We start from the raw sequence: 57671 nt of genomic DNA on the forward strand, positions 1-57671 counted from the left end.
GTGAAAGAAAAACAATTTTGGAATCAAATCTTGGAATTGGCTCAAGAAAGATTGACACGTTCTATGTACGATTTCTACGCCACACCTGCTGAACTCATAAAAGTGGAGGAAAATGTAGCTACTATCTTTTTACCTAGACCTGAAATGGAAATGGTTTGGAAAAAACAACTCAAAGATATCATTGTGGCTGCTGGTTTTGAAGTTTATGATACTGAAATAAAAACTCAATTTGTCTTAACAAAGCCTGAGGAAGAATCTTCAACCTATGTCATGGATTCTGAAAATAGCAATCATTATGTTGCTTCACAGGCCAATCTTGCTATTCCATATTCTGAAACAGGATTGAAGGAAAAATATACCTTTGATAACTTTATTCAAGGAGATGGGAATATCTGGGCTAAGTCTGCTGCTCTGGCTGTTTCCGAAGACCTCGCCTTGACTTATAATCCCCTTTTCATTTATGGTGGTCCTGGACTAGGGAAAACCCACTTACTGAATGCTATCGGAAATGAAATTCTAAAAAATATTCCTGAAGCTCGGGTTAAATATATTCCTGCTGAAAGTTTTATTAACGACTTTCTTGAGCATCTGAGGCTCGGGGAAATGGAAAAATTTAAAAAAACTTACCGAAGCCTTGATCTCTTACTGATTGATGATATCCAATCTCTCAGTGGTAAAAAGGTTGCAACTCAAGAAGAATTTTTCAATACCTTCAATGCTCTTCATAGCAATCAAAAACAAATCGTTCTGACTAGTGACCGAAGTCCTAAACATTTAGAGGGCCTTGAGGAAAGGCTTGTCACGCGCTTTAGCTGGGGCTTGACTCAAAATATCACCCCTCCTGACTTTGAGACACGTATCGCCATTCTTCAAAGTAAAACGGAACATTTAAACTACCATTTCCAGAGTGATACCCTAGAATATCTGGCTGGTCAATTCGATTCAAATGTTCGAGAACTTGAAGGAGCAATCAACGATATCACTTTAATTGCCAGAGTAAAGAAGATTAAAGACATCACTATTGATATCGCTGCTGAAGCTATCAGAGCTCGCAAACAAGATGTTAGCCAACTGCTAGTCATTCCAATTGACAAAATCCAAACTGAAGTTGGTAATTTTTATGGAGTGAGTGTCAAAGAAATGAAGGGTACAAGACGAGTTCAAAACATCGTTTTAGCCCGCCAAGTGGCCATGTATCTGGCTAGAGAGCTGACAGATAATAGCCTTCCAAAAATCGGAAAAGAATTTGGAGGAAAAGATCACACCACCGTTATTCACGCCCATGCTAAAATAAAATCCTTGATTGACGAAGACGATAATTTACGTTTAGAAATCGAAGCAATCAAAAAGAAAATTAAGTAGCTTGTGGATAACTTTTCCTTTTCTATCTTTTTTATCCACATTTTTTAAACAAGCTAAAAAGCTTGAGCTCACTAAATAGAAATCAGTTTTCCACAGAATTCACACACTCTATTATTTCTATTATCCTTCTAATACTAAAAATAAATAAAGGAGAATCCATGATCCATTTTTCAATTAACAAAAATTTATTTCTACAAGCCTTAAATACCACAAAACGAGCAATTAGTTCAAAAAATGCCATTCCAATTTTATCAACCATTAAAATTGATGTTACCAATGAAGGAATTACTTTAATTGGATCAAATGGACAAATCTCCATTGAAAATTTCATTTCTCAAAAGAATGAAGATGCTGGTCTTTTAATTACTTCCTTAGGTTCGATTCTTCTTGAAGCCTCTTTCTTTATCAATGTTGTATCCAGTCTTCCAGATGTAACCCTTGATTTCAAAGAGATTGAACAAAAACAAATTGTCTTAACAAGTGGCAAATCAGAAATTACTCTAAAAGGAAAAGATAGCGAACAGTACCCACGAATCCAAGAAATTTCAGCAAGCACACCTTTGATTCTTGAAACCAAACTACTTAAGAAAATTATCAATGAAACAGCTTTTGCTGCAAGTACGCAAGAAAGTCGTCCAATTTTGACTGGTGTCCATTTTGTTTTGAGCCATCACAAGGAACTAAAAACAGTTGCGACAGACTCTCATCGCCTTAGCCAGAAAAAATTGACTCTTGAAAAAAATGGTGATGATTTCGATGTGGTGATTCCTAGTCGCTCTCTACGTGAATTTTCAGCTGTATTTACGGATGATATTGAAACTGTTGAGATTTTCTTTGCCAATAATCAAATCCTCTTTAGAAGCGAAAATATTAGCTTCTACACTCGTCTCCTAGAAGGAAACTATCCTGATACAGATCGTTTGATTCCAACTGACTTTAATACGACAGTAACTTTTGATGTTGTCAACTTGCGTCAATCAATGGAACGTGCTCGTCTCTTATCAAGTGCGACTCAAAATGGTACTGTGAAGCTTGAAATTAAAGGTGGTGTTGTTAGCGCCCATGTTCATTCTCCTGAAGTTGGTAAAGTAAACGAAGAAATCGATACTGAGCAGGTTACTGGGGATGATTTGACCATTAGTTTCAACCCGACTTACTTGATTGATTCTCTCAAGGCTTTAAATAGTGAAAAAGTAACTATCAGCTTTATCTCAGCTGTTCGTCCATTCACTCTTGTTCCAGCAGATACTGATGAAGACTTCATGCAGCTCATTACACCAGTTCGTACAAATTAAGTTAAAGAGGTTGAGCCTAGCTCGCCTCTTTTATGATATAATCGAAAAAGAAAAGGAGAGTAGTATGTATCAAGTTGGAAATTTTGTTGAGATGAAAAAACCACATGCTTGCACAATTAAATCAACAGGTAAAAAAGCCAATCGTTGGGAAATTACACGCGTAGGGGCAGATATCAAAATCAAATGTAGCAATTGTGATCACGTTGTTATGATGAGTCGCTATGATTTTGAACGAAAAATGAATAAGATTATTGACTAAAAACCCTTAGTTAGAGGGTTAGCAAGTTTTCCCTTTTTGTGTTATAATGTTAGGGATTGAAATGAGAACGGAGAATGAGAAACTATGGCTTTAACAGCAGGTATCGTTGGTTTGCCAAACGTTGGTAAATCAACCCTTTTTAATGCAATTACAAAAGCAGGAGCAGAGGCGGCAAACTACCCATTTGCGACTATTGATCCAAATGTTGGGATGGTAGAAGTTCCAGATGAACGTCTACAGAAACTAACTGAAATGATCACACCTAAAAAGACAGTCCCAACAACTTTTGAATTTACAGATATTGCAGGGATTGTAAAAGGCGCATCAAAAGGGGAAGGTCTAGGGAATAAATTCTTGGCCAACATCCGTGAAGTGGATGCGATTGTTCATGTGGTTCGTGCATTTGATGATGAAAATGTCATGCGTGAACAAGGACGAGAAGATGCCTTTGTGGATCCACTTGCAGATATTGATACCATTAACCTAGAGTTGATTCTTGCTGACTTAGAATCAGTTAATAAACGCTACGCGCGTGTAGAAAAGATGGCACGTACGCAAAAAGATAAAGAATCAGTAGCAGAGTTCAACGTTCTTCAAAAAATCAAACCAGTTCTTGAAGATGGAAAATCAGCACGTACTATTGAATTTACAGATGAAGAGCAAAAAGTAGTCAAAGGTCTCTTCCTTTTAACCACTAAACCAGTTCTTTATGTTGCTAATGTGGATGAAGATGTAGTTTCAGATCCAGATTCTATCGAATATGTGAAGCAAATTCGTGAATTTGCAGCGACAGAGAATGCTGAAGTAGTAGTTATTTCCGCGCGTGCTGAGGAAGAAATTTCTGAGTTAGACGATGAGGATAAGCAAGAGTTTCTTGAAGCACTTGGTTTGACTGAATCAGGCGTTGACAAGTTGACTCGTGCAGCTTATCACTTGCTTGGGCTTGGAACTTACTTCACAGCTGGTGAAAAAGAAGTCCGTGCTTGGACCTTTAAGCGAGGGATGAAAGCTCCTCAAGCAGCTGGTATTATCCACTCAGACTTTGAAAAAGGGTTTATTCGTGCAGTAACAATGTCATATGAGGATCTAGTGAAATATGGATCTGAAAAGTCTGTAAAAGAAGCTGGGCGTTTGCGTGAAGAAGGAAAAGAATATATCGTTCAAGATGGCGATATCATGGAATTCCGCTTTAACGTTTAATAATATTTAATAAATAGTGTCAATTAGGTTGGAAAAAAATTCCAACCCTTTTGGCTTTTGAAAGGAAAAATAAATGACTAAATTACTTGTTGGATTAGGAAATCCAGGGGATAAATATTTTGAAACCAAGCACAACGTTGGATTTATGTTGATTGACCAATTGGCCAAAAAACAAAATGTTACCTTTACACATGACAAGATATTTCAAGCTGACCTAGCATCTTTTTTCTTCAATGGAGAAAAAATTTATCTCGTCAAACCAACAACATTTATGAATGAAAGTGGAAAAGCGGTTCATGCTTTATTGACTTACTATGGTTTGGATATTGAAGATTTACTCGTTATTTACGACGACCTTGACATGGAAGTCGGGAAAATTCGTTTAAGAGCAAAGGGATCAGCAGGTGGTCATAATGGTATCAAGTCTATTATTCAACATATAGGGACTCAGGTATTTAACCGTGTTAAAATAGGTATTGGAAGACCTAAAAAAGGCATGTCGGTTGTTCATCATGTTTTAAGTAAGTTTGAACAGGATGACTATGTGGGTATTTTACAGTCTATTGACAAGGTTGACGATGCTGTAAACTACTATTTACAAGAGAAAAATTTTGAGAAAACAATGCAGAGGTATAATGGTTAAATGGTAACTTTATTAGATTTATTCTCAGAAAATGACCAGATAAAAAAATGGCATCAAAATCTGATAGATAAGAAAAGACAACTAATACTTGGTTTATCAACGTCTACCAAGGCTCTTGCAATTGCAAGCAGTCTAGAAAAAGAAAATAAGGTTGTGTTACTGACCTCGACTTATGGTGAAGCAGAACGAATTATCAGTGATCTTCTTTCTCTCTTAGGAGAGGAAGTTGTCTATCCTTTTTTGGTAGATGACTCTCCTATGGTAGAGTTTTTGATGTCTTCGCAAGAAAAAATCATTTCGCGGGTTGAGGCCTTGCGTTTTTTGAATGATCCATCTAAGAAAGGGATTTTAGTTTGTAATATCGCAGCAAGTCGATTGATTTTACCTTCTCCAACTGGATTTAAAGAAAGTATTATAAGGATTGCAGTCGGTAAAGAATATGACCAACATGACCTTCTTCACAAATTAAAGGAAATCGGTTATCGAAAAGTTACTCAAGTACAGACTCAAGGGGAGTTTAGTATTCGAGGAGATATTTTAGATATTTTTGAAATGTCTCAGTTAGAACCTTTCCGAATCGAGTTTTTTGGTGATGAAGTTGATGACATTCGTACTTTTGAAGTCGAAACACAATTATCAAAAGAAAATCAGACAGAACTCACTATCTTTCCAGCTAGTGATATGCTTTTGAGAGAAAAGGATTATCAACGAGGTCAGTCAGCTTTAGAAAAGCAAATTTCGAAGACTCAATCGCCGATTTTGAAATCCTATTTAGAAGAAATTTTGTCAAGTTTTCATCAAAAACAAGTACATTCAGATAGTCGAAAGTTTTTATCTTTATGTTACGATAAAACATGGACTATATTTGATTATATTGAAAAAGATACGCCAGTATTCTTTGATGACTATCAAAAATTGATGAATCAGTATGAAGCCTTTGAAAGAGAATTAGTGCAATACTTTACAGAAGATTTACAGAATGGTAAATCATTTTCTGAGATGCAGTATTTTGCAGATACAGAGCAAATCTATAAAAAACAAAGTCCAGTTACCTTTTTCTCAAATCTACAAAAAGGATTAGGAAATCTCAAGTTTGATTACATTTATCAATTTAATCAATATCCCATGCAGGAGTTTTTCAATCAATTTTCTTTTCTTAAAGAAGAAATTGAGCGATACAAAAAAATGGACTACACCATTGTTCTGCAGTCTAGCAATTCAATGGGAAGTAAAACATTGGAGGATGTTTTAGAGGAATATCAGATTAAATTGGATTCCAGAGATAAGTCAAGTATCTGTAAAGAATCTGTGAACTTGATTGAGGGTAATCTAAGACATGGTTTTCATTTTGTAGATGAAAAAATTCTGTTGATTACTGAACATGAGATTTTTCAAAAGAAATTAAAACGTCGTTTTCGAAGGCAACATGCTTCAAATGCAGAGCGATTAAAAGATTATAATGAACTTGAAAAAGGGGACTACGTTGTTCACCATATCCATGGAATTGGTCAATATCTAGGGATTGAAACAATTGAAATCAAAGGGATTCACCGTGATTATGTCAGTGTTCAATACCAAAACGGGGATCAAATCTCCATTCCAGTGGAGCAGATTCAATTACTGTCCAAATATGTTTCAAGTGATGGGAAACCTCCTAAACTCAATAAATTAAATGACGGTCATTTCAAAAAGGCCAAGCAAAAAGTTAAGAACCAGGTAGAGGATATAGCTGACGATTTAATCAAACTTTATTCTGAGCGTAGTCAGTTGAAGGGTTTTGCTTTCTCAGCTGATGATGAAGAGCAACATGCTTTTGATGATGCTTTCCCTTATGTCGAAACGGATGATCAATTACGCAGTATTGAGGAAATTAAGAGAGATATGCAGGATTCTCACCCCATGGATCGACTTTTAGTTGGGGATGTTGGTTTTGGGAAGACTGAAGTTGCAATGCGTGCAGCATTTAAGGCTGTCAATGATCACAAACAGGTTGTCGTTCTAGTTCCGACGACGGTTTTAGCACAACAACACTATACGAATTTTAAGGAAAGATTCCAAAATTTTGCAGTTAATATTGATGTGTTGAGTCGCTTTAGAAGTAAAAAAGAGCAGGTAGAGACACTTGAAAAACTGAAAAATGGTCAAATCGATATTTTGATTGGAACACATCGTGTTTTGTCAAAGGATGTTGTGTTTGCTGATTTGGGCTTGATGATTATTGACGAGGAACAACGATTTGGAGTCAAGCATAAAGAAACCTTGAAAGAACTGAAAAAAAAAGTAGATGTCCTAACCTTAACAGCAACACCAATTCCTCGTACCCTCCATATGTCTATGCTGGGAATCCGAGATTTGTCTGTTATTGAAACTCCTCCAACCAATCGCTATCCTGTTCAAACCTATGTTTTGGAGAAGAATGATAGTGTCATTCGTGATGCGGTCTTGCGTGAAATGGAGCGTGGAGGTCAAGTTTACTATCTTTACAACAAAGTTGACACGATTGACCAGAAGGTTTCAGAATTACAGGAGTTGATTCCAGAGGCTTCTATTGGGTATGTTCATGGACAAATGAGTGAAATTCAGTTGGAAAATACTTTATTGGATTTTATTGAAGGACAATATGATATTTTGGTGACAACTACCATTATTGAGACAGGAGTTGATATTCCAAACGCCAATACCTTATTTATTGAAAATGCAGACCACATGGGCTTGTCAACCTTGTATCAATTAAGAGGAAGAGTCGGTCGTAGCAATCGTATTGCTTATGCCTATCTTATGTATCGTCCAGAAAAATCAATTAGTGAAGTCTCTGAGAAGAGATTAGAAGCGATTAAGGGATTTACAGAATTAGGCTCAGGATTTAAGATTGCGATGCGAGATCTTTCGATTCGTGGAGCAGGAAATCTCCTAGGAAAATCGCAGTCTGGTTTCATTGATTCTGTTGGTTTTGAATTGTATTCGCAGTTACTAGAGGAAGCTATCGCTAAACGGAACGGTAATGGGAATAAAAGAATCAAAGGAAATGCTGAGTTGATTTTACAAATCGACGCCTATCTTCCTGACACTTATATTTCTGACCAACGACATAAGATTGAAATTTACAAGAAAATTCGTCAAATTGACAATCGTGTCAACTATGAAGAACTACAAGAAGAATTGATGGATCGCTTTGGAGAATACCCAGATGTAGTAGCCTACCTTTTAGAGATTGGTTTGGTTAAGTCATATTTGGACAAGGTCTTTGTAGAACGTGTGGAAAGAAAAGATAACAAGATTACAGTTCAATTTGAAAAAGTCACTCAACGACTATTCTTAGCTCAAGATTATTTTAAAGCCTTATCTGCAACAAACTTAAAAGCAGCCATAGCGGAGAATAGAGGATTAATGGAAGTCGTATTCGATGTCCGAAACAAGAAGGATTATGAAATTTTAGAAGGTTTGCTGATTTTTGGAGAAAGTTTATTAGAGATAAAAGAATCAAAGGAAGCAAATCCCATTTAACATTTTTCTTCTATAAAAAGGATAAAAATGGTACAATAATAATTTGAGGTAATAAAAATGAGATTAGACAAGTATTTAAAAGTATCACGAATTATTAAGCGCCGCACAGTCGCAAAAGAAGTAGCAGATAAAGGTAGAATCAAGGTGAACGGAATCTTGGCCAAAAGTTCAACGGATTTGAAAGTTGATGACCAAGTTGAAATTCGCTTTGGAAATAAGTTGTTGCTTGTTAAAGTACTAGAAATGAAAGATAGTACAAAAAAAGAAGACGCAGCAGGCATGTATGAAATTCTCAGTGAAACACGGGTAGAAGAAAATGTCTAAAAATATTGTACAGATGAATAATTCTTTTATTCAAAATGAACATCAACGTCGTCGTTATCTGATGAAGGAGAGACAAAAGAGGAATCGTTTTATGGGTTGGGTCCTTATTTTGACGATCTTGTTGTTTATTTTACCAACTTATAACTTGGCCCAAAGCTATGATCAGTTACTGCAACGACGTCAGCAATTAACAGAGTTGAAAGAGCAGTACCAAACTCTTAGTGATGAAAAGGATAAGGAATCCGCCTTTGCTGCAAAGTTGAAAGATGAAGACTATGTAGCAAAGTATGCACGCGCCAAGTACTATTACTCAAAGAAACGAGAAGCAATTTACACAATTCCTGATTTGCTTCCGAGGTAATGTCATGGAAAATTTATTGGAAGTTGTTGAGCAATTTTTAAGTTTATCAGATGAAAAATTAGAGGAATTGGCAGCTAAAAACCATTTATTACGATTACAAGAAGAAAGGGAAGAGAAGAATGCGTAAGTTCTTAGTAGTTTTATTGCTACCTGCTTTTATCATAACTTCAAGAGTAGTTAGCACAGAAAAACAGCTTCCTTACTCTTCACAAGAAATTTATTATCTAACCGAGTCTGACTATGGATTCTACTATAAAGAAACTCTTGAATCTCCAATGGTTTATGGAAAAACAGCCGTCTATGCTAATGAGAATCTTGTTAAGGAGTCTGGTAAATTGACTCCTGGAAACGCCTTTAAAATCGTAGAATGGCGTTTGAATAGACAAGGTGCTCCTGTTTTTAAATTAGATAATCACCAGTTTATCCTTGCAGATAAGCGTTTGGTCTATGATCAAAGTCAAGTTCAAACTCAAAATAGACAAGTATGGTTGGAGCCAGGGTTTGTTATCTATAACAGCCCCTATGATGCGAAAGAAATTTCTTCATCTCTCTCTCCCTATCAACGCGTAACAGTGGATAGAACCCTCTTTGCTGAGGGACAAGAATTTCTTCATATTGATCAAGTTGGGTGGGTATCAAAAGAGTTCGTCTCGGAAGAAGACAATCGCATCCAGAAGGTTCAAGAAGTTTTATCAAACAACTATCAGAATGAAAATTATTCTATTTATGTTAAACAACTGAGTACAGGTAAAGAGGCTGGGGTGAATGAAGACAGCAAACTTTATGCAGCTAGCATCTTGAAACTGGCCTATCTTTATTATGCTCAAGACAAGATAAATCAAGGAGAGTATACGTTAGACAGTAGCTTCAAGTATGTCCCAGAAGTAAATAGTTTCCCTGGGTCCTATAAACCAGAAGGTAGTGGTAGCTTACCTAAAACAGGAGACAATAAAGACTACAACCTCCAACAATTAATTACCAAGGTAACAAAGGAGTCTGATAATGTTGCCCATAATATTTTAGGTTATTATGTAACCAATAAATCTGACGGGGTTTTCAAAGAAAAAATGTCCACCATTATGGGCGAAGATTGGGATGTGAATGATAAACTAACTTCTTCAAAAATGGCTGGAAAGGTCATGGAAGCTATTTATAATCAGAATGGCTTTGTACTAGAGTCTCTAAGCAAGACAAATTTTGATAACCAACGAATTGCGAAAGGTGTTTCGGTTAAGCTAGCTCACAAAATCGGAGATGCTGACGAGTTCAAACATGATACTGCCATTGTCTTTACAGGCTCACCTTTCGTTCTCTCTATTTTCACTAAAAATTCTGATTATGACACCATTGCTAAGATAGCTAAGGATGTCTATGAGGTTCTAAAATGAGGGACCAGGATTTTTTAAATCATTTTCTCCAAAAAGAGTATTTCAAAAAACATTCTAAAATCGTGTTAGCTCTGTCTGGCGGACTGGATTCGATGTTTTTATTCCATCTATTGTCCACTTATCAAAAAGAGTTGGGAATTGAGCTGATTTTAGCACATGTCAACCATAAGCAGAGAAGTGAGTCTGACTGGGAGGAGAATGAACTAAGGAAGTTAGCTGATACAGCTGGACTTCCCATTTATATCACAAGCTTTTCAGGAGACTTTTCAGAAGCGCGTGCTCGAGAGTTTCGTTATGATTTTTTTAGGAAAATCATAAAAGAGGTTGGAGCGACAGCCCTGGTTACTGCTCATCATGCAGATGATCAGGTTGAAACGATTTTGATGCGCCTGATTCGAGGAAGTCGGCTACGTCATTTAACAGGAATAAAAGAAAGTCAAGTAGTTGATGATATCGAAATCCTCCGTCCTTTGTTGCATTTTCATAAAAAGGATTTTCCACCAATTCTTCATTTCGAAGATCAAACAAATCAGGAAAATACTTATTTTCGCAATCGCATTCGAAATAGGTATTTACCAGAACTTGAAAAAGAAAATCCTCGTCTTAAATCCGCCCTTTTAGATTTAGGAAGGGAAATTTCAGATTACCAAGCAACAATAACGGAACTTTCTAAACAAATTGATGTGGAAGATTTGAATGAGCTATTTTCATACTCTCAACAAACTCAAGGAATCTTGCTCCAGAACTATCTTAATCAATTTCCAGACTTAAATCTGACAAAGGCTCAGTTTGCCGAAGTTCGACAGATTTTAACAACGAAAAGCCAGTATCGTCACTCTCTTAAAAATGGTTACGAACTGATAAAAGAGTATCAACGGTTTCAAATTTGTAAAATCAGTCCTCAGGCCGATGAAGAGGAAGATGAACTTGTGTTACACTATCAAAATCAAGTTCGATATATGGGTTATTTATTTTCTTTTGGTATCCCTGTTGAAGGGGACGCTGTTCAAAAAGTAACGGTTTCACGGGAAACACCTGTATATATTAGATGTCGAAAACCTGGCGATGTTCTTATCCTGAATGGTCACCGAAAGAAACTGAGACGTTTATTTATAGATTTGAAAATCCCTATTGAAAAACGAAAAACAACCCCTATTATTGAGCAATTTGGAGAAATTGTCTCAATTTTAGGAATTGCGACCAGTGATTTGAGTAAAAACATGAAAAATGATATAATGAACACTGTACTTTATATAGAAAAAATAGATAGGTAAAAAGATGTTAGAACACGATATTAAAAAAATCCTCATTTCACATGATGAAATTACAGAAGCTGCTAAAAAATTAGGTGCCCAATTAACCAAGGACTATGCAGGAAAAAATCCAATCTTAGTTGGGATTTTAAAAGGATCTATTCCTTTTATGGCTGAATTGGTTAAGCATATCGACACACATATTGAAATGGACTTTATGATGGTATCTAGTTATCATGGTGGAACAGCAAGCAGTGGTGTTATCAATATTAAACAAGATGTGACTCAAGATATCAAAGGAAGACATGTTCTATTTGTAGAGGATATCATTGATACAGGTCAAACTTTGAAAAATTTGCGAGATATGTTTATTGCAAGAGAAGCAGCTTCTGTTAAAATCGCGACTTTGTTGGACAAACCAGAGGGACGTGTTGTTGAAATTGAGGCAGATTATACCTGCTTTACTATTCCAAATGAGTTTGTAGTAGGTTATGGTCTAGATTATAAAGAGAATTATCGCAACCTTCCTTATGTTGGAGTATTGAAAGAAGAAGTTTATTCAAATTAGAAAGATTTATCTTTAATGAAAAAACAAAATAATGGTTTAGTTAGAAACCCATTTCTATACTTGTTAATTATCTTCTTCCTTGTAACAGGATTCCAGTATTTTTACTCTGGAAATACTGCAGGACGAAGCGAAAAAATTAACTATACAGAATTGGTAAAAGAAATTACAGCAGACAATGTAAAAGAATTAACCTATCAGCCAAATGGTAGCATCATTGAGGTGTCTGGTGTTTATAAAAATCCTAAGACTAGTAAAGACGAAACAGGAATTCAATTTTTCACTCCTGCTGCTACAACAGTAGAAAGATTCTCAAGTACCATTCTTCCGTCGGATTCAACAGTTTCAGAATTGCAAAAGCTTGCTTCTGAACACCAGGCTGAGGTAACAGTCAAACATGAGAGTTCAAGCGGTATGTGGATCAATATCCTTGTCTCTGTTGTGCCATTTGCTATTCTCTTGTTCTTCCTATTCTCTATGATGGGAAATATGGGAGGAAATAATAGTCGAAATCCAATGAGTTTTGGACGTAGCAAGGCCAAGGCTGCTAACAAAGAAGATATCAAGGTACGTTTCTCAGATGTTGCAGGTGCCGAGGAAGAAAAACAAGAATTAGTCGAAGTTGTTGAATTTCTAAAAGATCCAAAACGATTTACAAAGCTTGGTGCGCGTATTCCTGCGGGTGTTCTTTTGGAGGGACCTCCAGGGACAGGTAAAACCTTACTTGCTAAGGCAGTTGCTGGAGAAGCAGGAGTTCCATTCTTTAGTATTTCAGGTTCTGACTTTGTAGAAATGTTTGTCGGAGTTGGTGCAAGCCGTGTTCGTTCTCTTTTTGAGGATGCAAAAAAAGCAGCGCCAGCTATTATCTTTATTGATGAAATTGATGCTGTCGGTCGCCAACGTGGTATCGGTCTTGGTGGCGGGAATGATGAACGTGAACAAACCTTGAACCAACTCTTGATTGAGATGGATGGTTTTGAGGGAAATGAAGGAATCATCGTTATCGCTGCGACGAACCGTTCAGATGTTCTAGATCCAGCTCTTCTCCGTCCAGGACGTTTTGATAGAAAAGTCTTAGTTGGTCGCCCTGATGTTAAAGGTCGTGAAGCAATCTTGAAAGTTCACGCTAAAAACAAACCTCTAGCAGAAGATGTTGATTTGAAATTAGTTGCCCAACAAACTCCAGGTTTTGTGGGAGCTGACTTGGAAAATGTTCTAAATGAGGCAGCCTTGGTTGCAGCCCGTCGCAACAAGTCAGTTATTGATGCTTCAGATATAGATGAGGCAGAGGACAGAGTGATTGCTGGACCGTCTAAGAAAGATAAAACAGTATCACAAAGAGAACGTGAATTGGTTGCTTACCACGAGGCTGGACATACCATTGTTGGTTTAGTCTTGTCAAATGCCCGTGTTGTTCATAAAGTTACCATTGTACCACGTGGACGTGCAGGCGGATACATGATTGCACTTCCTAAAGAAGATCAAATGCTTCTATCTAAGGAAGACATGAAAGAACAATTAGCAGGTTTGATGGGTGGTCGTGTAGCTGAAGAGATTATCTTTAATGTCCAAACGACAGGAGCTTCAAATGACTTTGAACAAGCTACACAGATGGCGCGTGCAATGGTCACTGAATACGGTATGAGTGAAAAACTTGGCCCAGTTCAATACGAAGGTAATCATGCTATGTTTGGTGCACAAAGTCCTCAAAAATCAATTTCAGAACAAACAGCCTATGAGATTGATGAGGAAGTACGTTCATTATTAAATGAAGCAAGGAATAAAGCAGCTGAGATTATTCAGTCAAATCGTGAAACTCATAAACTGATTGCGGAAGCATTGTTGAAATACGAAACATTGGATAGTACACAGATTAAATCTCTTTACGAAACAGGAAAAATGCCTGAGACTGTAGAAGAGGAATCTCACGCCCTATCTTATGATGAAGTAAAATCAAAAATGAGTGAAGAAAAATAACCCCCCGAGAGGCTATGCCTCTCTTTTTATGTGCCGTTGAGGGCGGAAGAAGTATAGAATAGAGGAAATAGCCTCATAGGCTCTCGCATTCTGCTAGACTAAATGCAGAAAGGAGAGATCTATGAATCTAAAAGAATTATACGAAGAAAGCAAAGGAATCGTTCATAAGTGCCGCAAAGAATACCATTTACATCTGTGGGAGAAAGAGGACTGGGACCAGGAGGGGATGCTGTGCCTGTATGAACTGGTCAGTCACCATCCAGAATTGCTAGTGGGTGAACGACACCGACTATATGTCTGCTTTAAAACCAAATTCCGCAATCGTATCCTAGATTACATCCGTAAACAGGAAAGTCACAAGCGCCGTTTCGACAAAGAACCCTATGAAGAGGTGAGTGAGATTAGCCATCGTCTAGGAGAAAAAGGACTCAGACTGGATGATTATTATCTCTTTCACGAACTTCTAAAGACTTACAAATCAAAGCAGAGTATGGAAAAACAAGAGTTAGTGGACCGTCTCATGGGAGGGGAAGTCTTCAGAGGACGTAAAGCTCTTCTAAGAGAACTTTCCCTTATCTTTTCAGAATTTCGATAAAGAGGAAAAAAGTTCTTGACAAAGTTGAAAAAGTAGGTATAATAGGAAGAGTTGAAAAGCTCAAGGTCCGTTGGTCAAGGGGTTAAGACACCGCCTTTTCACGGCGGTAACACGGGTTCGAATCCCGTACGGACTATGTGTGTATCACAGGGATGAAAAAAGTAAAAAAAGTTTCAAAAAAGTGTTGACATAGGTCAACAGCTGTGATATACTAATATAGTTGTCGCTTGAGAGAGATTGAGTGACAAAGACCTTTGAAAACTGAACAAGACGAACCAATGTGCAGGGCACTATAACTAAGGTTATAGTACTGAACAATGAAAAAACAATAAATCTGTCAGTGACAGAAATGAGTGAGAACTCAAACTTTTAATGAGAGTTTGATCCTGGCTCAGGACGAACGCTGGCGGCGTGCCTAATACATGCAAGTAGAACGCTGAAGAGAGGAGCTTGCTCTTCTTGGATGAGTTGCGAACGGGTGAGTAACGCGTAGGTAACCTGCCTGGTAGCGGGGGATAACTATTGGAAACGATAGCTAATACCGCATAAAATTAATTATCGCATGATAATTAATTGAAAGGTGCAAATGCATCACTACCAGATGGACCTGCGTTGTATTAGCTAGTTGGTGGGGTAACGGCTCACCAAGGCGACGATACATAGCCGACCTGAGAGGGTGATCGGCCACACTGGGACTGAGACACGGCCCAGACTCCTACGGGAGGCAGCAGTAGGGAATCTTCGGCAATGGACGGAAGTCTGACCGAGCAACGCCGCGTGAGTGAAGAAGGTTTTCGGATCGTAAAGCTCTGTTGTAAGAGAAGAACGAGTGTGAGAGTGGAAAGTTCACACTGTGACGGTATCTTACCAGAAAGGGACGGCTAACTACGTGCCAGCAGCCGCGGTAATACGTAGGTCCCGAGCGTTGTCCGGATTTATTGGGCGTAAAGCGAGCGCAGGCGGTTAGATAAGTCTGAAGTTAAAGGCTGTGGCTTAACCATAGTACGCTTTGGAAACTGTTTAACTTGAGTGCAAGAGGGGAGAGTGGAATTCCATGTGTAGCGGTGAAATGCGTAGATATATGGAGGAACACCGGTGGCGAAAGCGGCTCTCTGGCTTGTAACTGACGCTGAGGCTCGAAAGCGTGGGGAGCAAACAGGATTAGATACCCTGGTAGTCCACGCCGTAAACGATGAGTGCTAGGTGTTAGACCCTTTCCGGGGTTTAGTGCCGCAGCTAACGCATTAAGCACTCCGCCTGGGGAGTACGACCGCAAGGTTGAAACTCAAAGGAATTGACGGGGGCCCGCACAAGCGGTGGAGCATGTGGTTTAATTCGAAGCAACGCGAAGAACCTTACCAGGTCTTGACATCCCTCTGATCGCTCTAGAGATAGAGTTTTCCTTCGGGACAGAGGTGACAGGTGGTGCATGGTTGTCGTCAGCTCGTGTCGTGAGATGTTGGGTTAAGTCCCGCAACGAGCGCAACCCCTATTGTTAGTTGCCATCATTCAGTTGGGCACTCTAGCGAGACTGCCGGTAATAAACCGGAGGAAGGTGGGGATGACGTCAAATCATCATGCCCCTTATGACCTGGGCTACACACGTGCTACAATGGCTGGTACAACGAGTCGCAAGCCGGTGACGGCAAGCTAATCTCTTAAAGCCAGTCTCAGTTCGGATTGTAGGCTGCAACTCGCCTACATGAAGTCGGAATCGCTAGTAATCGCGGATCAGCACGCCGCGGTGAATACGTTCCCGGGCCTTGTACACACCGCCCGTCACACCACGAGAGTTTGTAACACCCGAAGTCGGTGAGGTAACCTTTTAGGAGCCAGCCGCCTAAGGTGGGATAGATGATTGGGGTGAAGTCGTAACAAGGTAGCCGTATCGGAAGGTGCGGCTGGATCACCTCCTTTCTAAGGATAAGGAACTGCACATTGGTCTTGTTTAGTCTTGAGAGGTCTTGTGGGGCCTTAGCTCAGCTGGGAGAGCGCCTGCTTTGCACGCAGGAGGTCAGCGGTTCGATCCCGCTAGGCTCCATTGGTGAGAGATCACCAAGTAATGCACATTGAAAATTGAATATCTATATCAAATAGTAACAAGAAAATAAACCGAAACGCTGTAGTATTAAAAGAGTTTATGACTGAAAGGTCAAAAAATAAGGTTAAGTTAATAAGGGCGCACGGTGGATGCCTTGGCACTAGGAGCCGAAGAAGGACGTGACAAACGACGATATGCCTTGGGTAGCTGTAAGTAAGCGATGATCCAGGGATTTCCGAATGGGGGAACCCAACAGGTACTACCTGTTACCCGCATCTGTTAAGGATGTGAGGAGGAAGACGCAGTGAACTGAAACATCTAAGTAGCTGCAGGAAGAGAAAGCAAAAGCGATTGCCTTAGTAGCGGCGAGCGAAACGGCAGGAGGGCAAACCGAAGAGTTTACTCTTCGGGGTTGTAGGACTGCAATGTGGACTCAAAGATTATAGAAGAATGATTTGGGAAGATCAGCCAAAGAGAGTAATAGCCTCGTATTTAAAATAGTCTTTGTACCTAGCAGTATCCTGAGTACGGCGGGACACGAGAAATCCCGTCGGAATCTGGGAGGACCATCTCCCAACCCTAAATACTCCCTAGTGACCGATAGTGAACCAGTACCGTGAGGGAAAGGTGAAAAGCACCCCGGGAGGGGAGTGAAATAGAACCTGAAACCGTGTGCCTACAACAAGTTCGAGCCCGTTAATGGGTGAGAGCGTGCCTTTTGTAGAATGAACCGGCGAGTTACGATATGATGCGAGGTTAAGTTGAAGAGACGGAGCCGCAGGGAAACCGAGTCTGAATAGGGCGTATTAGTATCATGTCGTAGACCCGAAACCATGTGACCTACCCATGAGCAGGTTGAAGGTGCGGTAAGACGCACTGGAGGACCGAACCAGGGCACGTTGAAAAGTGCTTGGATGACTTGTGGGTAGCGGAGAAATTCCAAACGAACTTGGAGATAGCTGGTTCTCTCCGAAATAGCTTTAGGGCTAGCGTCGACATTAGAGATTCTTGGAGGTAGAGCACTGTTTGGGTGAGGGGTCCATCCCGGATTACCAATCTCAGATAAACTCCGAATGCCAAAGAATTATGGTCGGCAGTCAGACTGCGAGTGCTAAGATCCGTAGTCGAAAGGGAAACAGCCCAGACCACCAGCTAAGGTCCCAAAATAATTGTTAAGTGGAAAAGGATGTGGGGTTGCACAGACAACTAGGATGTTAGCTTAGAAGCAGCTATTCATTCAAAGAGTGCGTAATAGCTCACTAGTCGAGTGACCCTGCGCCGAAAATGTACCGGGGCTAAAACAATTTACCGAAGCTGTGGATACCTTTATAGGTATGGTAGGAGAGCGTTCTATGTGTGATGAAGGTATACCGTGAGGAGTGCTGGAACGCATAGAAGTGAGAATGCCGGTATGAGTAGCGAAAGACAGGTGAGAATCCTGTCCACCGTAAGACTAAGGTTTCCAGGGGAAGGCTCGTCCGCCCTGGGTTAGTCGGGACCTAAGGAGAGACCGAAAGGTGTATCCGATGGACAACAGGTTGATATTCCTGTACTAGAGTATGTAGTGATGGAGGGACGCAGTAGGCTAACTAAAGCAGACGAATGGAAGTGTCTGTCTAAGCAGTGAGGTGTGAATTGAGTCAAATGCTTAATTCTATAACATTGAGCTGTGATGGGGAGCGAAGTTTAGTAGCGAAGTTAGTGACGTCACACTGCCAAGAAAAGCTTCTAGCGTTTAAACATACTCTACCCGTACCGCAAACCGACACAGGTAGTCGAGGCGAGTAGCCTCAGGTGAGCGAGAGAACTCTCGTTAAGGAACTCGGCAAAATGACCCCGTAACTTCGGGAGAAGGGGTGCTGACTTCGGTCAGCCGCAGTGAATAGGCCCAAGCAACTGTTTATCAAAAACACAGCTCTCTGCTAAATCGTAAGATGATGTATAGGGGGTGACGCCTGCCCGGTGCTGGAAGGTTAAGAGGAGTGCTTAGCGGTAACGCGAAGGTATGAATTGAAGCCCCAGTAAACGGCGGCCGTAACTATAACGGTCCTAAGGTAGCGAAATTCCTTGTCGGGTAAGTTCCGACCCGCACGAAAGGCGTAATGATTTGGGCACTGTCTCAACGAGAGACTCGGTGAAATTTTAGTACCTGTGAAGATGCAGGTTACCCGCGACAGGACGGAAAGACCCCATGGAGCTTTACTGCAGTTTGATATTGAGTGTCTGTACCACATGTACAGGATAGGTAGGAGTCTACGAGATCGGGACGCCAGTTTCGAAGGAGACGTTGTTGGGATACTACCCTTGTGTTATGGCCACTCTAACCCAGATAGGTTATCCCTATCGGAGACAGTGTCTGACGGGCAGTTTGACTGGGGCGGTCGCCTCCTAAAAGGTAACGGAGGCGCCCAAAGGTTCCCTCAGAATGGTTGGAAATCATTCGCAGAGTGTAAAGGTATAAGGGAGCTTGACTGCGAGAGCTACAACTCGAGCAGGGACGAAAGTCGGGCTTAGTGATCCGGTGGTTCCGTATGGAAGGGCCATCGCTCAACGGATAAAAGCTACCCTGGGGATAACAGGCTTATCTCCCCCAAGAGTTCACATCGACGGGGAGGTTTGGCACCTCGATGTCGGCTCGTCGCATCCTGGGGCTGTAGTCGGTCCCAAGGGTTGGGCTGTTCGCCCATTAAAGCGGCACGCGAGCTGGGTTCAGAACGTCGTGAGACAGTTCGGTCCCTATCCGTCGCGGGCGTAGGAAATTTGAGAGGATCTGCTCCTAGTACGAGAGGACCAGAGTGGACTTACCGCTGGTGTACCAGTTGTCTTGCCAAAGGCATCGCTGGGTAGCTATGTAGGGAAGGGATAAACGCTGAAAGCATCTAAGTGTGAAACCCACCTCAAGATGAGATTTCCCATGATTATATATCAGTAAGAGCCCTGAGAGATGATCAGGTAGATAGGTTAGAAGTGGAAGTGTGGTGACACATGTAGCGGACTAATACTAATAGCTCGAGGACTTATCCAAAGTAACTGAGAAAACTTAGCGTAAGGTTTTTCTAATTATTTGATAGATATTCAATTTTGAGTAGGTATTACTCAGAGTTAAGTGACGATAGCCTAGGAGATACACCTGTACCCATGCCGAACACAGTAGTTAAGCCCTAGAACGCCGGAAGTAGTTGGGGGTTGCCCCCTGTGAGATATGGAAGTCGCTTAGCTTTTATCCGCCATAGCTCAGTTGGTAGTAGCGCATGACTGTTAATCATGATGTCGTAGGTTCGAGTCCTACTGGCGGAGTCAGATAAAAAAGAACACCACTGGTGTTCTTTTTTATTATGTGACTATTAGTCCGTCTCGCTCCGTCAGGTGCGAGACAAATAAACCACCCGCTATGCGGGTGCGCGTCGAAGCTTATACCAAAAAAACTCCAAACGCGATACAATAAAGGTGTTCAAGCCAATTGTAAAGCGAAAGGAGAAAAATATGGCACAAAAGGCACATAGTTTATCACACACAAAGAGGATGTGTAAATATCACATTGTGTTCACCCCTAAGTATAGACGAAAAATCATTTATAATTAATATCGAAGTAGTTTGGGAGAAATATTCCATCAAGGATAAGTGTTTCAAGTTTCATGGGTTATTTAAAAGGCAAAAGTGCACTCATGATGTTTGACAAACACGCCAACCTACGCCAACCTCAAGTACAAGTTTGGGAACCGGCATTTTTGGGCAGAAGGTTACTACGTGAGTACAGTGGGACTTAATGAAGCCACAATTAAGAAATATATTCAAGAGCAGGAAAAGCATGATATAGCACTAGATAAATTAAGTGTAAAAGAATATGAGGATTCCTTTAGGGATAGTGGTAAGTAGTACCAAAGTCTCTTTAAGAGGCAAGTGACGAGTCAAGAGCAATGAGGCTTGAACAACGTGAAAGCCAGCGTCTTTAGGCGCTGGCTGGTAATTTGGGCTTATAGCCCTGGTGCAAACCACCCGTTAGATGGGTAGTTATGATTTTATAAATGAAGTAAACTTCTCAAAATTCAAAACTTAATTTTGGCATCTATAATTACCTTTATATTTTATTTTTAGTTCGTTTAGCTTTAAATTCTTCTTTTATAGGATTTGAAGCTTTTTTAGTTCGTTTTTCTGTTAGACTAGTGTTAATAATAAGAAAGGGATTTTTTATATGCTTCAAAAATTTTATGAACGAGCATTTGTCTTTTTGAAACTAGTTGAACAAGAATATGCTTCTTTATGTCAGAGTTGTGCTGAGTGGGAATCACTTCATCTTCGTTTTTTACTTTATTACTTGATAAGATTTAGAATTAAAAGCGATAAAGAGTTTTGTCTATATCATTTCCAGACGGCCTATCGCTTGTATCTAGATAAATTCTTGCTAGAAGGTACTACTCTAAACTAGTGACGTTCATATATATCATTTATCACGAACAATAATGAGCATTGAATTTATGATTTTAAGGATTTTATTTAAAATATAAGGTTTTGAATTTTATAATTTACAGAAATCCCAAATCTTTTCCAGTGTTTCTTCTTGATAAAATGGTCTTTTTTTCTTATAATAAATTGTAAGATATAATTGCGGGTGAAATTCCTGCCATGTATATGAGAAAGGACGAGCTCCTAGTAGCTCAGACGAATTTTATTATGACTTCAGTTGTTGTTGTAGGTACCCAATGGGGCGATGAAGGTAAAGGGAAAATTACAGATTTTCTTTCAGCTAATGCAGAGGTAATTGCTCGTTACCAAGGTGGTGATAATGCTGGTCACACCATTGTGATTGATGGTAAGAAATTTAAGTTGCACTTGATTCCATCTGGAATTTTCTTCCCTGAAAAAATTTCTGTCATTGGGAACGGGATGGTTGTAAATCCTAAATCTCTAGTAAAAGAGTTGACTTATCTTCATGGTGAAGGTGTGACAACAGATAATTTGCGCATTTCGGACCGTGCGCATGTTATTTTGCCTTATCACATTGAGTTGGATCGCTTGCAGGAAGAAGCTAAGGGTGACAATAAGATTGGTACTACAATCAAGGGAATCGGTCCAGCATATATGGACAAGGCTGCTCGTGTTGGAATTCGTATTGCGGATCTTTTGGATAAGGATATTTTCCGTGAACGTTTGGAACGCAATCTTGCGGAAAAGAATCGTCTATTTGAAAAATTGTATGACAGTACTCCTATTTCAATTGATGATATTTTTGAAGAGTACTATGAGTATGGCCAACAAATTAAGCAGTATGTGACAGATACATCTGTTATTTTGAACGATGCGCTTGATAACGGCAAACGTGTGCTTTTTGAAGGTGCACAAGGTGTCATGTTGGACATTGACCAAGGTACTTATCCATTTGTTACTTCTTCAAACCCTGTCGCTGGTGGTGTGACAATTGGGTCTGGTGTTGGTCCAAGTAAGATTGACAAGATTGTAGGTGTATGTAAAGCCTATACGAGTCGCGTAGGAGACGGACCTTTCCCAACTGAATTATTTGATGAAGTGGGAGATCGCATCCGTGAAGTAGGTCATGAATATGGTACAACAACTGGTCGTCCACGTCGTGTGGGTTGGTTTGACTCAGTTGTGATGCGTCACAGTCGCCGTGTATCTGGGATTACCAATCTTTCATTGAATTCTATTGATGTTTTGAGCGGTTTGGATACTGTGAAAATTTGTGTGGCTTATGATCTCGATGGTCAACGTATCGACCACTACCCAGCTAGTCTTGAGCAATTAAAACGTTGCAAACCTATCTACGAGGAATTGCCAGGTTGGTCAGAAGACATCACTGGAGTCCGTAATTTGGAAGATCTTCCTGAGAATGCGCGTAACTATGTTCGTCGTGTGAGCGAGTTGGTTGGGGTTCGTATTTCGACGTTCTCAGTAGGTCCTGATCGTGAACAAACCAATATTTTAGAAAGTGTTTGGTCTTAAGAGATTTTTAAGATTTGTTTAAGATAGGTCGGGTATACTATAGACAGTTACAAGAAGACCTCCTAACTTGTTGTAACAAATATCCTAAACTTTTCTTTTTCATAATAATCTCCCTATTAAGTCACCCCATTGGGTGGCTTTTTTAGTTCATAAGTCCTATACAGGCTTCTACTTGACTTTTTAAGATAAAGAAAAAACAGTGGGACAGAAATCTGTAGACCAAGTCTTAATTTGATAGACCTAGAACTTCATGGTTTCAACAATTCGGTAGATTGGTTAAGGTTGTGGATAGAGAAAGGAAGTTTTGTTCAAAGGAGCTTTTGAATTTTAAAATACCAACAAACAGTTTAATCTACTAATAAATTATAGGTTTACAACTAAGCAAAAATGAGGTTGGGATTTTTGATTCCAGCCTCTTCAGTGAACTATTTTCTTTAGAGTTTATAAGTTAGATAAAATTAAATTTTTTGTAAATTAGCTTATTTGATAACTTGGTTTCCTGATTTATCATTTTGAATTTGGTTCATTTCGTGCATAAAAACATCTGCTTTCAGTTTATCTGTGATGATACTGACACTTATTAGCTTATTTAGATTTTTCTCATATCCTTCTAAAAAAATAGGATTTCTAATTTTCATGGTTAACTTTGCACAATTAAAGGGACGCTTTTTAATGGTTATTTGTTCGATATCTTGAAGTTTAAATTGATAATGTAATACGCTGAGGCCTCTGCTACTATAGGTATAATACTGAACAGTATTGTTTTTATGAACTTCTAATTTTACTCCATTTATGAAGAGATAATACCCCATAAACCATAGAAGAAGTGGAACATAAATCAGTACAATTGCTATAATAATCTTGTCTGTAAAATCGGTATTATAAGCTATCAGATGCTTTAAAATCCAGAGAATCATAACAGATAAAGATATCATGAATGGTCCCCCTGCTCTATTAAATTGATTTTTATATGGAAACATTAAGGTAAATTTTGGTTTATCCAGTAATAACTCTAATTTCATCATTTACCCTTTCATATTGTTTATTGTATAAATTTCAGTATATTCATCTCTTGAACTTTCTATGTCAGTTATCTCCATTATTTTAAATTCATGATTTCTGATTTTCTATCAATTTTGTTAATATTATACTCTTTTTAAAACATTATTTCTACAATCCAGCGATTTAATAATATCTAAGGTTAGTCAGTGTAAATATTATAGAGCTCTTTTTTTGTCTAGGAAAACATGCTATAATGATAGAATTGATAAGCAGGAAAAGAGAGAAGCTATGGGTTATACAGTTGAAGAAAAAGAAGCTTTTATGAAAGAGGCCTTGAAAGAGGCAGAGATTGCTCTGGAAAACGATGAAATTCCAATTGGTTGTGTGATTGTCAAGGATGGAGAGATCATTGGTCGTGGGCATAATGCGCGCGAGGAGTTGCAACGGGCGGTTATGCATGCAGAAATCATGGCCATAGAGAATGCGAACGCGAGTGAAGAAAGTTGGCGTCTGCTAGATTGTACGCTTTTTGTGACCATTGAGCCTTGTGTTATGTGTAGTGGGGCGATTGGACTTGCCCGTATTCCAAACGTGGTTTACGGGGCTAAAAATCAGAAATTTGGTGCAGCTGGGAGTCTGTACGACATCTTGACAGATGAGCGTCTCAATCATCGTGTAGAGGTCGAAACGGGAGTTTTGGAGAGTGAGTGTGCAGCTATTATGCAAGACTTTTTCCGAAATCGACGGAAAAAATAATTTCTCTTTAAAAATAGAGGGGAATGTGGTATAATAAATAATGGAGCAACAGTTCTGCGTGAAGCGGGTCAGGGGAGGAATCCAGCAGCCCTAAGCGAGTGTGAATTGTGTGCTCTTTTTTCGTGCTTTTTTCGAATAAATAAGATAAAATAGCCTAGAATAAATGATAATAGAAAAGAGTATAATATGAAAATTCGTGGTTTTGAATTGGTTTCGAGTTTTACAGATAAAAATTTGCTACCGAAGCGTGAGACAGCCCATGCAGCTGGTTATGATTTAAAGGTCGCGGAACGCACTGTGATTGCTCCAGGAGAGATTGTTCTCGTTCCGACAGGTGTTAAGGCCTATATGCAGCCGACAGAAGTTCTCTATCTTTATGATCGTTCTTCAAATCCTCGTAAGAAGGGCTTGGTCTTGATTAACTCAGTTGGGGTCATTGATGGGGATTATTATGGAAATCCTGGAAATGAGGGACATATTTTTGCGCAGATGAAAAACATTACTAATCAGGAAGTGGTTCTTGAAGTTGGGGAACGTGTGGTTCAGGCTGTCTTTGCACCATTTTTAATCGCAGACGGAGATGAGGCAGACGGCGTGCGAACTGGTGGATTTGGATCAACAGGGCACTAAGATGAAGATTATCTTTGTACGTCATGGGGAACCAGATTACCGTGAGTTAGAGGAACGTTCTTATACAGGTTTTGGGATGGATTTGGCCCCCTTATCTGAGAAGGGACGACAACAAGCTCAGGAACTTTGCCAAAATCCCTTACTACAATCAGCTAACTTACTAGTGACTTCAGCAGTAACGAGAGCTTTAGAAACAGCTTTTTATGTTTCTTGTGCTACTGGCCTCCCTTTGAGGGTGGAGCCTTTGTTACACGAATGGCAGGTTTATGAAAGTGGTATAGAGAATTTTGAAAGAGCTAGATGTCTGTTTTTAGAAAGCAAGGGGGAGTTGCTTCCTAATAGTTCTATTCAATATGAGACAGCTGCGGAGATGAAGTCTCGTTTTCTAGAATGCATGACTAAGTATCGAGAACATCAGACTGTGGTAGTTGTCGCTCATCGAATGCTCATGCGCCAGTTTGTACCTAATGAAAAAATTGATTTTTGCCAAGTGATAGAGTGTGAGATAGAGATTTAGAAAGAGGTTTATCATCGCAAAGAAAAAAGCGACATTTGTATGTCAAAATTGTGGGTATAATTCCCCAAAATATCTAGGGCGTTGTCCTAACTGTGGGTCTTGGTCTTCTTTTGTAGAAGAGGTTGAGGTTGCCGAGGTCAAGAATGCGCGTGTGTCCTTGACAGGTGAGAAAACCAAGCCCATGAAACTGGCTGAGGTGACTTCCATCAATGTCAATCGAACAAAGACGGATATGGAGGAATTCAACCGTGTGCTTGGAGGCGGAGTGGTACCAGGAAGTCTCGTCCTCATCGGTGGGGATCCAGGAATCGGGAAATCAACCCTTCTCTTACAAGTATCGACTCAGCTGTCCCAAGTAGGGACTGTTCTCTATGTCAGTGGGGAGGAGTCTGCTCAGCAGATTAAACTCCGTGCAGAGCGCTTGGGTGATATTGATAGTGAGTTTTATCTCTATGCAGAGACCAATATGCAGAGTGTTCGATCTGAGGTGGAGCGCATCCAACCAGATTTTCTCATCATCGACTCTATCCAGACTATTATGTCTCCTGAGATTTCAGGGGTGCAGGGGTCTGTGTCTCAGGTGCGTGAGGTGACCGCTGAGCTTATGCAGCTGGCTAAGACTAATAACATTGCCATTTTTATCGTAGGGCATGTGACCAAGGAAGGGACCTTGGCTGGTCCGCGTATGTTGGAGCATATGGTAGATACAGTGCTTTACTTTGAAGGGGAACGTCACCATACCTTTCGTATCTTGAGAGCAGTCAAAAACCGTTTTGGTTCCACTAATGAGATTGGCATCTTTGAGATGCAGTCGGGCGGATTGGTTGAGGTGCTCAATCCGAGTCAAGTTTTCCTAGAGGAGCGTTTGGATGGGGCTACTGGCTCGTCAATCGTTGTGACCATGGAAGGGACCCGTCCGATTTTAGCAGAAGTTCAAGCCTTGGTGACACCGACTATGTTTGGAAATGCCAAGCGTACTACGACAGGTCTTGATTTCAATCGTGCGAGTCTGATTATGGCTGTTTTGGAAAAACGGGCAGGGCTTCTCTTGCAAAATCAGGATGCCTATCTCAAATCTGCTGGTGGGGTCAAATTGGATGAGCCCGCTATTGATTTAGCCGTTGCAGTTGCTATTGCTTCGAGTTACAAGGACAAGCCTACCAATCCTCAGGAATGTTTTGTGGGTGAACTGGGCTTGACCGGAGAGATTCGGCGCGTGAATCGTATCGAACAACGTATCAATGAAGCGGCAAAACTGGGCTTTACCAAGATTTATGTACCCAAGAATTCCTTGACAGGAATCACTCCACCCAAGGAAATTGAAGTCATTGGTGTGACGACTATTCAGGAAGTTTTGAAAAAGGTCTTTGCATAATCCGTGACAAATCCTCTTAAAAATGATAAGATGGGAGAAATATTTGATTATCAAATTTTTGAGGAGGGAATCGTGTCGTATTTTGAACAGTTTATGAAAGCCAATCAGGCTTATGTTGCCCTACATGGGCAGTTAAATTTGCCACTTAAACCCAAAACCAGAGTAGCTATCGTGACCTGCATGGACTCGCGTCTACACGTTGCGCAAGCTCTAGGTTTGGCCCTTGGGGATGCTCATATCTTGCGGAATGCGGGTGGTCGAGTAACTGAGGACATGATTCGTTCACTGGTGATTTCCCAGCAACAAATGGGGACAAGAGAGATTGTGGTGCTTCACCATACAGACTGTGGAGCTCAAACCTTTCAAAATGAAAGTTTTCATGAACAGTTGAAACATGAGCTCGGAGTTGATGTGTCTGATCAAGATTTTTTACCATTCCAGAATGTTGAAGAGAGTGTGAGAGAGGATATGCAGTTACTTCGAGAATCTCCACTGATTCCTGATGATGTGGTTATTTCAGGTGCTGTCTATGATGTGGATACAGGAAGTATGAGAGAAGTATACTAACTTTGTCTCGAAAAAATTTCATCCTAGCATAAAATCGATTGTTAAAATGTAGGATTTTTAGTTTTAATATAGCTAATATAAAATAGTAAAAACGAGGGTATAAATGTTTGCTCTTGTTTTATTTTTGATTGAAAAATAAAGGAAAAAGCGCTACAATGGTAGATGGAAAATGTTGTGAAAAAAACAAGTGATACATAAATACCGGAGGAAATCATGTCTTTTTCTGATTTAAAGCTGTTTGCCCTTTCTTCAAATAGAGAATTGGCAGAGCGTGTGGCGCAAGAGATTGGGATAGAGTTGGGGAAATCGACTGTTCGCCAATTTTCAGATGGGGAGATTCAGGTCAATATCGAAGAATCAATCCGTGGAAAACACGTCTTTATCCTACAATCAACGAGCTCACCTGTAAATGACAATCTGCTCGAAATTTTGATCATGGTAGATGCCTTAAAGCGGGCTAGTGCAGAATCTGTCAACGTTGTCATGCCTTACTATGGTTACGCACGTCAGGATAGAAAAGCGAGAGCGCGTGAGCCAATCACAGCAAAACTTGTGGCAAATATGCTAGAAGTGGCTGGTGTGGATCGTTTGTTGACGATTGATTTGCACGCTGCGCAGATTCAGGGATTCTTTGATATTCCTGTGGATCACTTGATGGGCGCTCCATTGATTGCGGACTATTTTGAACGCCGTGGCATGGTTGGCTCTGACTACGTGGTTGTCAGTCCAGACCATGGTGGGGTGACTCGTGCTCGTAAGTTGGCAGAGTTTTTGAAAACTCCGATTGCGATTATTGACAAACGCCGTAGTGTAGACAAGATGAATACCAGTGAAGTGATGAATATCATTGGTAAGGTAGAAGGTAAGACTTGTATCTTGATTGACGATATGATTGATACAGCTGGAACTATTTGTCATGCGGCGGATGCTCTTGCTGAAGCAGGTGCTGTTGAAGTATATGCAAGCTGTACGCACCCAGTTCTTTCTGGGCCAGCTATGGACAATATCCAAAAATCAGCTATTAAGAAATTGGTTGTTTTGGATACCATTTACCTACCAGAGGGGCGTTTAATTGATAAGATTGAACAAATTTCGATTGCTCATCTTCTAGGCGATGCTATTATCCGTATCCACGAAAAACGTCCTCTTTCTCCTTTGTTTAGCATTGAGAAAAAGATTTAATCTTTCACTTGAAGTAGACAGAACTCCTAGCAGGTTTCTTTTCTTGCTAGGAGATTTTTATAGTCAAAATCTGCAAGCCTTTTCAAAATATGCTATACTGGGGGAAAAGGAGGATTTCTATGAGCCAAGAATTTATCAATCCAAGTGATGGTGTGATTCGTCAGTATCTGGCGACCAGTAAAACGTTAGCAGTAGTGGGTTTGTCTGACCGTGAGGAAACAACTAGCAATCGAGTGACTAAGGAGATGCAAGCTCGGGGCTATAAAATCATTCCAGTTAATCCCAAGGCTGCAGGTGGTGAAATTTTGGGAGAAAAGGCTTATGCGAGTCTAGCTGAGATTCCTTTTCCTGTAGATATTGTCAATGTTTACCGTCGCAGCGAGTTTCTGCCAGATGTGGCGCGTGATTTTCTCAAGGCTGATGCCAAGATTTTCTGGGCGCAATTAGGGCTTGAAAATCTAGAAGCGGAAGAAATCTTGCGTGCTGGAGGATGCGATGACATCGTGATGAATCGCTGTATTAAGAGAGAACATACTCGCTTAATTCTTGAGCAATAAAAAGGTAGCCCATGGCTACCTTTTGTGTTATAAAGTACCAATCAATGCTTGCATGCCAAGACTGGTGAGGATGATGGCAATCCAGCAAAGGGCTCCAAGAAGAATGGATTTTCCGCTGGATTTGATCATGGCTACTAGATTTGTTTTGAGACCGATAGCACTCATAGCCATGATAATGAGAAATTTGGAGAGTTGTTTGAGAGGGGTGAAGAAGCTACTAGACACACCGAGAGAGGTGAGAAGAGTCGTTAAGAGAGAGGCTAGGATGAAATAAAGTATAAAAAGTGGGAAGACTTTTTTCAGTTGGAAATCCTGGCTGTTTTTTTGCTGGCGGCTTTGCCAGTAGGAGAGAAAGAGAGTGATGGGAATGATTGCTAAGGTGCGCGTGAGTTTAACAATGGTTGCCGATTCGAGGGTATTGGTTTGGTAAAGACTGTCCCAGGAGCTGGCGGTGGCCGTTACAGAAGAAGTATCATTGACCGCAGTTCCTGCAAAGAGGGCAAAGCCGTCATTGGATAGGTGAAGCCAGGTTCCTAGAGTTGGAAAGATAAGTGCAGCTAAGACATTGAAGAAAAAGATAACGGAAATGGCTTGGGCTACTTCCTTTTCTTTAGCATGGATAACGGGTGCTGTAGCAGCAATGGCAGAGCCACCACAGATAGAAGATCCCACTCCAATCAAGGTTGCCAGTTTTGTGTCTAGTGCAAAGAAACGCTGGAAGAGGTAGGCGACAATCAAGGAAATTGAAATCGTTGATAGGATGACCGGGAGTGAAGTTTGTCCAACTGCGAAGACTTGCGAGATATTGAGACCAAAACCGAGTAAGATAACGGCATACTGGAGCAATTTCTTGGAACTAAAGGTCAACCCTGCGTCTAGTTGTTTATAGGGTGAGAGCCAGGGGTGTAGGAGCATTCCCGCAAAAATGGCAAAGACAGGTGCGCCCACAACGGGGAAAAATCCTCCCAGGAACCAAGATACGATAGAAATGAGAAGGCAGGCCAAGATTCCTGCTCCATTTTTTGATAAAAATGACATATAAACCTCCGAAAATAAGCACTTATTATTATAGTCCTGTCGAGAAGAAAAGTAAAACAAAAAGTGAAAAATGCGGGTTTCAGATGGATTTTGCGGTCAGGGAGCTTTTATAGTATAATAGTACTATGTTCTGTAAGCAAGGGGGGGATATCTATGGACTTAACCAAGCGCTTTAATAAACAGTTAGATAAGATTCAAGTTTCGTTGATTCGCCAATTTGACCAGGCTATTTCGGAGATTCCTGGGGTCTTGCGTTTGACCTTGGGGGAACCTGATTTTACAACGCCAGATCATGTCAAGGAAGCAGCCAAGCGAGCGATTGACCAGAATCAATCCTACTATACAGGGATGAGTGGTCTGTTAACATTACGTCAGGCAGCCAGTGATTTTGTAAAAGAAAAATACCAGCTAGATTACAATCCTGAAAATGAAATCTTGGTTACAATTGGAGCGACAGAGGCTTTATCTGCTACTTTGACAGCTATTTTGGAAGAGGGAGATAAGGTGCTCTTGCCAGCTCCTGCCTATCCAGGTTATGAGCCAATTGTCAATCTAGTTGGGGCAGAGGTTGTCGAGATTGATACGACTGAAAATGGTTTTGTCTTGACCCCTGAAATGTTGGAAAAGGCCATTTTGGAGCAAGGCGACAAGCTCAAGGCTGTCATTCTCAACTATCCGGCTAATCCGACAGGAATTACCTATAGTCGGGAGCAGTTGGAAGCCTTGGCAGACGTTTTACGCAAGTATGAGATTTTTGTTGTCTGTGATGAGGTTTACTCGGAATTGACCTATACAGGGCAAGCCCATGTATCTCTGGGAACGATGCTGAGAGACCAGGCTATTATTATTAATGGCTTGTCTAAATCGCATGCTATGACTGGTTGGCGTTTAGGCTTCATCTTTGCTCCTGCAGCTTTCACAGCTCAGTTAATCAAGAGTCACCAATATTTGGTTACTGCCGCAAACACTATGGCTCAACATGCTGCGGTGGAGGCTTTGACCGCTGGTAAAAACGATGCAGAGCCTATGAAGAAGGAATACATCCAGCGTCGAGATTATATCATCGAAAAGATGACTGCTCTTGGTTTTGAGATTATCAAACCAGACGGTGCCTTCTATATCTTTGCTAAGATTCCATCAGGCTACAATCAAGACTCCTTTGCTTTTCTGAAGGATTTTGCTCAGAAGAAGGCCGTTGCCTTTATCCCTGGCGCAGCCTTTGGGCGTTACGGAGAAGGCTATGTGCGTCTGTCTTATGCAGCCAGCATGGAAACGATCAGAGAAGCCATGAAACGACTTGAGGAGTACATGAGAGAAGCATGATTCAGTCTATCACGAGTCAAGGCTTGGTGCTCTACAATCGTAACTTTCGTGAGGATGACAAGCTAGTCAAAATTTTTACCGAGCAGGCAGGCAAGCGCATGTTTTTCGTCAAACACGCTGGCCAGTCCAAACTAGCTCCGGTTATTCAGCCCTTGGTGTTGGCACGATTTCTCTTGCGAATCAATGATGACGGGCTTAGCTACATCGAGGACTATCACGAGGTGATGACCTTTCCCAAGATTAATAGTGATCTCTTTGTCATGGCCTATGCAACCTATGTGGCTGCTCTTGCAGATGCTAGTTTGCAGGATAATCAGCAGGATGCTCCCTTGTTTGCTTTCTTGAGGAAGACTCTAGAGTTAATGGAAGCAGGCATAGATTATCAGGTTTTAACCAATATTTTTGAAATTCAAATCTTGACTCGATTTGGAATCAGCCTCAACTTTAATGAGTGCGTCTTTTGCCATCGGGTGGGTCAGGCTTTTGACTTTTCTTTCAAATATGGAGCTTGTCTTTGCCCAGAGCATTATCATGAAGATGAGAGACGTTGCCATCTGAATCCCAATATCCCTTATCTGCTCAATCAATTTCAAGCCATTGATTTTGAGACCTTGGAGACCATTTCGCTCAAGCCGGAAATCAAGCAAGACTTGCGCAAGTTTATAGACCAAATCTACGAAGAGTATGTTGGAATTCACCTAAAATCAAAGAAATTTATTGATTCCCTAGCAGACTGGGGACAATTACTAAAAGAGGAAGACAAATGAAAAAAATCGCAGTAGATGCTATGGGGGGCGATTACGCACCTCAAGCCATCGTTGAGGGTGTCAACCAAGCCCTTGCTGACTTTTCAGATATTGAGATTCAACTCTATGGAGATGAAAGTAAGATCAAGCAATATCTAACAGCGAGAGAGCGCGTCAGCATTATCCATACGGATGAGAAAATTGACTCAGATGATGAGCCGACAAAAGCAATCCGTAAAAAGAAAAATGCCAGCATGGTATTAGCAGCCAAGGCAGTCAAAGAAGGAGAGGCAGACGCCGTCCTCTCTGCTGGCAACACAGGTGCCTTGTTGGCTGCAGGATTCTTCATTGTAGGTCGTATCAAGAATATCGACCGTCCTGGACTCATGTCGACCTTACCGACCATTGATGGCAAAGGGTTTGACATGCTAGACCTTGGAGCCAATGCAGAAAATACAGCCCAGCACCTGCATCAATATGCTGTCCTAGGTTCCTTCTATGCGAAAAATGTTCGTGGGATTTCGAAACCACGTGTTGGTTTGCTCAACAATGGAACAGAAAGCAGCAAGGGTGATCCGCTTCGTAAGGAAACATACGACTTGCTAATAGCTGATCAAAGTTTGAACTTTGTCGGAAACGTGGAAGCGCGTGATCTGATGAATGGCGTTGCGGATGTTGTTGTGGCAGATGGTTTCACGGGAAACGCTGTGCTCAAATCTATCGAAGGGACAGCCATGGGTATCATGGACTTGCTTAAGACAGCTATCACAGGTGGTGGACTTCGAGCAAAACTTGGTGCTCTCCTTCTCAAGAATAGCCTTAAGGGTTTGAAAAAGCAGCTCAACTATTCAGATGTTGGAGGTGCAGTTTTGTTTGGCGTCAAAGCGCCTGTTGTAAAAACTCATGGCTCAAGTGATGCCAAGGCTGTGTACAGTACGATTCGTCAGATTCGTACCATGCTCGAAACAGACGTAGTTGCTCAGACTGCGCGTGAATTTTCAGGAGAATAAAAAGATGACAGAAAAAGAAATTTTTGACCGTATTGTGACCATTATCCAAGAGCGACAGGGAGAGGACTTTGTCGTAACAGAGGTCTTGAGTTTGAAAGATGACCTAGATGCGGACTCAGTGGACTTGATGGAGTTCGTCCTAACGCTAGAAGATGAATTTGGTATCGAAATCACTGATGAGGAAATCGACCAACTTCAAAGTGTAGCCGATGTAGTAGCGATTATTAAAGATAAAAAATAGCCAAAAGCAACATGCAAGTCATGTTGTTTTTTTGTTTGCAGAAAAAAGAAAAAGTTTAAAATTTTTAGTGGGAATTACGAATAAAGAGATAAGACAGAAAAAGGAGGACAGTTCATGTACATGCCAATATTGTATCCATGGTTCATTAAGTGGTTTTTAAAATAAAAATGAAATAGTTGTTCATTTTCGAATTGTTTTTCGAATAGATAGGTGAGAAGAAAAGAAAGGAGACTACGCGATGTATTTACCAATCTTATTGCCATGGTTTATCAAATGGTATTTAAAATAAAAGAAATTTACCTGTTCATTTTAAATCACTTCTCGAATAGATAAGTGAGAAGAAAAGGAAGGAGAGAAGAAAATGATTTCAGTTGTTTTTCCAATCTGGTTTTTAAAATGGTTTAAAGCCTAGAAATTGTAAACTAAAAAAATAAAAATAAAGGAGAAAAAGATGACAAATTTTGACAAAATGGAACAAAACTTTGTAGCTCTCACAGAAGAAGAGTTGATGGATGTGGATGGAGGAGCATGGCCGATTGTAGCTTGGGTGATTGCTAATCCTGTGACAGCAACTAAAATTGCTGGTGGAATTACTGCAGCAGGAATTGCAGGTTATAATTATGTGACGAGTAGATGGTAATAGAAGGAGGAGATGATATGGAAAAATCTATTTTAAAATTTGAAACAATGACTGAGACGGACTTGCAGGAAATTCAAGGGGGAGCCTTTCCCCTTCTTATCCCTGTGGCAGTCGGTTTTGTAAAAGGTTTTGTATATACAGGTGGAGCTATTTTAACAACTCGAGCACTCTTGTCAGGTAAATAGGAGTCTACCATGAAAAAATTCTTATTAGGATTTGCTGAGGGATATTTTATCGTATCACTCATTATCTATATCGCAACGTATTTGATTTTGAAAAATCCAATCAATACCTTGTTTTATCCAGAAACATATCCGATTCTACTTGGTTTGTTTTATCTAGGATATAAGTACAAAACAACAGAAAGTAAGAGTGGAAATTGATTGACCATCAGATTGGAGTTTGGGATGAAAGTTTTTCAGTTATTACGAAAAGCTTGGCCAGAGACCACTGTATTATTTGGCTCGATGGCTTATCTACTTATTAGAATCGTAGCTGATGTAAACAAAATAGACCTACCTAAATGGTTTGAGTATTTTGATATACCTACGATTTCATTATTCTTGATGACCTTTATCTTACTTTATAGAAGTGAAGAAAAAGATAACAAACGATGACAATATGAGTCTGATTTCTGTAGCTCCAGCATAAAAGCAATCTTGGAGTGTTAGACCGATGAATCGTAATCTACATTTAGTTAGGAAGGTGTCTGTATGTTAAAAAAGAAGTGATGTTATTAGGAGGGCTTCTACTAGTACGTATTGTGCTTTCTAGCATTCAAGTTTTAATGGACTATAAGTTATTACCAGGAAAGTATGGTGTAAATTTTATGGAGCTTTCAGAACTTTTGACCTATCCAGTTCTCATTTTAATTATTTACATAGCAGTAAAATACCATACTATCCAGAAAATAACGGCTAAAGAAGGAAATGAGGGCGAAAATGAATAAGATTTTAAAATCTATTCTTGTATTTGTTTTCCTGTTTTTAATGAATATTTTCATCTTTGGGATTCTAGCAACTCTTGGATTTCAGCTAACAATGAGTGAAAGTAGTTATATGGTGCCACCTGTGTTTGCGTTTATCGTTTTATACGCCATTCACAAAAGAAGTGGGAAAGGTAAGAAATCTGTGTAATTGAATGATTTAGGCAGGACTCTTGTCCTGCCTATTTTCTTTGGCAAAAAGTGCTGTTCAGGTGAGGATATTGTTTTTTCAGAAATAATTCCCTTATTTCTTCCTTGTTTGGTTAAAATAATCTTACAAAGTTTTTAAGAGATTGTTAGAAAAAAGGAGATAGATATGAAATTTGGGAAAAGACACTATCGCCCTCAGGTGGATCAGATGGATTGCGGCGTGGCTTCCTTGGCTATGGTATTTGGCTACTACGGTAGTTATTACTCCTTGGCTCGTCTACGAGAGTTGGCCAAGACGACCATGGATGGGACGACTGCTTTGGGTCTTGTAAAGGTAGCAGAGGAGCTTGGTTTTGAAACGCGGGCTATCAAGGCGGATATGACGCTCTTTGACTTGCCAGATTTGACCTTTCCCTTTGTGGCTCATGTGCTCAAGGAAGGGAAATTGCTCCACTACTATGTGGTGACAGGTCAGGATAAGAAGACCATCCATATCGCTGATCCAGATCCTGGTGTCAAGATGACCAAGATTTCCCGTGAGCGATTTGCGCAAGAATGGACAGGGATCAGTCTCTTTATGGCGCCATCTCCAGACTATAAACCCCATAAGGAGAAAAAACAGGGGCTCCTATCCTTCTTGCCAATCTTATTCAAACAGCGTGGCTTAATTACCAATATCGTCCTAGCGACACTCTTGGTGACCCTGATTAACATTGTAGGTTCTTATTATCTGCAGTCTATCATTGATAGTTACGTGCCAGACCAGATGCGCTCAACGCTGGGCATCATCTCTATTGGGCTGGTCATCGTCTATATCCTCCAGCAGATTTTGTCCTACGCGCAGGAATATCTCCTACTAATCCTTGGGCAACGCTTGTCGATTGACGTGATTTTGTCTTATATTAAGCATGTTTTTCACCTGCCAATGTCCTTTTACGCGACACGCAGGACAGGGGAAATCGTGTCTCGTTTTACAGATGCCAATAGTATCATCGATGCGCTGGCGTCGACCATTTTGTCTATCTTTTTGGATGTGTCGACGATTTTGATTATTTCGCTTGTCTTGTTTTCACAAAATATGACGCTCTTTTTCATTAGCCTGCTTGCACTTCCCATTTATACAGTGATTATCTTTGCCTTTATGAAGCCTTTTGAAAAGATGAATCGGGATACCATGGAAGCCAATGCGGTTCTGTCTTCTTCTATCATCGAGGACATCAACGGTATTGAGACCATTAAATCTTTGACTAGTGAAAGTTCACGCTATCAAAAGATTGATAAGGAATTTGTGACTTATCTGAAAAAATCCTTTACCTACAGTCGGGCAGAAAGCCAGCAAAAGGCTCTGAAAAAAGTTGCTCAGCTCCTGCTCAATGTTGCCGTTCTCTGGATGGGAGCAGTGCTCGTCATGGATGGCAAGATGAGTTTGGGCCAGTTGATTACCTATAATACCTTGCTTGTTTACTTTACCAATCCTTTGGAAAATATCATCAACCTACAAACCAAACTTCAGACAGCGCAGGTTGCCAATAACCGTCTGAATGAGGTTTATCTGGTAGCTTCGGAGTTTGAGGAGAAGAAAACGGTCGAAGATTTGAGCATGATGAAGGGAGATATAACCTTTAAGCAAGTCCACTATAAGTATGGCTATGGACGGGACGTCTTGTCGAATATCAATTTGACGATTCCGCAAGGCTCTAAGGTGTCTTTTGTGGGGATCTCAGGGTCAGGTAAAACCACCTTGGCCAAGATGATGGTTAACTTTTACGACCCAAGTCAGGGGGAGATTAGTCTGGGTGGTGTCAATCTTAATCAGATTGATAAAAAAGCCTTGCGCCAGCATATCAACTATTTGCCTCAACAGCCCTATGTCTTTAACGGAACGATTTTGGAGAATCTTCTCCTGGGAGCTAAGGAGGGGACGACACAGGAAGATATCTTACGAGCAGTTGAATTGGCTGATATTCGGGAGGATATCGAGCGCATGCCACTGAATTATCAGACAGAATTGACTTCGGATGGAGCAGGTATTTCTGGGGGGCAACGGCAGCGAATCGCTCTGGCGCGTGCTCTCTTGACGGATGCACCTGTCTTGATCTTGGATGAGGCGACTAGCAGTTTGGATATTTTGACAGAGAAGCGGATTGTGGATAAACTCATGGCTTTAGACAAGACCTTGATTTTCATCGCCCACCGCTTGACCATTGCTGAGCGGACAGAGAAGGTTGTTGTCTTGAATCAGGGCAAGATTGTCGAAGAAGGCACCCATGCAGACTTGCTTGCTCGAGGTGGCTTTTACGCCCATTTGGTGAATAGCTAGAAAGAGGAGAAGATGAAACCAGAATTTTTAGAAAGTGCGGAGTTTTACCATCGTCGTTACCATAATTTTTCCAGTCGGGTGATTTTACCTATGTCACTTCTACTCGTGTTTTTACTGGGATTTGCAGTTTTTGCAGAGAAGGAGATTAGTTTGTCTACCAGAGCGACTGTCGAACCTAGTCGGATCATTGCCAACATTCAGTCGACTAGTAATCAACGCATTGTGGGCAACTATCTGGAAGAAAACAAACTAGTCAAGCAAGGGGACCTACTCGTTCAGTACCAGCAAGGGGCAGAGGCTATCCAGGTTGAGGCATATGCCAGTCAATTGGAGATGCTAAAGGATCAAAAAAAGCAGTTGGGATATTTGCAATCCAGTTTGAAAGAGGGGAGTGATCAATTTCCAGAGGCGGATAAGTTTGGATATCAGGAGATGTTTAGAGATTATCTCAGCCAAGCGAATGGTCTAAGAAGTAATGTTTCTCAGCAAAATGAGACCATCGCGTCCCAGAATGCAGCAGCTAGTCAAACCCAAGCTGAAATCGGGAACCTCATCAGTCAAACAGAGGCTAAAATTCGCGATTACCAGATAGCTAAGTCAGCTATTGAAACAGGCGCTTCCTTGGCCAGTCAGAATCTGGCCTACTCTCTCTACCAGTCCTACAAGTCTCAGAGAGAGGAAAATCCGCAAGCTAAGGCTCAGGCTGTTGCACAGGTTGAAGCACAGCTTTCTCAGTTAGAATCAAGTCTTGCTACTTACCGTGTCCAGTATGCAGGTTCCGGAACCCAGCAAGCCTATGCGTCAGGCTTAAGCAGTCAACTGGAATCACTCAAATCTCAGCACTTAGTCAAAGTTGGCCAGGAATTAACTCTTCTAGATCAGAAAATTTTGGAGGCGGAATCGGGTAAGAAGGTACAGGGAGGTCTCCTCGACAAGGGGAAGATTACAGCAAGTGAGGATGGGGTGCTTCACCTCAATCCTGAGACTAGTGAATCTACGATGGTCGCAGAAGGAACCCTGCTAGCCCAACTCTATCCATCCTTGGAAAAAGAAGGAAAAACCAAACTCACAGCCTATCTCAGTTCAAAAGATGTTGCTAGAGTCAAGATTGGGGACTCTGTCCGTTATACTACAACTAATGATGCGAAGAATCAAATTTTCCTGGATTCCACGATTACAAGTATTGATGCGACAGCTACAAAGACTGAACAAGGAAATTTCTTTAAAATTGAGGCGGAGACCCATCTGACTTCTGAGCAGGCTGAAAAACTTCGCTATGGTTTAGAAGGCCGCCTGCAGATGATCACGGGAAAGAAAAGCTATCTCCGTTATTTTTGGGATCAATTTTTGAATAAAGGGTAATATTCGTGTTTTTCAGAGGATAAATGATTTTAAAACTGTAAGAAGAGTTCATCTTGCAGTTTTTCTTTACGCTTAAAACAGGAAAATGTTATTTATTCGTAAAAACCTTGAATTTTTCATGCTTTTGTGGTAGAATGTGCTCAAGTAAAACGAAAGGCGAACTTTAAAATGTCAAAACAACTGATCTATTCGGGAAAAGCCAAGGATATCTATACAACTGAGGATGAAAATCTCATTATTTCAACTTACAAGGACCAGGCGACTGCCTTCAACGGTGTCAAGAAGGAGCAGATTGCGGGCAAGGGAGTGTTAAATAATCAGATTTCATCTTTTATTTTTGAGAAATTAAATGCGGCTGGTGTAGCGACTCACTTTGTGGAGAAACTTTCGGACACGGAACAACTCAATAAAAAGGTTGAGATTATTCCTTTGGAAGTTGTGCTCCGCAACTACACGGCTGGTTCCTTTTCAAAACGTTTTGGCGTTGAAGAAGGTATCGCATTTGAGACTCCGATTGTCGAATTTTACTATAAAAATGATGATTTGGATGATCCCTTTATCAATGACGAGCATGTGAAATTCCTTAAAATTGCGGATGACCAGCAGATTGCTTACTTGAAGGAAGAAACCCGTCGTATCAATGAACTTTTGAAGGCTTGGTTTGCTGAGATTGGTCTTAAATTGATTGACTTTAAGCTAGAGTTCGGTTTTGACAAGGATGGCAAGATTATCTTGGCAGACGAGTTTTCACCAGATAACTGCCGTTTGTGGGATGCGGATGGTAACCACATGGACAAGGATGTTTTCCGTAGAGGACTCGGAGAATTGACAGATGTTTATGAGATTGTCTGGAAAAAGTTGCAGGGTTTGAAATAATCTGTTTACAAGACTCTCAAGGTCATTTGGGAACATTGTAAGAGCTGAAATAAAGGAATAAGAATTGATGGATAAACGTATTTTTGTTGAGAAAAAGGCTGATTTTCAGGTCAAGTCAGAGAGTTTGGTAAGGGAACTCCAGCACAACTTGGGACTGTCAACTTTGAAAAGTATTCGCATTGTGCAGGTTTATGATGTCTTTGATTTGGCAGAGGACTTGTTTGCACCTGCAGAGAAGCACATCTTCTCTGAGCAGGTGACTGACCATGTTTTAGATGAAGTAGCTGTGCAAGCGGATCTTGCCAACTATGCTTTCTTTGCTATTGAAAGCCTGCCAGGGCAATTTGACCAGCGTGCAGCTTCGTCACAGGAAGCCTTGCTTTTACTGGGAAGTTCGAGTGATGTGACAGTCAATACAGCCCAGCTTTACTTGGTCAATAAGGATATTGATGCGACTGAGTTGGAAGCGGTCAAGAACTACCTGCTCAACCCAGTTGATTCTCGTTTCAAGGACATCACGACAGGAATTGCCAAGCAGGAATTTTCAGAGTCAGACAAGACCATTCCAAAATTGACTTTCTTTGAAAGCTATACGGCAGAAGACTTTGCCCGCTACAAGGCCGAGCAAGGGATGGCCATGGAAGTGGATGATTTGCTCTTTATCCAAGACTACTTCAAGTCAATCGGGCGCGTGCCGACGGAAACAGAGCTCAAGGTTTTGGATACTTACTGGTCTGACCACTGCCGTCATACGACTTTTGAGACCGAGTTGAAACACATTGATTTCTCAGCTTCTAAATTCCAAAAGCAATTGCAAGCGACTTATGACAAGTATATTGCCATGCGTGATGAACTAGGTCGGTCTGAAAAGCCACAAACCTTGATGGATATGGCGACTATTTTTGGTCGTTATGAGCGTGCTAATGGTCGTTTAGACGATATGGAAGTGTCTGACGAAATCAATGCTTGCTCGGTCGAAATCGAAGTGGATGTTGATGGTATCAAGGAACCTTGGCTCCTCATGTTCAAAAACGAAACCCACAATCACCCAACGGAAATTGAGCCATTTGGTGGAGCGGCTACCTGTATCGGTGGCGCCATTCGTGACCCATTGTCAGGCCGTTCTTATGTTTACCAAGCCATGCGTATCTCAGGCGCGGGTGACATTACAGCGCCGATTTCAGAAACGCGCGCTGGGAAATTGCCACAACAGGTCATTTCTAAAACAGCGGCTCACGGTTATTCTTCGTATGGTAACCAAATTGGTCTGGCGACGACTTACGTTCGTGAGTACTTCCACCCAGGCTTTGTAGCCAAACGCATGGAGCTAGGTGCCGTTGTCGGTGCTGCTCCTAAGGAAAATGTAGTCCGTGAAAAACCGGAAGCCGGTGATGTGATTATTCTACTCGGTGGGAAGACTGGACGTGATGGTGTCGGTGGTGCGACAGGATCTTCTAAGGTTCAAACAGTTGAGTCTGTAGAGACTGCTGGAGCTGAGGTTCAAAAAGGGAATGCCATCGAAGAGCGCAAGATCCAACGCCTTTTCCGTAATGGCGATGTCACTCGTCTTATCAAGAAATCCAACGACTTTGGAGCAGGTGGTGTCTGTGTGGCTATCGGTGAATTGGCAGATGGTCTTGAAATCGACCTCAACAAGGTTCCTCTTAAATACCAAGGCTTGAATGGTACAGAAATTGCTATCTCTGAATCACAAGAACGGATGGCAGTTGTGGTGCGTCCTGAGGATGTAGATGCCTTCGTTGCAGAATGTAATAAAGAAAATATTGACGCGGTTGTTGTGGCAACAGTAACTGAAAAACCAAATCTTGTCATGCACTGGAATGGCGAAACGATTGTCGACTTGGAACGGCGTTTCCTTGATACCAATGGTGTGCGTGTCGTTGTCGATGCCAAGGTTGTGGACAAGGATGTCAAGCTCCCAGAAGAACGCACAACAAGCGCTGACACACTTGAAGCAGATACCCTTGCGGTTCTATCTGATCTCAACCATGCGAGTCAAAAAGGTTTGCAAACCATCTTTGACTGTTCGGTCGGTCGTTCAACGGTCAATCACCCACTTGGTGGTCGCTACCAACTCACACCAACTGAGGCATCTGTGCAGAAATTGCCAGTTCAGCACGGGGTGACTCACACTGCGTCAGTCATGGCCCAAGGATTCCATCCATATGTGGCAGAATGGTCTCCATACCATGGTGCTGCTTATGCGGTTATTGAAGCAACTGCTCGTTTAGTGGCTGCTGGTGCAAACTGGTCCAAGGCTCGTTTCTCATACCAAGAATATTTCGAGCGGATGGACAAACAAGCTGAGCGTTTTGGTCAGCCAGTAGCGGCTCTTCTAGGTTCTATCGAAGCACAAATCCAGCTTGGCTTGCCATCTATCGGTGGTAAGGACTCTATGTCTGGTACTTTTGAAGAATTGACCGTACCACCAACCTTGGTCGCCTTTGGGGTGACAACAGCAGATAGCCGGAAGGTGCTCTCTCCAGAGTTCAAGACTGCTGGTGAAAACATCTACTACATCCCAGGTCAAGCTCTCTCCGCAGAGATTGATTTTGACTTGATTAAGTCTAACTTTGCTCAGTTTGAAGCCATCCAAGCTGATCACAAAGTAACATCTGCATCAGCTGTTAAATATGGTGGTGTCCTTGAAAGCTTGGCTCTTGCTACTTTTGGGAACCATATTGGTGCAGAGGTGACCTTGCCTGAACTTGAAACAGCCTTGACTGCTCAATTGGGCGGATTTGTCTTCACATCTCCTGAAGAAATCGCTGGAGTAGAGAATATTGGACAAACGAAAGCAGACTTTACACTCGTTGTCAACGGTGTGAAGCTAGATGGACACAAACTTGACAGTGCCTTCCAAGGGAAACTGGAAGAAGTTTACCCAACAGAATTTGCTCAATCTAAAGAATTGGCTGAAGTGCCAGCTGTCGCTTCTAACGCAGTCATCAAAGCCAAAGAAACTATTGAAAAACCGGTGGTTTACATCCCAGTATTCCCAGGAACCAACTCGGAATATGATTCAGCCAAGGCATTTGAAAAAGAAGGTGCAGAAGTCAACTTGGTGCCATTCGTGACCTTGAATGAAGAAGCCATTGTCAAGTCAGTTGAAACCATGGTTGACAATATCGGCAAGGCAAACATTCTCTTCTTTGCAGGTGGATTCTCAGCTGCGGATGAACCGGATGGATCAGCTAAATTTATCGTGAATATCTTGCTCAATGAAAAAGTGCGTGCAGCCATTGATAGCTTTATCGCTCGTGGTGGTTTGATCATCGGTATCTGTAATGGATTCCAGGCCTTGGTCAAATCAGGTCTTCTTCCATATGGAAACTTTGAAGATGCTAACAGTACCAGCCCAACCCTCTTCTACAATGATGCCAACCAGCACGTGGCCAAGATGGTGGAAACTCGGATTGCCAATACCAACTCACCATGGTTGGCTGGAGTACAAGTGGACGATATCCATGCCATTCCAGTATCGCACGGTGAAGGGAAGTTTGTTGTGACGACTGAGGAATTCGCTGAGCTCCGTGACAATGGACAAATTTTCAGTCAATACGTTGACTTTGACGGCAAACCAAGTATGGATTCTAAGTACAATCCGAATGGTTCTGTAAATGCCATCGAAGGAATTACCAGCAAGAACGGCCAAATCATCGGTAAAATGGGACACTCAGAACGTTATGAAGACGGTCTCTTCCAAAACATCCCAGGAAATAAAGACCAGCACCTGTTCGCGTCGGCTGTGTGTTATTTCACAGGGAAATAAAAGGTATAAAAAATGACATACGAAGTAAAATCTCTTAATGAAGAATGTGGTGTTTTCGGTATCTGGGGACATCCAGATGCTGCTAAATTAACCTATTTTGGTCTCCACAGTCTTCAGCACCGTGGTCAGGAGGGGGCGGGAATCCTCTCCAATGATCAGGGGCAATTGAAGCGTCATCGTGATATGGGGCTTCTATCAGAAGTGTTCAGAAACCCAGCTAATTTGGATAAACTGACTGGAACGAGCGCGATTGGGCATGTTCGTTATGCGACTGCTGGTGAAGCTTCTGTGGATAACATCCAGCCCTTCCTTTTTCGCTTTCATGATATGCAGTTTGGACTTGCTCATAACGGAAACCTGACCAATGCTGAATCGCTCAAGAAAGAATTGGAACAAAGAGGAGCTATTTTCAGTTCAACTTCGGACTCGGAAATCTTGGCCCACCTCATTCGTCGGAGTCACAATCCGAACTTGATGGGTAAAATCAAAGAGGCGCTCAGCCTTGTCAAAGGTGGATTTGCTTATATCCTGCTGTTTGAGGACAAGTTGATTGCTGCGCTTGATCCTAATGGTTTCCGTCCGCTTTCTATCGGAAAAATGGCCAACGGAGCGGTGGTGGTTTCGTCTGAAACCTGTGCCTTTGAAGTCATTGGTGCCGAGTGGATTCGTGATGTGAAACCAGGGGAGATTGTAATCGTAGATGACAATGGGATTCAGTACGATAGCTATACGAATGATACCCAGTTGGCGATTTGCTCTATGGAGTATATCTATTTTGCCCGTCCTGATTCTAATATTCATGGTGTCAACGTTCATACCGCTCGCAAACGTATGGGAGCGCAATTAGCGCGTGAATTTAAGCATGAGGCAGATATTGTGGTCGGTGTGCCCAATTCTTCACTCAGTGCAGCTATGGGATTTGCAGAAGAATCTGGTCTGCCAAATGAAATGGGTCTCATCAAAAACCAATACACGCAACGCACCTTTATCCAACCGACTCAAGAATTGCGGGAGCAAGGGGTGCGGATGAAACTGTCTGCTGTTTCGGGCGTTGTCAAAGGCAAACGTGTGGTCATGATTGATGATTCCATTGTTCGTGGGACAACCTCTCGCCGTATCGTTCAGCTTTTGAAAGAAGCGGGGGCTTCTGAAGTTCATGTTGCTATTGGCAGTCCAGCGCTAGCTTATCCATGTTTTTACGGGATTGATATCCAGACGCGTCAGGAGCTGATTGCGGCCAATCATACGGTCGAAGAAACTCGCCAAATCATTGGTGCGGATAGCCTGACCTATCTTTCTATTGAAGGCTTGATTGATTCTATTGGGATTGAAACAGATGCGCCAAACGGTGGTCTTTGTGTCGCTTACTTTGACGGCGACTACCCAACTCCTCTCTACGACTATGAGGAAGACTATCGTAGAAGTTTGGGGGATAAGACCAGTTTTTACAAATAGACGGATAAAGACTCTCCATGAAAGGAAAGGAAGAGAAGATGACAAATAAAAATGCTTATGCTCCACGTCTCGCTACTGACTAAAAGCTAAAGCATTTGTCAGTAGACGCTTTGTCTTATGGGACCAAAGCTAGAGCCCTGACTAGTATTTTTAGATAAAATAATTGTTTATCTAAAAATACGTCGCAATCTTCTCAAAGAAAAGGAAAAATAAAATGGCAAATAAAAATGCGTATGCCCAGTCGGGTGTGGATGTTGAAGCGGGTTATGAAGTTGTTGAACGCATCAAAAAACACGTAGCACGTACAGAGCGTGCGGGTGTTATGGGAGCTCTGGGTGGCTTTGGTGGCATGTTTGACCTTTCAAAAACAGGTGTCAAAGAGCCCGTCTTGATTTCAGGAACTGATGGTGTCGGAACCAAGCTCATGCTGGCTATCAAGTACGACAAGCACGATACCATCGGGCAGGACTGTGTGGCCATGTGTGTCAATGATATCATCGCTGCAGGTGCGGAGCCTCTTTACTTCCTTGACTACGTCGCGACTGGCAAGAATGAACCAGCTAAACTAGAACAAGTCGTCGCTGGTGTGGCAGAAGGTTGTGTGCAGGCTGGTGCTGCCCTCATTGGTGGTGAAACGGCTGAGATGCCTGGTATGTACGGCGAAGATGACTATGACTTGGCTGGTTTTGCGGTTGGCGTGGCAGAAAAATCTCAAATCATTGACGGTTCAAAGGTGGCAGAAGGTGATGTTCTTCTTGGACTTGCTTCAAGTGGGATCCACTCAAATGGTTACTCACTCGTTCGTCGTGTCTTTGCCGACTATACAGGTGAGGAAGTTTTGCCAGAATTGGAAGGCAGAAAACTGAAAGATGTCCTTTTGGAACCAACTCGTATCTACGTTAAAGCTGTTTTGCCACTCATCAAGGAAGGTTTGGTTCATGGGATTGCCCATATCACAGGTGGTGGTTTTATCGAAAATGTCCCTCGTATGTTTGCAGCTGACTTGGCTGCTGAGATTGAGGAAAGCAAGGTACCAGTTTTACCAATCTTCAAAGCCCTTGAAAAATACGGTCAGATCAAACACGAAGAAATGTTTGAAATCTTCAATATGGGTGTGGGACTCATGTTGGCAGTTAGTCCTGAAAATGTAGACCGTGTCAAGGAATTACTGGATGAACCAGTCTATGAAATTGGTCGCATCGTCAAGAAAGAAAACGAAAGTGTCATCATCAAATGAAAAAAATAGCGGTTTTTGCCTCTGGGAATGGTTCAAACTTTCAGGTCATTGCAGAGCAATTTCCAGTAGAATTTGTCTTTTCAGACCATCGTGACGCCTATGTGCTCGAGCGTGCAGAAAAGCTCGGCGTTCTGTCCTATGCTTTTGAACTCAAGGAGTTTGAGAGCAAGGCAGACTATGAAGCAGCCCTTGTCGAACTCTTGGAAGAGCACCAGATTGACTTGGTTTGCCTAGCAGGCTATATGAAAATCGTTGGGCCAACCTTATTGGCAGCTTATGAAGGTCGAATCATCAATATCCATCCAGCCTACCTGCCAGAATTTCCAGGAGCTCATGGGATTGAGGACGCTTGGAATGCTGGGGTTGCTGAGAGTGGCGTCACCATTCACTGGGTGGATTCTGGTGTGGACACAGGCAAGGTCATCAAACAAGTCCGTGTGCCACGGCTAGCTGATGATACCATCGATAGCTTTGAAGCTCGAATTCATGAGACAGAGTACAAGTTGTATCCAGAGGTTATTAGAGAATTGTTGGATAAGTAAATGAAAGGAAATAACATGACTAAACGCGCCTTAATCAGCGTCTCAGACAAAGCGGGCATTGTTGAATTTGCCCAAGAACTTAAAAAACTCGGTTGGGACATCATCTCGACAGGTGGGACCAAGGTTGCCCTTGACAATGCTGGGGTGGACACCATTGCTATCGATGATGTGACGGGTTTCCCAGAAATGATGGATGGTCGTGTCAAGACCCTCCATCCAAATATCCACGGTGGTCTCCTCGCTCGTCGTGACCTCGATAGCCACCTTCAAGCGGCTAAGGACAATAAGATCAAGCTCATTGACCTTGTGGTGGTCAATCTTTATCCTTTCAAGGAAACAATTCTCAAACCAGATGTGACTTACGCTGATGCGGTGGAAAATATCGATATCGGTGGGCCATCTATGCTTCGTTCAGCAGCTAAAAACCATGCCAGCGTGACGGTTGTGGTAGACCCTGCTGACTATGCTGTGATTTTGGACGAATTGGCAGCAAATGGCCAAACAAGTTACGAAACTCGTCAACGTTTGGCAGCAAAAGTATTCCGTCACACAGCGGCTTATGATGCTTTGATTGCAGAATACTTCACAGCTCAAGTAGGTGAAGCAAAGCCTGAAAAGCTCACTTTGACCTATGACCTCAAACAAGCTATGCGCTATGGGGAAAACCCTCAACAAGATGCAGACTTTTACCAAAAAGCTTTGCCGACTGACTATTCGATTGCATCAGCCAAACAGCTCAACGGTAAGGAATTATCCTTTAACAATATCCGTGATGCGGATGCGGCTATCCGTATCATTCGTGATTTCAAAGACCGTCCAACGGTTGTGGCTCTCAAACACATGAACCCATGTGGAATCGGTCAGGCTGATGACATCAAGACTGCTTGGGACTACGCTTATGAGTCTGACCCAGTGTCTATCTTTGGTGGAATTGTCGTCCTTAACCGTGAGGTGGATGCTGCGACAGCTGAGAAGATGCACGGCGTTTTCCTCGAGATCATCATCGCACCGAGCTATACGGATGAAGCGCTAGCCATTTTAACCAATAAAAAGAAAAACTTGCGCATCCTTGCCTTGCCATTTGACGCTCAAGAGGCCAGTGAAGTGGAAGCAGAATACACAGGCGTGGTTGGTGGACTTCTCGTGCAAAACCAAGACGTGGTCAAAGAAAGCCCAGCTGACTGGCAAGTGGTGACTAAACGCCAGCCAACTGAGACAGAAGCAACTGCTCTTGAGTTCGCTTGGAAGGCTATCAAGTATGTCAAATCAAATGGTATCATCATCACCAACGACCACATGACACTAGGTGTTGGCCCAGGTCAAACCAACCGTGTGGCCTCTGTTCGCATTGCCATCGACCAAGCCAAAGACCGCCTTGACGGCGCTGTTCTGGCTTCAGATGCCTTCTTCCCATTTGCCGATAACGTGGAAGAAATCGCCAAAGCAGGCATTAAAGCCATCATCCAGCCTGGAGGATCAGTCCGTGACCAAGAGTCTATCGAAGCAGCGGATAAATACGGCTTGACTATGGTCTTTACAGGCGTGAGACATTTTAGACATTAAGAACGTAAAGGAAAGAAAACAGTTTCTTTCCTTTTTTGCGTAAAAATGCGGAGCAAAACAAGATTATAACGAACGTTTATGGTATAATATTAGTAAATAATTCGCAAAAGAGGTTGAAAGATGAAGCTGTTAGTTGTCGGTTCGGGTGGTCGTGAACATGCCATTGCTAAGAAGTTGCTTGAGTCAAAAGATGTTGAAAAAGTCTTTGTAGCTCCTGGGAATGACGGGATGACTCTAGATGGTCTGGAATTGGTAAATATCTCTATTTCCGAACATTCTGAATTGATTGAATTTGCAAAAGCCAACGATATAGCTTGGTCCTTTATCGGGCCAGATGACGCCCTTGCTGCTGGGATTGTGGATGATTTCAATGCAGCTGGTCTCAAAGCCTTTGGTCCGACAAGATTAGCAGCGGAGCTGGAGTGGTCCAAGGATTTTGCTAAAGAAATCATGGTCAAATACGGCGTTCCGACAGCAACCTATGGCACATTTTCTGACTTTGAGGCAGCTAAGGCCTATATCGAGGAGAAAGGCGCTCCAATCGTCGTCAAGGCGGATGGCTTGGCGCTCGGGAAAGGTGTTGTCGTTGCTGAGACAGTCGAGCAAGCAGTAGAAGCCGCTCACGAGATGCTTTTGGACAATAAATTCGGTGACTCAGGTGCGCGTGTAGTTATCGAGGAATTCCTCGATGGAGAAGAGTTCTCTCTCTTTGCTTTTGTCAATGGAGACAAGTTCTACATCATGCCGACAGCACAAGACCACAAACGTGCCTACGATGGAGACAAGGGTCCTAACACGGGAGGTATGGGAGCTTATGCGCCAGTTCCTCACTTGCCACAGAGTGTAGTTGACACGGCAGTGGAGACTATTGTCAAGCCGGTTCTTGAAGGGATGATTAAAGAAGGGCGCCCCTATCTTGGAGTCCTTTACGCAGGGCTTATCTTGACAGCAGACGGACCGAAGGTCATCGAGTTCAACGCTCGTTTCGGAGATCCAGAAACGCAAATTATCCTGCCTCGTTTGACATCTGATTTTGCACAAAATATTACGGATATCATCGATGGTAAGGAGCCAAACATCACGTGGACGGACAAGGGTGTGACACTGGGTGTGGTTGTCGCATCAAACGGCTACCCGCTAGACTATGAAAAAGGTGTTGAGTTGCCAGCCAAGACAGAAGGAAATATCATCACCTACTATGCAGGAGCTAAGTTTGCGGAAAATAGCAGAGCACTGCTCTCAAACGGCGGACGTGTCTATATGCTCGTCACCACAGCAGACACCGTCAAAGACGGACAAAACATTATTTACAGTGAACTCGACAAACAAAACACAGAAGGCCTATTTTACCGAACAGATATCGGAAGCAAGGCCATAAAAGATTAATAGATACTAAATTTGTCAATGGCGAGCGAAAGCGAGCCAAAGTAAGATAATGGTCGTTTAATTTGCGAGCGTTAGCGAGCTAATATAGAACAATCACCGCCGTTGTGAAAGAACGATTGGATGATAATCCAATCGTTCAGGGAAATTGGAAGACCTTGGGCTTCCAATTTAGGCATGAGACACCTTTGGTGGCTGCTGCCGTCCCTCACAACTTAAGGTGATTGAAAAAATAAAGGAAAGAAAAGGAAAAATTATGACTAAACCAATTATTTCCATCATCATGGGCTCCAAATCCGACTGGGCAACCATGCAAAAAACCGCCGAAGTTCTAGACCGTTTCGGTGTAGACTACGAAAAGAAGGTTGTCTCTGCCCACCGTACACCAGACCTCATGTTCAGACATGCCGAAGAAGCTCGTAGCCGTGGCATCAAGGTCATTATTGCAGGAGCGGGTGGTGCTGCTCACTTGCCAGGCATGGTAGCTGCCAAAACAACCCTTCCTGTCATTGGTGTACCAGTCAAATCACGCGCGCTTAGTGGCGTGGACTCACTCTACTCTATCGTACAGATGCCGGGTGGCGTGCCTGTTGCGACAATGGCTATTGGTGAAGCGGGTGCGACCAATGCGGCCCTCTTTGCCCTCCGTCTCCTATCAGTAGAGGATCAGGCTATCGCGACAGCTTTGGCAGATTTTGCAGAAGAACAAGGAAAAATCGCAGAGGAGTCGACAAATGAGCTCATCTAAAACAATAGGAATTATCGGTGGCGGTCAGCTGGGGCAGATGATGGCCATTTCTGCTATCTACATGGGGCACAAGGTCATCGCGCTGGATCCTGCGGCGGATTGTCCAGCCTCTCGTGTGGCAGAAATCATCGTGGCTCCCTATAACGATGTGGAGGCCCTTCGTCAGTTGGCTGAGTGTTGCGATGTCCTCACCTATGAGTTTGAGAATGTCGATGCTGACGGTCTGGATGCTGTCATCAAGGATGGGCAACTTCCACAAGGAACAGACCTGCTTCGCATTTCACAAAACCGTATCTTTGAAAAGGACTTTCTCTCAAATAAGGCTCAAGTGACAGTTGCACCCTACAAGGTCGTGACTTCTAGCCAAGACTTGGCAGATATTGACCTGGCCAAAACCTATGTCCTCAAGACTGCGACAGGTGGCTACGATGGACATGGTCAAAAGATCATTCGCTCAGCAGAAGATTTGGAAGAAGCCTATGCGCTAGCAGATTCAGCAGACTGCGTTTTGGAAGAATTTGTCAATTTTGACCTTGAAATTTCTGTCATCGTGTCAGGGAATGGCAAGGATGTGACAGTTTTCCCAGTGCAGGAAAATGTTCACCGCAACAACATTCTTTCTAAAACGATTGTGCCTGCTCGCATTTCTGATAAGTTAGCAGAAAAAGCAAAAACCATGGCAGTGCGAATTGCAGAACAACTTAACTTATCTGGAACGCTTTGCGTGGAAATGTTTGCGACGGCTGACGACATCATCGTCAATGAGATTGCCCCGCGTCCACACAACTCAGGCCACTACTCAATCGAAGCCTGCGACTTCTCCCAGTTTGATACCCATATCTTGGGTGTTCTAGGAGCACAATTGCCAGCCATCAAACTACATGCGCCAGCTGTCATGCTCAATGTCCTCGGCCAGCACGTCGAGGCGGCCGAAAAATATGTCACAAAAAATCCAAGCGCCCACCTCCACATGTATGGTAAAATAGAAGCGAAGCACAACCGCAAAATGGGACATGTGACTTTGTTTAGTGATGTGCCGGATAAGGTTGAGGAGTTTGGGGAAGGGATGGATTTTTAGAGGAGAGGTATGCCATTAAAGTATTTTGAGATCAAAAACTTATTAAGAAGCCAGATAGGTTTAGTTGACTCCCTTACGGGAAAAGTTATGAAGTATGTATTATTGTATGGGATTTTATATGCGCTTTTTCTAATTGGTAGAGCTCAAGATCCAGATTCCTCAGGGGGACTTGTTGCTTTATTATTAATTATGGGAGTGCTTTATAGATTTAATTTTCTTTTTGAGAAAATTAATATTAAAAATTTAACGATAGCTTTTAGAAAAGGATATTTTTTAAATGACGAACATACGGAAATGTTAATTTCTGATATAGAATTATCGTTGAAAAAAATAAATAGTTTTGCAAATTGGAGTTGTGGTATTTTAGCAACTATTTCAATATTTGTGACTACAACCTATCTTAATTTTTTTAAAGATTCTATTCCTAAAGAAGAACTTTCAAAACTGTTAATTGATGAAAATGCTGGTTTGCAAAATGACTTGGTTGTTTTTTTAGCATTGTTGATGTTTCTGATAATTTTAGGATTACTAGGTTATTATCTTGCTGTTCAAGCCTTTACTTACGATATGCGATTTGTAAATACTATTTTAAAAAGCAGCCTTTACATTGATGAAGATGACATAATCATAGGTGGATTTTGGAAGAAGCTTGCGCACAGTTTAGATCATTTTATTTCGGGATTTTGATAAGTAGACGATATGAAAGGTGATCAATTGCTTCCTCCTCCCCATTCCCTCCCCGTCAGAATCAGACCGCTGAAACTTCCCGACGATGTGTTTCTGTTTGCGGGAAACCTTTGGGATTTTCTCCCATATCATTTATGAAAATAATATTTTTAAAAAAAGGAGACGATAGATGAATTTGAAAACTTATGGGATTGAATCTCTGGCGACAGAGAAGTTGAAAACCGATGAGTTTTCGCAGTTGACAGCTGACACGGTTTCAGCTTTGATAACTTTTGCCAAGGAGCACAAGCAGGAGCACTTGCTCACGACTCACGCTAGCCGTCTGGAAACGGCTTAGGCTAATTATCAGAGCGCGCCAAAGGGCAAAGCAGCATCGGCTGTGGTCAAGGACTTGGACGAGGTCGACCAAAAGCGTGACAATGCCTACCAAACGCTGGTCAATTTTGTAAAAGCCTACGCTCATGTTGACGGACAGGCGGTGGAGGCAGCCTACACCAAGCTGCGCAAAGCAAATTCGTTGCGGTTTATAAAGCCCGCCTCAGCGAGCAAGCCAATACAAGATTGGCCAAAGCAAGCAACAAAAACAAACCCTGCAAGCCGCTTACGACTACATCATTGACCTAGTCGCCGTCCTATCCCACGGCCAACCCGAACACTAAGACTACCAAAATCTCAAAGCCCAACTCAACACCATCAGGAAGAGATATAGGGCTAGTGGGAAGAAGAAAGTTACAAAACCAGAGGGTGAGAGTTGAGGAGGAAGTTTGAAAAAAGTAATTTACTTAATTACAGCCGTAATTACACTTTTATTAATAATATTGAGCTGTTCTTATTGGAATAGCATTGTTAATAACTTTGAAACTAAACCAGGTGATTACCTTATCCAATTACTGTGTATGTTGATTCCTGTATTAATATCATTATTTCTTTTTCATGTCGAGAGTTTGGAAAGGAAAGACGATCTGATTTTGCAAGAGCAACGTTTAGATAAACAAGAAGAAAATCAGAAACAAATGCAAGAAACTTTTGTAGAAATTACAAACATTTTAGATGCACAGAATACAAAACAAGAAAAGATGGGGGAATCTCTAGAAAAAACAGCGCTTGAGTTAAGACGAATAAGATTACCGAAGGGATTAGAATTTTTATATGAAAATATTGATCGTATTGAGGAATATATTCAGAGTGACTCAAGGGTTCAAAACACAATGAATGTCGTTGCTAGACATTATGCTATGGGAGAATTGCTAGAAAAGTGGAGGGAAATAGAGCTTGAGGAAGTTCCGCTAAAAATTAGAAGAGAGTTTGGAAACGCAAGATACTTTTTTGAAGATTATTCAAAATTACTATTTATTTCATATAATTTTTTGGTATCTCAAGAGAAAGATTTAGAAAAGAAAAATATTTTTGCTATTGGTTTTAATGCTTCAATTAGAATTGTAGACATGATTGCGATGGCATCAGAAAAATTAAATAGTCTACCTGATGAGAATCGGAAAGATATCAGTAAGGAAGATAGTCAATTACTATCTATTTATTATAACGATAGTAAAGAAAAAACTGTTGAAGCACTTGAAAAAAGAATTGAAAATTTTCATTCTAACCTGTTCAAGATGAAAGAAATGCTTTAAAGGAGAAACAACATGATCAACCGTTACTCTCGCCCTGAGATGGCGAACATTTGGAGTGAAGAAAATAAATACCGTGCTTGGCTTGAGGTGGAAATCTTGGCTGACGAGGCATGGGCTGAGTTGGGTGAAATCCCTAAGGAAGATGTGGCTTTGATTCGCGAGAAGGCGGACTTTGACATCGACCGTATTTTAGAGATTGAGCAGGAGACTCGCCACGATGTGGTGGCTTTCACGCGTGCGGTTTCTGAGACTCTTGGTGAAGAGCGCAAGTGGGTCCACTATGGCTTGACTTCTACCGACGTGGTGGATACTGCCTATGGTTACCTCTACAAGCAGGCCAACGACATCATCCGTCGTGACCTTGAAAACTTCACCAACATCATCGCTGATAAGGCTAAGGAGCACAAGTTCACCATCATGATGGGACGTACCCATGGTGTGCACGCTGAGCCGACAACTTTTGGTCTTAAATTGGCCACTTGGTACAGCGAAATGAAGCGCAATATCGAGCGTTTCGAGCATGCGGCTGCTGGTGTGGAAGCTGGTAAGATTTCTGGTGCGGTTGGGAACTTTGCCAACATCCCACCATTTGTAGAGCAATACGTCTGCGACAAGTTGGGTATCCGTGCCCAAGAAATCTCTACACAAGTGCTTCCTCGTGACCTTCACGCTGAGTACTTTGCAGTTCTTGCCAGCATCGCGACTTCTATCGAGCGTATGGCAACGGAAATCCGTGGTCTGCAAAAATCAGAACAACGTGAGGTGGAAGAGTTCTTTGCCAAAGGTCAAAAAGGTTCATCTGCTATGCCTCACAAACGCAACCCGATTGGTTCTGAAAACATGACAGGTCTTGCGCGTGTTATCCGTGGTCACATGGTAACAGCCTATGAGAACGTAGCCCTCTGGCACGAACGTGATATCTCTCACTCGTCAGCTGAGCGCATCATCACACCAGATACGACTATTTTGATCGACTACATGCTCAACCGTTTTGGAAATATCGTCAAGAACTTGACGGTCTTCCCAGAAAACATGATACGCAACATGAACTCAACCTTTGGTCTTATCTTTAGCCAACGTGCTATGTTGACCTTGATTGAAAAAGGCATGACCCGTGAGCAAGCTTACGACCTTGTTCAACCGAAAACGGCTTACTCTTGGGACAACCAAGTAGACTTTAAACCGCTTCTCGAAGCGGATCCAGAAGTCACTTCCCGCTTAACACAAGAGGAGATTGACGAAATCTTCAACCCTGCATACTACACCAAACGAGTGGATGATATCTTTGAACGTATCGGACTTGGTGACTAAGCATAAATCAAAAAAGCGAGATTCAATCTCGCTTTTTTGTATTCTTGTCGAAGAGGTTTAATCTTCTTTTCTCTTAGTGAGTCCGTAGGCTGCTAGTGTAGCCATGAGTCCTGCTGCGACCAAGCCTGCAGAGTCTTGACTTCCTGTTGCAGGGAGTTGTTTTTCATCTGCTTTGCTAGTAGTTGCTTCAGCTTGCTCAGTTTTCTCAACGGCAGTTCCGACTTCGACAACTTGAGCGACCGCTTCCTGTGATACCGCACTATTGACAAGGGTTCTTTCTTCCTTGCCGTCAGCAGTAGTGCTAACAGAGTAGAAGACGGTACGGCGACCATTTACTCCGGAAACGACGACTTGACTTTGTCCTTTTGGCAATTGCGGATTTTCACGTGTCACGGTAGTGAAAGGAATCTCTTCTTCTTGGATGTCTAGTCTAGGTTTTGCTTCTGCAGCTGGGGCAAGACCGTGTTCATCCCCTACATGGGTAACAAGGGTTCCGACTTCAATGACTTGTGTCACTGCTTCTTGCGTTACAAGGCTATCGACAAGAGTCTTCACTTCTTTGCCATCAGCAGTAGTGCTTACAGAGTAGTAATGACTGCGACGACCGTTAACACCTTTGGTAAGGACTTGAGTCTTCCCTTTGAGCAAGAGTGGATTTTCACGTGTTACGGTAGTGAAAGGAATCTCTTCCTCTTGGATGTCCAGTCTAGGTTTTGCCTCTGTGGCTGGGGCAAGACCGTGTTCATCCCCTTTGTGAGTAATAGGGGCGCCGATTTCAACCACTTGGGTCACAGGTTCTTTGGTTACTTGGCTATCTAGAACCGTTTCTGTTTGTTTCCCATTTTCAGTAAGGACAGAGATGTAATGAGTGCGTTCGCCCTCTACACCTGGTGTGATGATCTTTTCCTGATCGGCTGGGAGATTTGGATTTTCCTTCTTGATAACTTCAAATGGAATCTTTTCTGCTCTTGTGATGAGTTCCGGTTTGGTTTCAACATTGGCAGCTAGTTCGTTTTCATCGAGGCTTCCTGAGTGGGTTGCTGCTGGTTTGAGGCCTAGGCGGGCTGCCTTGAGTTTGGCTACGAGAGCGTCTAACTCTGCTTGTTTGTTACGGTTGAGATTGTAGTTGAGAGCTTCTTTAGCTGCATTTAGGGCATCCAAGCTTTCCTTGCTGTATCCGTCCAAGTTTGCAGGAATTTGAGCAAGTTCCTCACGGAGTGCGTTGTAGTTAGCGCGGAAGTAGTCTTTGTTATGATCTGCAAAGGCAGTCATGAGTTCAAAGATTTCTTCTTCCTTATACTCAGCACTTGGTTTGTCTGCCCAGATAGCAAGCATGCTTCCGACGGTTGGAAGGTCTACTTCTGGATATTTGGTAGATGCAAGCTGGTTAAATGGTACTTTGCCAGAGTTTTCAAGTGCTTTTGATAGTGGATAGGCTTCGTCTGGTTTGTGATTACCTAAAACATAGTACCAGTCTCCGTTGGTGTTGAGGAGTTTATAGCCTTTGCTTGCTAGGTACTGAGGCGTTGCAAGGTTATAGCCCCACCATCCTTTAGACCAGTAAGAGATGATGACATCCTTGTCAAACTCAACATCATCCTTGTCTTCATAGTAGAAACCATCGTTGAAGGCCATTGGTTGAAGGCCTCTTTCTTTGGCCATGGCAGCAAGGGTGTTAGAGTACTCAGCAAACTTGCCATAGAGTCCATACCATTTGAGGTAGTACCAGCCTTGGGCGTTGGTAGCATCATTGGCATATTCGTCTGTACCGTAGTTGAAGATCTTAGTCTTGCCTGCAAAGAAGTCCATGTACTTACCGATGAGGGCTTTAACAAAGTTCATCGCCTCTTCGTTTTCGAGGTCCATGGTTGTTTTGGAGACTTTATCAAAATTAGCTTGAGGGTTTGCGATGCCTAATTTTTCCATAGCAACGAGCATGGCATCCATGTGACCTGGGCTGTTGATCGCTGGGATGAGTCCGATACCTTTTGATTTTGCGTACTCAATCAATTCAGTGATTTCAGTCTGACTAAGAGTGGTTCCGTTTGGATCATCGTAGTAAGCTTTTGTTCCTTCAATGATGGCATTTTTGACATCGTCACTTGCATAAGTTTTTCCGTTAGCTGTGATGGTCATGTCATCAAGGAGGAAGCGAAGTCCATCATTTCCTAGGAGAAGATGCACATCAGAGTAGCCGAGTTCGCTCGCCTTGTCTACGATACGTTTGAGTTGCTCAGCTGA

Annotated in this window: 53 protein-coding genes, 3 tRNA genes, 3 rRNA genes, 1 other RNA gene and 1 pseudogene (1 of these 61 running past the window's edge); 58 read left to right on the forward strand and 3 right to left on the reverse strand. The window is 42.0% G+C overall.

Annotated features, from left to right (window positions below):
* The 23 genes and pseudogenes from dnaA to GOM47_RS00110 all read left to right on the forward strand — a co-directional run bounded on the left by dnaA (window position 1) and on the right by GOM47_RS00110 (window position 22725).
* The gene (gene dnaA / locus GOM47_RS00005) at window positions 1-1362 is read left to right on the forward strand and encodes a chromosomal replication initiator protein DnaA (protein WP_235080672.1); all 1362 of its coding nucleotides are present in this window, start codon (window positions 1-3) and stop codon (window positions 1360-1362) included.
* Window positions 1363-1520: 158 nt separating this feature from the next.
* Window positions 1521-2657, forward strand: a complete 1137-nt coding sequence (dnaN, locus tag GOM47_RS00010; protein ID WP_235080673.1) for a DNA polymerase III subunit beta — start codon at window positions 1521-1523, stop codon at window positions 2655-2657.
* A gap of 64 nt (window positions 2658-2721) precedes the next feature.
* Window positions 2722-2916 (forward strand): DUF951 domain-containing protein, encoded by a 195-nt coding sequence (locus GOM47_RS00015; protein WP_000285188.1) that lies wholly within the window; start codon window positions 2722-2724, stop codon window positions 2914-2916.
* 84 nt (window positions 2917-3000) lie between these two features.
* Window positions 3001-4116, forward strand: coding sequence for a redox-regulated ATPase YchF (gene ychF / locus GOM47_RS00020; RefSeq protein ID WP_235080674.1), 1116 nt, complete (start codon window positions 3001-3003; stop codon window positions 4114-4116).
* A gap of 73 nt (window positions 4117-4189) precedes the next feature.
* Window positions 4190-4759 carry an aminoacyl-tRNA hydrolase gene (pth, locus tag GOM47_RS00025; RefSeq protein WP_235080675.1) on the forward strand — a complete coding sequence of 190 codons (570 nt, stop codon included), beginning with the start codon at window positions 4190-4192 and terminating at the stop codon, window positions 4757-4759.
* The gene (gene mfd, locus GOM47_RS00030) at window positions 4760-8263 is read left to right on the forward strand and encodes a transcription-repair coupling factor (protein ID WP_235080676.1); all 3504 of its coding nucleotides are present in this window, start codon (window positions 4760-4762) and stop codon (window positions 8261-8263) included.
* 57 nt (window positions 8264-8320) lie between these two features.
* Window positions 8321-8587 (forward strand): RNA-binding S4 domain-containing protein, encoded by a 267-nt coding sequence (locus GOM47_RS00035; RefSeq protein ID WP_001234975.1) that lies wholly within the window; start codon window positions 8321-8323, stop codon window positions 8585-8587.
* A complete protein-coding gene (locus GOM47_RS00040; protein WP_235080677.1) occupies window positions 8580-8948 on the forward strand; it encodes a septum formation initiator family protein in 369 nt (122 codons plus the stop codon). Before GOM47_RS00035 ends, GOM47_RS00040 begins: the two co-directional genes overlap by 8 nt.
* Window positions 8949-8952: 4 nt before the next feature.
* Window positions 8953-9075: an SP_0009 family protein gene (locus tag GOM47_RS09640; RefSeq protein WP_000429343.1), complete on the forward strand. Its 123-nt coding sequence runs from the start codon at window positions 8953-8955 to the stop codon at window positions 9073-9075.
* The gene (locus tag GOM47_RS00045) at window positions 9068-10336 is read left to right on the forward strand and encodes a serine hydrolase (protein ID WP_235080678.1); all 1269 of its coding nucleotides are present in this window, start codon (window positions 9068-9070) and stop codon (window positions 10334-10336) included. Before GOM47_RS09640 ends, GOM47_RS00045 begins: the two co-directional genes overlap by 8 nt.
* A complete protein-coding gene (gene tilS, locus GOM47_RS00050) occupies window positions 10333-11610 on the forward strand; it encodes a tRNA lysidine(34) synthetase TilS (protein WP_235080679.1) in 1278 nt (425 codons plus the stop codon). Before GOM47_RS00045 ends, tilS begins: the two co-directional genes overlap by 4 nt.
* A gap of 4 nt (window positions 11611-11614) precedes the next feature.
* Entirely contained in the window at window positions 11615-12157 is a 543-nt protein-coding gene (hpt, locus tag GOM47_RS00055) for a hypoxanthine phosphoribosyltransferase (RefSeq protein WP_235080680.1), read from the forward strand.
* Between the two features lie 15 nt (window positions 12158-12172).
* On the forward strand, window positions 12173-14131 hold the full coding sequence (gene ftsH / locus GOM47_RS00060) for an ATP-dependent zinc metalloprotease FtsH (protein ID WP_235080681.1): 1959 nt from the start codon (window positions 12173-12175) through the stop codon (window positions 14129-14131).
* Window positions 14132-14252: 121 nt separating this feature from the next.
* Window positions 14253-14726 (forward strand): sigma-70 family RNA polymerase sigma factor, encoded by a 474-nt coding sequence (locus tag GOM47_RS00065; RefSeq protein ID WP_235080682.1) that lies wholly within the window; start codon window positions 14253-14255, stop codon window positions 14724-14726.
* A 64-nt stretch (window positions 14727-14790) separates the two neighbouring features.
* Window positions 14791-14862, forward strand: a tRNA-Glu gene (locus GOM47_RS00070).
* 232 nt (window positions 14863-15094) lie between these two features.
* Window positions 15095-16643, forward strand: a 16S ribosomal RNA gene (locus GOM47_RS00075).
* A gap of 51 nt (window positions 16644-16694) precedes the next feature.
* Window positions 16695-16767: transfer RNA gene (locus GOM47_RS00080), tRNA-Ala, on the forward strand.
* Between the two features lie 122 nt (window positions 16768-16889).
* Window positions 16890-19792 (forward strand): 23S ribosomal RNA (locus GOM47_RS00085).
* A 77-nt stretch (window positions 19793-19869) separates the two neighbouring features.
* Window positions 19870-19985: ribosomal RNA gene (gene rrf / locus GOM47_RS00090) — 5S ribosomal RNA — on the forward strand.
* Together the 16S, 23S and 5S rRNA genes with 3 tRNA genes alongside form the textbook arrangement of a ribosomal RNA operon.
* Before the next feature lie 5 nt (window positions 19986-19990).
* Window positions 19991-20064, forward strand: a tRNA-Asn gene (locus GOM47_RS00095).
* A gap of 186 nt (window positions 20065-20250) precedes the next feature.
* Window positions 20251-20643: pseudogene (tnpA, locus tag GOM47_RS00100) on the forward strand (IS200/IS605 family transposase).
* Window positions 20644-20959: 316 nt separating this feature from the next.
* A complete protein-coding gene (gene comW / locus GOM47_RS00105; protein WP_061419175.1) occupies window positions 20960-21193 on the forward strand; it encodes a sigma(X)-activator ComW in 234 nt (77 codons plus the stop codon).
* Between the two features lie 245 nt (window positions 21194-21438).
* The gene (locus GOM47_RS00110) at window positions 21439-22725 is read left to right on the forward strand and encodes an adenylosuccinate synthase (protein WP_235081260.1); all 1287 of its coding nucleotides are present in this window, start codon (window positions 21439-21441) and stop codon (window positions 22723-22725) included.
* 479 nt (window positions 22726-23204) lie between these two features.
* Here GOM47_RS00110 and GOM47_RS00115 read toward each other — a convergent pair whose 3' ends face one another.
* Entirely contained in the window at window positions 23205-23750 is a 546-nt protein-coding gene (locus tag GOM47_RS00115) for a hypothetical protein (protein WP_235080683.1), read from the reverse strand.
* Between the two features lie 265 nt (window positions 23751-24015).
* On the opposite strand from GOM47_RS00115, the gene tadA reads away from it, so the two are divergent.
* The 8 genes from tadA (at window position 24016) to GOM47_RS00155 (ending at window position 29311) form a co-directional block, all read left to right on the forward strand.
* Window positions 24016-24483 (forward strand): tRNA adenosine(34) deaminase TadA, encoded by a 468-nt coding sequence (tadA, locus tag GOM47_RS00120; protein ID WP_235080684.1) that lies wholly within the window; start codon window positions 24016-24018, stop codon window positions 24481-24483.
* Window positions 24484-24515: 32 nt separating this feature from the next.
* Window positions 24516-24614: signal recognition particle sRNA small type (ffs, locus tag GOM47_RS00125), an RNA gene on the forward strand.
* A 55-nt stretch (window positions 24615-24669) separates the two neighbouring features.
* Window positions 24670-25113, forward strand: a complete 444-nt coding sequence (locus GOM47_RS00130; RefSeq protein WP_235080685.1) for a dUTP diphosphatase — start codon at window positions 24670-24672, stop codon at window positions 25111-25113.
* Window position 25114: 1 nt separating this feature from the next.
* Window positions 25115-25630, forward strand: coding sequence for a histidine phosphatase family protein (locus GOM47_RS00135; RefSeq protein WP_000691243.1), 516 nt, complete (start codon window positions 25115-25117; stop codon window positions 25628-25630).
* Between the two features lie 13 nt (window positions 25631-25643).
* Complete coding sequence (gene radA / locus GOM47_RS00140; protein ID WP_414930294.1) at window positions 25644-27005, forward strand: DNA repair protein RadA; 1362 nt, start codon at window positions 25644-25646, stop codon at window positions 27003-27005.
* 72 nt (window positions 27006-27077) lie between these two features.
* On the forward strand, window positions 27078-27572 hold the full coding sequence (locus GOM47_RS00145) for a beta-class carbonic anhydrase (protein WP_235080686.1): 495 nt from the start codon (window positions 27078-27080) through the stop codon (window positions 27570-27572).
* A 213-nt stretch (window positions 27573-27785) separates the two neighbouring features.
* Window positions 27786-28754, forward strand: coding sequence for a ribose-phosphate diphosphokinase (locus GOM47_RS00150; protein WP_235080687.1), 969 nt, complete (start codon window positions 27786-27788; stop codon window positions 28752-28754).
* A gap of 119 nt (window positions 28755-28873) precedes the next feature.
* Window positions 28874-29311, forward strand: a complete 438-nt coding sequence (locus GOM47_RS00155; RefSeq protein WP_033583537.1) for a CoA-binding protein — start codon at window positions 28874-28876, stop codon at window positions 29309-29311.
* A gap of 27 nt (window positions 29312-29338) precedes the next feature.
* Here GOM47_RS00155 and GOM47_RS00160 read toward each other — a convergent pair whose 3' ends face one another.
* Complete coding sequence (locus GOM47_RS00160; protein ID WP_235080688.1) at window positions 29339-30349, reverse strand: YeiH family protein; 1011 nt, start codon at window positions 30347-30349, stop codon at window positions 29339-29341.
* Between the two features lie 153 nt (window positions 30350-30502).
* Here GOM47_RS00160 and GOM47_RS00165 point away from each other — a divergent pair, with 153 nt between their 5' ends.
* The 27 genes from GOM47_RS00165 (at window position 30503) to purB (ending at window position 55430) form a co-directional block, all read left to right on the forward strand.
* Complete coding sequence (locus tag GOM47_RS00165; RefSeq protein WP_235080689.1) at window positions 30503-31672, forward strand: pyridoxal phosphate-dependent aminotransferase; 1170 nt, start codon at window positions 30503-30505, stop codon at window positions 31670-31672.
* Window positions 31669-32439: a DNA repair protein RecO gene (gene recO, locus GOM47_RS00170; protein ID WP_235080690.1), complete on the forward strand. Its 771-nt coding sequence runs from the start codon at window positions 31669-31671 to the stop codon at window positions 32437-32439. Before GOM47_RS00165 ends, recO begins: the two co-directional genes overlap by 4 nt.
* Entirely contained in the window at window positions 32436-33428 is a 993-nt protein-coding gene (gene plsX / locus GOM47_RS00175; RefSeq protein ID WP_235080691.1) for a phosphate acyltransferase PlsX, read from the forward strand. The genes recO and plsX overlap by 4 nt, the downstream gene beginning before the upstream one ends.
* A 4-nt stretch (window positions 33429-33432) precedes the next feature.
* Window positions 33433-33669, forward strand: coding sequence for an acyl carrier protein (locus GOM47_RS00180; protein ID WP_235080692.1), 237 nt, complete (start codon window positions 33433-33435; stop codon window positions 33667-33669).
* Between the two features lie 451 nt (window positions 33670-34120).
* Window positions 34121-34309: a class IIb bacteriocin, lactobin A/cerein 7B family gene (locus GOM47_RS00185; protein ID WP_235080693.1), complete on the forward strand. Its 189-nt coding sequence runs from the start codon at window positions 34121-34123 to the stop codon at window positions 34307-34309.
* Window positions 34310-34326: 17 nt separating this feature from the next.
* Window positions 34327-34494, forward strand: a complete 168-nt coding sequence (locus tag GOM47_RS00190; RefSeq protein ID WP_173259486.1) for a class IIb bacteriocin, lactobin A/cerein 7B family — start codon at window positions 34327-34329, stop codon at window positions 34492-34494.
* A 9-nt stretch (window positions 34495-34503) separates the two neighbouring features.
* Window positions 34504-34692 (forward strand): hypothetical protein, encoded by a 189-nt coding sequence (locus tag GOM47_RS00195; protein WP_235080694.1) that lies wholly within the window; start codon window positions 34504-34506, stop codon window positions 34690-34692.
* A 24-nt stretch (window positions 34693-34716) separates the two neighbouring features.
* Window positions 34717-34926, forward strand: coding sequence for a bacteriocin immunity protein (locus tag GOM47_RS00200; protein ID WP_235080695.1), 210 nt, complete (start codon window positions 34717-34719; stop codon window positions 34924-34926).
* Window positions 34927-35039: 113 nt separating this feature from the next.
* The gene (locus GOM47_RS00205) at window positions 35040-35258 is read left to right on the forward strand and encodes a hypothetical protein (RefSeq protein ID WP_235080696.1); all 219 of its coding nucleotides are present in this window, start codon (window positions 35040-35042) and stop codon (window positions 35256-35258) included.
* Window positions 35251-35445: a hypothetical protein gene (locus tag GOM47_RS00210; protein WP_235080697.1), complete on the forward strand. Its 195-nt coding sequence runs from the start codon at window positions 35251-35253 to the stop codon at window positions 35443-35445. The genes GOM47_RS00205 and GOM47_RS00210 overlap by 8 nt, the downstream gene beginning before the upstream one ends.
* 165 nt (window positions 35446-35610) lie before the next feature.
* Window positions 35611-37764, forward strand: a complete 2154-nt coding sequence (gene comA / locus GOM47_RS00215) for a peptide cleavage/export ABC transporter ComA (protein WP_235080698.1) — start codon at window positions 35611-35613, stop codon at window positions 37762-37764.
* 12 nt (window positions 37765-37776) lie between these two features.
* Window positions 37777-39126, forward strand: coding sequence for a competence pheromone export protein ComB (gene comB / locus GOM47_RS00220; RefSeq protein WP_235080699.1), 1350 nt, complete (start codon window positions 37777-37779; stop codon window positions 39124-39126).
* Between the two features lie 168 nt (window positions 39127-39294).
* A complete protein-coding gene (purC, locus tag GOM47_RS00225) occupies window positions 39295-40002 on the forward strand; it encodes a phosphoribosylaminoimidazolesuccinocarboxamide synthase (protein WP_235080700.1) in 708 nt (235 codons plus the stop codon).
* A gap of 67 nt (window positions 40003-40069) precedes the next feature.
* Entirely contained in the window at window positions 40070-43795 is a 3726-nt protein-coding gene (locus GOM47_RS00230) for a phosphoribosylformylglycinamidine synthase (protein WP_235080701.1), read from the forward strand.
* Window positions 43796-43807: 12 nt separating this feature from the next.
* The gene (purF, locus tag GOM47_RS00235) at window positions 43808-45250 is read left to right on the forward strand and encodes an amidophosphoribosyltransferase (RefSeq protein ID WP_084921538.1); all 1443 of its coding nucleotides are present in this window, start codon (window positions 43808-43810) and stop codon (window positions 45248-45250) included.
* Between the two features lie 214 nt (window positions 45251-45464).
* Entirely contained in the window at window positions 45465-46487 is a 1023-nt protein-coding gene (gene purM, locus GOM47_RS00240; protein WP_235080702.1) for a phosphoribosylformylglycinamidine cyclo-ligase, read from the forward strand.
* Entirely contained in the window at window positions 46484-47029 is a 546-nt protein-coding gene (gene purN, locus GOM47_RS00245; RefSeq protein ID WP_235080703.1) for a phosphoribosylglycinamide formyltransferase, read from the forward strand. The genes purM and purN overlap by 4 nt, the downstream gene beginning before the upstream one ends.
* 15 nt (window positions 47030-47044) lie before the next feature.
* On the forward strand, window positions 47045-48592 hold the full coding sequence (purH, locus tag GOM47_RS00250) for a bifunctional phosphoribosylaminoimidazolecarboxamide formyltransferase/IMP cyclohydrolase (RefSeq protein WP_235080704.1): 1548 nt from the start codon (window positions 47045-47047) through the stop codon (window positions 48590-48592).
* Window positions 48593-48712: 120 nt separating this feature from the next.
* On the forward strand, window positions 48713-49978 hold the full coding sequence (gene purD / locus GOM47_RS00255; protein ID WP_235080705.1) for a phosphoribosylamine--glycine ligase: 1266 nt from the start codon (window positions 48713-48715) through the stop codon (window positions 49976-49978).
* A gap of 104 nt (window positions 49979-50082) precedes the next feature.
* Complete coding sequence (locus GOM47_RS00260; protein WP_083804103.1) at window positions 50083-50199, forward strand: phosphoribosylaminoimidazole carboxylase; 117 nt, start codon at window positions 50083-50085, stop codon at window positions 50197-50199.
* A gap of 32 nt (window positions 50200-50231) precedes the next feature.
* Window positions 50232-50723 carry a 5-(carboxyamino)imidazole ribonucleotide mutase gene (gene purE / locus GOM47_RS00265; protein WP_235080706.1) on the forward strand — a complete coding sequence of 164 codons (492 nt, stop codon included), beginning with the start codon at window positions 50232-50234 and terminating at the stop codon, window positions 50721-50723.
* Window positions 50710-51801, forward strand: a complete 1092-nt coding sequence (gene purK / locus GOM47_RS00270; RefSeq protein WP_216731804.1) for a 5-(carboxyamino)imidazole ribonucleotide synthase — start codon at window positions 50710-50712, stop codon at window positions 51799-51801. Before purE ends, purK begins: the two co-directional genes overlap by 14 nt.
* Window positions 51802-51810: 9 nt before the next feature.
* Window positions 51811-52488, forward strand: coding sequence for a hypothetical protein (locus GOM47_RS00275; RefSeq protein ID WP_049552323.1), 678 nt, complete (start codon window positions 51811-51813; stop codon window positions 52486-52488).
* A gap of 169 nt (window positions 52489-52657) precedes the next feature.
* Window positions 52658-52825, forward strand: a complete 168-nt coding sequence (locus GOM47_RS00280; protein WP_164978943.1) for a hypothetical protein — start codon at window positions 52658-52660, stop codon at window positions 52823-52825.
* A 42-nt stretch (window positions 52826-52867) separates the two neighbouring features.
* Window positions 52868-53107, forward strand: a complete 240-nt coding sequence (locus tag GOM47_RS09695) for a DUF6261 family protein (protein WP_006149148.1) — start codon at window positions 52868-52870, stop codon at window positions 53105-53107.
* Between the two features lie 145 nt (window positions 53108-53252).
* A complete protein-coding gene (locus tag GOM47_RS00285) occupies window positions 53253-54119 on the forward strand; it encodes a hypothetical protein (protein ID WP_223336345.1) in 867 nt (288 codons plus the stop codon).
* Window positions 54120-54131: 12 nt separating this feature from the next.
* On the forward strand, window positions 54132-55430 hold the full coding sequence (purB, locus tag GOM47_RS00290) for an adenylosuccinate lyase (protein ID WP_000610729.1): 1299 nt from the start codon (window positions 54132-54134) through the stop codon (window positions 55428-55430).
* Window positions 55431-55487: 57 nt separating this feature from the next.
* Here the strand turns inward: purB and strH are convergent, their stop codons facing one another.
* Window positions 55488-57671: the 3' portion of an LPXTG-anchored beta-N-acetylhexosaminidase StrH gene (gene strH, locus GOM47_RS00295; protein ID WP_235080707.1), read on the reverse strand. Its footprint extends 1848 nt past the window's final position; only the last 2184 of its 4032 coding nucleotides appear in the window; its start codon lies beyond the right edge, outside the window; its stop codon occupies window positions 55488-55490.

The organism is Streptococcus oralis (assembly GCF_021497945.1).
Taxonomy (GTDB): Bacteria; Bacillota; Bacilli; order Lactobacillales; family Streptococcaceae; genus Streptococcus; species Streptococcus oralis_BR.

Coding starts and splice junctions, on each gene's coding strand:
- plsX (WP_235080691.1), top strand. CDS start 32,436: ATGAAAAAAATCGCAGTAGATGCTATGGGGGGCGATTACGCACCTCAA.
- purK (WP_216731804.1), top strand. CDS start 50,710: ATGAGCTCATCTAAAACAATAGGAATTATCGGTGGCGGTCAGCTGGGG.
- GOM47_RS00130 (WP_235080685.1), top strand. CDS start 24,670: ATGAAAATTCGTGGTTTTGAATTGGTTTCGAGTTTTACAGATAAAAAT.
- GOM47_RS00190 (WP_173259486.1), top strand. CDS start 34,327: ATGGAAAAATCTATTTTAAAATTTGAAACAATGACTGAGACGGACTTG.
- GOM47_RS00280 (WP_164978943.1), top strand. CDS start 52,658: ATGAATTTGAAAACTTATGGGATTGAATCTCTGGCGACAGAGAAGTTG.
- ychF (WP_235080674.1), top strand. CDS start 3,001: ATGGCTTTAACAGCAGGTATCGTTGGTTTGCCAAACGTTGGTAAATCA.
- purH (WP_235080704.1), top strand. CDS start 47,045: ATGACTAAACGCGCCTTAATCAGCGTCTCAGACAAAGCGGGCATTGTT.
- purB (WP_000610729.1), top strand. CDS start 54,132: ATGATCAACCGTTACTCTCGCCCTGAGATGGCGAACATTTGGAGTGAA.
- GOM47_RS00210 (WP_235080697.1), top strand. CDS start 35,251: ATGAATAAGATTTTAAAATCTATTCTTGTATTTGTTTTCCTGTTTTTA.
- purN (WP_235080703.1), top strand. CDS start 46,484: ATGAAAAAAATAGCGGTTTTTGCCTCTGGGAATGGTTCAAACTTTCAG.
- GOM47_RS00275 (WP_049552323.1), top strand. CDS start 51,811: ATGCCATTAAAGTATTTTGAGATCAAAAACTTATTAAGAAGCCAGATA.
- ftsH (WP_235080681.1), top strand. CDS start 12,173: ATGAAAAAACAAAATAATGGTTTAGTTAGAAACCCATTTCTATACTTG.
- comW (WP_061419175.1), top strand. CDS start 20,960: ATGCTTCAAAAATTTTATGAACGAGCATTTGTCTTTTTGAAACTAGTT.
- tilS (WP_235080679.1), top strand. CDS start 10,333: ATGAGGGACCAGGATTTTTTAAATCATTTTCTCCAAAAAGAGTATTTC.
- GOM47_RS00160 (WP_235080688.1), bottom strand. CDS start 30,349: ATGTCATTTTTATCAAAAAATGGAGCAGGAATCTTGGCCTGCCTTCTC.
- GOM47_RS00045 (WP_235080678.1), top strand. CDS start 9,068: ATGCGTAAGTTCTTAGTAGTTTTATTGCTACCTGCTTTTATCATAACT.
- comB (WP_235080699.1), top strand. CDS start 37,777: ATGAAACCAGAATTTTTAGAAAGTGCGGAGTTTTACCATCGTCGTTAC.
- pth (WP_235080675.1), top strand. CDS start 4,190: ATGACTAAATTACTTGTTGGATTAGGAAATCCAGGGGATAAATATTTT.
- tadA (WP_235080684.1), top strand. CDS start 24,016: ATGGGTTATACAGTTGAAGAAAAAGAAGCTTTTATGAAAGAGGCCTTG.
- hpt (WP_235080680.1), top strand. CDS start 11,615: ATGTTAGAACACGATATTAAAAAAATCCTCATTTCACATGATGAAATT.
- purF (WP_084921538.1), top strand. CDS start 43,808: ATGACATACGAAGTAAAATCTCTTAATGAAGAATGTGGTGTTTTCGGT.
- GOM47_RS00035 (WP_001234975.1), top strand. CDS start 8,321: ATGAGATTAGACAAGTATTTAAAAGTATCACGAATTATTAAGCGCCGC.
- GOM47_RS00185 (WP_235080693.1), top strand. CDS start 34,121: ATGACAAATTTTGACAAAATGGAACAAAACTTTGTAGCTCTCACAGAA.
- GOM47_RS00040 (WP_235080677.1), top strand. CDS start 8,580: ATGTCTAAAAATATTGTACAGATGAATAATTCTTTTATTCAAAATGAA.
- GOM47_RS00110 (WP_235081260.1), top strand. CDS start 21,439: ATGACTTCAGTTGTTGTTGTAGGTACCCAATGGGGCGATGAAGGTAAA.
- GOM47_RS00155 (WP_033583537.1), top strand. CDS start 28,874: ATGAGCCAAGAATTTATCAATCCAAGTGATGGTGTGATTCGTCAGTAT.
- purE (WP_235080706.1), top strand. CDS start 50,232: ATGACTAAACCAATTATTTCCATCATCATGGGCTCCAAATCCGACTGG.
- recO (WP_235080690.1), top strand. CDS start 31,669: ATGATTCAGTCTATCACGAGTCAAGGCTTGGTGCTCTACAATCGTAAC.
- comA (WP_235080698.1), top strand. CDS start 35,611: ATGAAATTTGGGAAAAGACACTATCGCCCTCAGGTGGATCAGATGGAT.
- GOM47_RS00150 (WP_235080687.1), top strand. CDS start 27,786: ATGTCTTTTTCTGATTTAAAGCTGTTTGCCCTTTCTTCAAATAGAGAA.
- GOM47_RS00115 (WP_235080683.1), bottom strand. CDS start 23,750: ATGATGAAATTAGAGTTATTACTGGATAAACCAAAATTTACCTTAATG.
- GOM47_RS00180 (WP_235080692.1), top strand. CDS start 33,433: ATGACAGAAAAAGAAATTTTTGACCGTATTGTGACCATTATCCAAGAG.
- GOM47_RS00230 (WP_235080701.1), top strand. CDS start 40,070: ATGGATAAACGTATTTTTGTTGAGAAAAAGGCTGATTTTCAGGTCAAG.
- GOM47_RS00015 (WP_000285188.1), top strand. CDS start 2,722: ATGTATCAAGTTGGAAATTTTGTTGAGATGAAAAAACCACATGCTTGC.
- GOM47_RS00205 (WP_235080696.1), top strand. CDS start 35,040: ATGTTATTAGGAGGGCTTCTACTAGTACGTATTGTGCTTTCTAGCATT.
- purD (WP_235080705.1), top strand. CDS start 48,713: ATGAAGCTGTTAGTTGTCGGTTCGGGTGGTCGTGAACATGCCATTGCT.
- GOM47_RS00065 (WP_235080682.1), top strand. CDS start 14,253: ATGAATCTAAAAGAATTATACGAAGAAAGCAAAGGAATCGTTCATAAG.
- GOM47_RS09640 (WP_000429343.1), top strand. CDS start 8,953: ATGGAAAATTTATTGGAAGTTGTTGAGCAATTTTTAAGTTTATCAGAT.
- dnaN (WP_235080673.1), top strand. CDS start 1,521: ATGATCCATTTTTCAATTAACAAAAATTTATTTCTACAAGCCTTAAAT.
- GOM47_RS00200 (WP_235080695.1), top strand. CDS start 34,717: ATGAAAGTTTTTCAGTTATTACGAAAAGCTTGGCCAGAGACCACTGTA.
- GOM47_RS00135 (WP_000691243.1), top strand. CDS start 25,115: ATGAAGATTATCTTTGTACGTCATGGGGAACCAGATTACCGTGAGTTA.
- GOM47_RS00195 (WP_235080694.1), top strand. CDS start 34,504: ATGAAAAAATTCTTATTAGGATTTGCTGAGGGATATTTTATCGTATCA.
- purC (WP_235080700.1), top strand. CDS start 39,295: ATGTCAAAACAACTGATCTATTCGGGAAAAGCCAAGGATATCTATACA.
- purM (WP_235080702.1), top strand. CDS start 45,465: ATGGCAAATAAAAATGCGTATGCCCAGTCGGGTGTGGATGTTGAAGCG.
- GOM47_RS00165 (WP_235080689.1), top strand. CDS start 30,503: ATGGACTTAACCAAGCGCTTTAATAAACAGTTAGATAAGATTCAAGTT.
- mfd (WP_235080676.1), top strand. CDS start 4,760: ATGGTAACTTTATTAGATTTATTCTCAGAAAATGACCAGATAAAAAAA.